The following is a 44,822-nucleotide window of genomic DNA, read 5'->3' on the forward strand; positions in this document are numbered from 1 at the left end:
GTCCAGCACCTCGTCGATCTCCAGGAAGGTAGCCCGAAATGACCATCGGCGCCCATGAACTCCGCCCCGACAAGGGCGCGACCCACTCCAAGAAGCGCATCGGCCGCGGCAACGCCACCGGCCAGGGCACCTACGCAGGCAAAGGCCTCAAGGGTCAAAAGTCGCGCTCCGGCAAGCGACTCCCTTACGACGCGTTCGAAGGCGGCCAGTTCCCTACGTCCCGGAAGTTCCACGTCCTTCGCGGGTTCAACAACAAGTGGCGTGTCCCCTTCCAGCCGGTCAACGTGGCCGCCCTCGACCGCTTCGATGCGGGCTCGAGTGTGACCCCGGAGTCCCTGCGCGAAGCCGGCATCCTCAAGCACCTGCGCGAGCCGGTGAAGGTCCTCGGCAACGGCGACCTCGCCACGAAGCTCACCGTCAGTGCCCACCGTTTCAGTGAAACGGCGAAGGCCAAAATCGAAGCCGCTGGCGGCACGTGCATCGTGCTTGCCGGCGAAGATGCAGAAGTGAAGGACAGCTGACGATGGCAGTTCAGCCGGCTCAGCGGCCGCGCCTCCTCCAGGCAATGGTCGACGCCTTCCGTCAGGAAGACGTCCGGCGGAAGCTTCTCTTCACGCTGGCGATGCTTGTTGTCTTCCGCTTCGTGGCCCATGTGCCGATCCCGAACGTGGACCGCGACGCCCTCGAAGCGGCATTCGAAGGCAACGCCCTGCTCGACTTCCTGAGCATCTTCTCCGGTGGCGCGCTCCAGAACCTGAGCGTCGCAGCCCTGGGCGTCTACCCCTATATCACCGCCTCGATCATCATCCAGATCCTCACGCCGTTGGTGCCGTCGTTCCGCGCGCTCTCGGAAGAGGGCGAACAGGGCCGCAGACGTCTGCAGCTCTACACGCACTGGATGGCCCCGATCATGGCGTTCGTCCAGGGGTATGGCCAGATCGTCTTCATCAACGGACAGAGCGGCGGCGATGTCGTCCAGGACTTCGGCATCATCAACCACCCGATCGGCACGCTTTCGACCCTCCTTACCCTGGCCGCGGGCACGATGTTCCTCGTCTGGCTCGGTGAGTTGATTACCGAAAACGGCATCGGCAACGGCGTCTCCGTCATCATCTTCGGCGGCATCGTCGCCCGACTCCCCGCCCTGATCCCGAGCCTCTCCACGCAGTCGATCATCGCGATCATCGGCTTCGCCGCATTCGCTCTCGGGCTCATATACCTCGTCGTCTTCTTCCAGGAAGCGCAGCGGCGGGTGCCGGTGCAATACGCCCGCTCGGCGTTCCGGGGTGGGCGTATGTATCGGCAACAGGGGCAGAGCCATATCCCTCTTCGGGTGAACATGGCCGGGATGATCCCCCTCATCTTCGCTTTCTCGATCATGATCCTTCCGCCAATCATCGCCTCGTATTTCACCAGCGCCGGCGGCTGGGTCGAAAGCGTCGCGGAGTTCTTCGTGAGGCAGTTCCAGGGAGGTCGCGGCGGTGGCGGCACCGGCTGGTACTGGGCCATCCTCTTCGCGATGGTGGTCGGCTTCACCTTCTTCTACACGATGGTGCAGTACCAGCAGCAGCAGATCGCGAAGAACCTCCAGCGCCAGGGCGCCTTCATCCCCGGCATCCGCCCCGGTGCACCCACCGAGGCCTACCTGCAGCGTGTCGTCACGCGCATTACCTGGGCCGGCGCCTTCTTCCTCGGGTTCGTCGCCATCCTGCCGTTCTTCATCGGTCTTCTCACCGATGTGCGGGCGCTCACCGTCTCCACCACGGGCTTCCTCATCGTCGTGGCGGTCGTCCTCGATACCATGAAGCAACTGGAAGCCCAGCTTCTGATGCGCAACTACGAAGGATTCATTCGCTAACGTGTACATCGTTCTGCTTGGCCCCCCCGGTGCCGGAAAAGGCACGCAGGCGCAGCGCATCGCCGCCGCCACTCAGCTTCTGCACATCTCCACGGGCGACATGTTTCGGGAGAACGTGAAGAACGAGACGGCGCTTGGCAAACTCGCCAACCAGTACATGGCGAAGGGCGAGCTCGTCCCGGATGAAGTCACCATCAAGATGCTGCTGGAACGCATTTCGCGGACCGATGCGAAGGCCGGCGCCATGTTCGACGGTTTCCCGCGCAACGTCGTCCAGGCCGAAGCCCTCGACGAGGCCCTGCGCGGTAACGGCGCAAAAGTCGATTTCGCCCTCCTCATCTCGGTCCGCGATGCGGAACTTATGGCCCGTCTCGGAGGCCGCTGGATCTGCCGCGCCTGTGGCAAGCTCTACCACGAGAAGAACGACCCGCCGAAGAAGCACGGAATCTGCGATGCCTGCGGCGGCGAGCTCTACCAGCGCGAAGACGACCGCCCTGAAGTGGTCGCCTCCCGCCTCGAAAAGCAAAAGCCCCCGGCGGCGCTCATCGAGCACTACCGCAAGGCGGGTACGCTCAAGGAAATCAACGGCGAGCAGCCGCTCGACGCCGTCACGTCGGCGCTCCTGGAGGCCATCCGCTAGGTATGGTCATCAAGCTCAAATCCGACGACGAGATTCTTGTCATGCGCGAGGCTGGCCGCATCGTGGCGAATACCCTCGCCCATCTCCGGGAGATGATCCGGCCCGGCCTCAACGTGATGGAGATTGAGAAGTTCGTCCGGGAGGAATACAAGCGCGTTGGCGCCAAGGAAACCTTCCTCAACTACGCGCCCGGGGGCAAAGTGCCCTATCCTTCAAATATCTGCGTCAGCATCAACGATGAATTGGTGCACGGCATTCCCAGGAACCGCATCCTCCAGGAAGGCGATATCGTCAGCCTGGACCTGGGTGCGACGTACAACGGCTACGTCGGCGATTCGGCGATTACCGTGCCCGTGGGCAAGGTGAACCCGATCGCCGAGCAACTCATCGAGGTGACCGAAGCCAGCCTCTGGGCGGGCATCAAGGCCGCAAGGCCGGGCGCCCACCTCAATGACGTCCGTGGCGCCATCGAGGACACGATTCGCAAGAGCGGATTCTCGATCGTCAAGGGCTACGGTGGACATGGCGTGGGGCGTGATATGCACGAAGAGCCCCATGTCGAGAACTTCCGCCAGCGATTCAAGGGGCCGAAGCTCCAGCCCGGGCTCGTCCTGGCACTGGAACCGATGGTCAACGTTGGTGGGCCAGATGTGTTCGAAGGGCCGGATGGCTGGACTGTTAGCACGAAAGACGGTAGCTTATGCTGTCATTTCGAGCATACTATAGCCATCCGGGCGGGAGGTGAGGCCGAAGTCCTCACGCTCCCGTAATTCCATCTCCGCGAAACGAGGGTATATGGCCAAAAAGGAAGCGATTGAAGTGGAAGGAAAAGTGACTGAGCCGCTGCCGAACAATATGTTCAAAGTGCAACTGGCCGATGGTCACGAAGTGCTCGCCCACCTGGGTGGAGACATCCGCATCCAGTTCGTGAAATTGCTTCCCGGCGACCGAGTCCTCGTAGAGCTCTCGCCCTACGACCTTTCTCGCGGGCGTATTACCTACCGATTCAAGTAGGCCGGCCCTGCCGCCATCAAAGGAAAACGATGAAAGTTCGAGCATCCGTCAAGCCACGCTGCGACAAGTGCAAGGTCATCCGCCGGCACGGTCGCGTGATGGTGATTTGCGAAAATCCGAAGCACAAGCAGCGGCAGGGGTAAGGCCATGGCACGTATCTCCGGCGTCGATATTCCCAACGATAAGCGAATCGAAGTCGCCCTCACCTATATCTATGGGGTTGGGCCGACGCGCGCGAAGGCGATCCTCGGTGAAACCGGGATCAACCCCGATACGCGCGCCCGTGAACTGACGGACGAAGACGTCCTGAAGATCCGCGAATACATCGACAAGCACTACACCGTCGAAGGTGACCTCCGCCGCGAAGTTCGCCAGAACATCGCCCGGCTCGTCGAGATCAACTGCTACCGCGGCCAGCGCCACCGCCGGAACCTCCCGGTCCACGGGCAGCGGACGCGCACCAACGCGCGCCAGAAGCGCGGCGCCCGCAAGACGGTAGCCGGCAAGAAGCGCGCAGGAAAGAAGTAGGAGAGGGAGCCCACCAATGGCAGATGCAAAACGTGGAGCCGCCGACAAAACGCGCCGCCTGAAGCGGCGCGAGCGGAAGTCCGTCCCTCGCGGCCGGGCCTACATCAAGAGCACGTTCAACAACACGCTAGTCACGCTCACCGACCCCAACGGGAACGTGATTGCCTGGGCCAGCTCCGGCGGCTCCGGCTTCAAGGGCTCCCGCAAGGGCACACCCTTCGCCGCCCAGCTCGCGGGCGAAAACGCCGCCCGCCGCGCCATGGAACACGGCCTCCAATCCGTCGAGGTCTATGTCCGCGGCGCCGGCAGCGGCCGCGAAGCCGCCATCCGCTCGCTCCAGGCGAGCGGCCTCACCGTGACCGCGATCCGCGATGTCACGCCGATCCCCCACAACGGTTGCCGCCCGCCCAAGCGGCGCCGGGTATAGGAGCGCTTCCAGCCAATGGCACGTTACACCGGCCCCGTCTGCCGTCTTTGCCGCCGTCACGGCGAAAAGCTCTTCCTCAAGGGTGATCGCTGCTTCACGCCCAAGTGCAGCTTTGACCGCCGCCCGAACCCGCCAGGACCGCGCCCGGCCCGCCGCCGCAAGGTCTCGGACCGCGGCCTCCAGCTGCGCGAAAAGCAGCGCGCCCGCGTCGCCTATGGCGTGCTCGAGAAGCAGTTCGTGCGCTACTACAAGGAAGCTATCCGCGGAACCGGAGTCTCGGGCGAAAACCTCGTCCGCCTCCTCGAAACCCGCCTCGATAACATCATCTACCGGATCGGCTTCGCCGATTCCCGAAACCAGGCTCGCCAGATCGTCCGCCACGGCCTCATCGCCGTGAACGGCCGCAAGCTCGATGTCCCTTCGGCCCACCTGAAGGAAGGCGATACCGTCGCCTTCACGCCTCGCGGCATCCGCAGCGAGTACTACAAGATCGTCCAGGAGACGATGAAGTCCAAGAACCCGCCGACCTGGCTCGCGCTCGATGTTGCGAACCTTTCCGGCCGGGTTTCCGGCCCTCCAGTCGTCGCCCACGGCGAAACGCACCAGTTCAACGAAAACGTCATCATCGAGTACTACTCGCGCTAACCCCGCGCCCAGTACCTGCGAGAGTAGAGGACTACAAGGACAATGATGGATTCCCTCGAGTTGATCGGCCAGGCGACTGAAAGCGTCGTCCCGCAGCTCACTGTCGACGAAGAGACGGAGAAATTTGCCCGTCTCATCGCCGAGCCCCTCGAATCGGGCTACGGCATTACTCTTGGCAACGCCCTTCGCCGCGTCCTCCTCAGCTCGCTCGAAGGCGCCGCCATCACCTCCGTCCGCGTCGAACAGGTGCAGCACGAGTTCTCAACCATCCTCGGCCTCCAGGAGGACACCACCGAGTTCCTCCTAAACGCCAAGGAAATCCGCATTCGCGCCCTGAGCAACCGCTCCGGGACGCTTGCGCTCGATATCGAAGGTCCCTGCAAGGTGACCGCCGGCGACCTCCAGGTGCCTGCTGATTTCGAGATCGTGAACCCCGAACTGCATCTCGCAACGATCGATGTCCCGAAAGCGCGACTCAACGTCGAGTTCCACGCCGAACTCGGCAAGGGCTACGTGCCCGCCGGTTCGGTCGAAGGCCTGCCCATCGGCGTCATCCCCGTCGATGCCATCTTCACCCCGGTCCGCAAGGTGAACTACCGCGTCGAGAAGACGCGCGTCGGCCAGTCCACCAACTATGACCGGCTGATCCTCGAAGTCTGGACCGATGGCACCATCGGCCCGATCGACGCCGTTGGCCAGAGCGCCGACATCCTGATGGACCAGTTCGCGCTCTTCAGCCAGATGGGCCGCCCAGACGTGTCGATGCACTATGGCGGACCGGTTTCCGTTGGCACGCCTTCTACCAGTGGCTTGCTCATGGCGCCCGACCGCTACAACACGCCAATCGAAGACCTCGCCCTCTCCGTGCGCGCCTACAACTGCCTCAAGCGCAGCGGGCTCATGACCGTCGGCCAGGTCCTCGAGAAGTCCGAGGACGAACTTCTCGCCCTCCGCAATTTCGGACGGAAGTCCTACGACGAACTCCGCGATCGCCTGATCGAGCTTGGATATGTCGATGGTACCGCCGAAGGCCTTGTCCCCATCGTCGACTCGCCTGTTGCGAAGGCGCCCACCGGCCGCCCGGGCGGACCCATGGGCCGTCCCATCGTCCGGACGGGCCGCGCGAGTTCCGTGATCATGGATGAGGATGAAGAAGAAGAAAACCTGAGCGCCCTCGGTAAGGCGTTGAAGGAAGCACTCCTGAAAGACGGGAGCGCCGACGATCTTATCGGCGCCGACGACGAGGACTAGCCCAATGCGACACCGCGTAGCCGGCCGCCACCTTGGCCGCGACACAGCCCACCGCCTCTCGCTCTACCGCAACCTGGTCACCGACCTGTTGAAGTACGAGCGCATTACCACCACCGAGGCGAAGGCGAAGGAAATCCGCCCGATGGCCGAGCGCATCATCACGCTCGGGCGCCGCGGCGATCTCCACGCCCGCCGCCAGGCGATGAAGTTCGTCTTCGATCCTGGCGTCGTCAAGAAGGTCTTCGATGACCTCGGCCCACGCATGGCCAGCCGCCCCGGCGGCTACCTGCGCATCACCGGCCTCGAACCCCGCAAGGGTGATGGGGCGAAAATGGCCACGATCGAACTCGTCGATTTCGTCGATGCCCCGCCGACTCCGCGCCCCCAGCGTGTGACCGCCGCGCCGAGCGCCCCCGCCCGGCCCACCGCCGGCGCCGCCGCTGCCGCCGCGGTTGCCGCCGAAATCGAAGCCTCGGCTGTTGAAGCTGAGGCCGAGGTCGAAGTCCCCGAAACCGTCGCTGAAGTCGAAGCAGCAGCCGATGCGGTGGTGGAAGAAGCCACCAGCGAAGCCGCCGCCGAAGACAGCGAAGGCTCTTCGGAGGCATAGCCCTTCGTGTCCGCGACGCGTTTCGCGGCCACGGTCAGTTACGACGGTACAGCGTTCGCAGGGTCCCAGATCCAGCCGAACGTGCGGACCGTCCAGCAAGTGCTGGAAACCGCGGCAGGGGTGCTCTTCGGATCCCCCACCCGCGTTGAGTTGGCGGGACGCACGGATTCGGGCGTCCATGCCATCGGCCAGGTAGCCGCCTTCAGTGCCGAGACCCGGCACGCGGCGGAAACCGTCAGGAAGGCGCTCAACGCCAACCTGCCGGAAGATGTATCGGTCCGCGCAGTGTGCGCAGTGCCAGCGGGGTTTGACCCGCGGCGCTGGGCGCGCAAACGCTGGTACCGTTACACCATCGCCAATGGCGAAGCGCGCGAACCGCTCACGCGCCGCGGCGCCTGGTTCGTCGAGGGTAACCTCGATGTCCGGGCAATGCAGGCCGCGGCGCAAGCGCTGGCCGGGAAGAAGGACTTCAGTGCCTTCTCCGGGCCGCTCGAACCGGAACGCACCCCGGTGCGCACCGTGTTCACCGCGGGATGGCGCTGCGAAGGCAGCACCCTCCTGTTCGATATCGAGGCAGACGCGTTCCTGCCCCAGATGGTCCGCCGGATTACCGGCAGCCTCATCCGGGTCGGGCGCGGCGCCGAAACAGTGGAGGAAATCGTCCGCCTGCTCCAACAGGCAGAGCCAGGTTCGATGGCGTACGTCGCCCCGGCCCATGGCCTCTGTCTCCAGCGCGTGTGGTACGACGAGGGATATACGGTATGAACACGACAGTGCGAATGAAACAGTCCGAGGTCTACAAGGACTGGCATGTGATCGATGCGGCTGGCCGGCCGCTCGGGCGCGTTGCCACCGAGGTGGCCTCGCTCCTGAAGGGCAAACACAAGCCGACCTACGAACCCCACCTCGATGACGGCGACTTCGTCATCGTCGTGAATGCCTCGCAGGTTCGTGTCACCGGCAACAAGGCCAACCAGAAGACGTACTACCGCCACTCCGGTTATCCCGGTGGCCTCAAGTCACGCTCGTACACCCAGCAGTTCGAGAAGTTCCCGGAACGCGTTCTCGAACAGGCCATCTGGGGCATGCTCCCCAAGGGTCCGCTCGGGAAGCAGATGTTCAAGCACCTGAAGGTCTACAAGGGACTGAACCACCCGCACCAGTCGCAGCTGGCCGGCACGGTGAAGGCGCAAGAAGCGCGCACCGTAGCGCAGTCGGAACTCGCGACCGTGGTCCCGAAAGTGAAGCGCCTCCGTCCGCTCTCGGTCCCGCAGGAACAGCACCTGGCTGCTGCCGCGGCCCCGAAGCCCAGCCCGGCCGCCAGTGCCGCCCGGGCGGCGAAGGCCCGCGTGCGCGGCGCGACCGCCGCTGCCCCGGCCATCGAAGAAGCGGCCCCCGTCGCCGCCGTTGCTGCCGCTGAAGTAATCGAGGCGCCGAAGCGAGCCTCCCGTCGAAAGACGGAAGTGGAAGCCGTCGCTACCGAAGCTGTCGAAGCCCCGAAGCGGGCTCCGCGCCGCAAGGCCGTCGAAGCCACCGCTGAGACGGCTACCGAAGAAACCCCAAAGCCGGCCCGTCGCCGCGCCGCGGCAAAGTCCGAAGGGACTGAGGAGTAACCAATGGCTGACCAGTACTTCTATGGCACCGGCCGCCGCAAGACCGCCGTCGCGCGCGTCCGCCTCTACCCCGGCAACGGTGCGGTCGTCGTCAATGGCAAACCGCTCGAAGAAGTGTTCTCGCGCGATTCCCACCGCGCCGAGGTCCTCTCCCCACTCACCCGCCTCGGCCGGGAAGGTCGCTTCAGCGCCCAGGTGAAGTGCGATGGTGGCGGCATCTCCGGCTGGGCAGGCGCCATCCAGATGGGTATCGCCCGGGCGCTCGTCGCCAGCGACCCCAACGTCAAGCCCGCGCTCAAGCGCCCCGAGAACCTGCTCACTCGCGACTCCCGCATGAAGGAGCGCAAGAAGGCCGGACTCAAGCGGGCCCGCAAGGCGCCGCAGTTCACCAAGCGCTAAGGCCCCAGCCCTTAGCTGTCAGGCACAATGCGAAAGCCCCTCCACGTGGAGGGGCTTCGTGTTCTCCGGTTCGTTGTCGTTGCCACGCATTGCCCTTCGTGCGGCGTCACGCACGCGCGGAAGCGGCTTCGGCCGGTTCGGAGCTGCTCCCTGCCCCCCGGAATGGGTACTTCATCTGTCCGAAGAAGCCGGTTGGGATGGCTTCGCCGGCCACGCCGAATTGCATAGGCTGGACGCCCTTCGGCAGGTACAGGGTGCCGTGAAGCCGATCGATCCACGGGAATAGCCCGGCGTAGTTCTTGTTCAGACCCTGCACTTCGCTCGTATGGTGCCAGCGGTGGTATGTCGGGCTGGCGATCACCTGCCGCAGCGGCCCGAAGGTCCATGAAACATTCGCATGCAGCATGACCCCGTACAGCGTCAGCACCGGTACATATGCCGCGAACGCCACAGGGCTGAACCCCAGGAAGAGCAGCGGCAACGCGACCACAACGTTGCTGGCGATGTCGTTGATGGGGTGGACACGGACGGAGGAGAGCCAGTCGAGGTCCGTCGAGGAATGATGGATCGAGTGGAACTTCCAGAGCGTGCCTACTGTATGGAAGGCGCGATGCTGCCAGTAACCCAGGAAGTCGCCCAGCAACAGGATCCCCCCGACCTGGGCGACCAGCGGCAGTCCCGTCACCCATGTCTCGCGCGGGCTAACTCCGCGAAGTTCGTCCGTGGGGATGGGCGACATCACGAGCGCCCCGAGCGACATGATCGCGACAAAGACCACGACTCCCGAAAGCAGCTTCCCAAGGGTTGGCTGCCAGGCAAACCAGGCGAGGTCCGTCCGCCATCCCCGCCGGAGGCGCCGTTGCCCACGGATGGACGGCCAGAACCGTTCGACGATACCGAACCCGACGCCCAGCAACAGCAACCCCACGATCGGGCCTATCAATAGTTGCATTTGGAGCACTCCTCCCGCCCGCAACGTCGCTTCGTTCGCGGACTCCGGCTCATCGTCTCGCCCGGAGTTCACGAAACTGTCACAGCTGCCATTGCGTTTCAGTGGCGCAGCCACCGACCATTCGAGTGTGCAAACAATCCTGGTCGTAGAAGACGAACGCGACTTGAACGACCTGCTCGTTGAACAGCTCGGCCGGGCAGGCTATGCGACGCGCCAGGCTTTCGACGGACGGACGGCCGTTGAAGAGGTCCGCGCCGGCGGTGTCGACCTGATCCTGCTCGATTGGATGCTCCCGGTGCTGGACGGTGTTTCGGCGCTCCGGGAGATTCGCGCGTTCAGCCTCGCGCCGGTGCTCATGCTCACGGCGCGCGGCCAGGACATCGACATCGTGAACGGCCTCGAGGCCGGGGCCGATGACTATCTCTCCAAGCCAACCCACGTCCGCGTGCTCCGCGCCCGAGTTGCGGCGCTACTGCGGCGCGCGGGGACGCCCCGCCTTCCGGTCGCGGAGCCGGCGTCACCCGAGGTCCTGCGCCATGGCGGCTTCGTCGTCCACCGTGCGGACCGCACCGTGGACTTCCGCGGCGCAACCCTCGAACTCACACCGACCGAATTCGACCTCGTCGAGCTGCTCTGTTCGAATCCCGGTCGAGCCTTCAGCCGCGAATACCTGCTCGAACGCATCTGGGACGAAAGCGAGGCAGTCGGTCCCCGGACGGTCGACACGCACGTCCAGCGTCTTCGAAAGAAGCTGGGCGATGGCGATTCCACCATTCAGACCGTCTGGGGCATGGGCTACCGCGTGAAGGCCGGCTGATGCTCGGGTGGATTGGCCGTCGCTTGCGTTCGATGCGCTACCTCCTGGTCTGGCCGGCCGTGACCGCCTACAGGAATCGGGCCAGGCGAAGCCTCCGCTGGAGGTTGGCCGGCTACAACCTGGCCACGCTCGTCGCGGGGCTGGCGACCGCCCTTATCCTCGTCGGCGCTCTCGCCGCGGCCGGGGCATCGGCCAGGCGGTACGCGGAAGAGGAGCCCGCGGACGACGCCAGGGTGGTCGCCGCGTTCCTCGTCAGTACCGGCCTCATCAATCCCGGCGACCGAACCGGCACGGAAGACCTCGGGCCGGTCCTCGCCGCGCTCGCCTCCGGCCAGGTACCGCTCTACCGCGGCCCGGATCGTGACCAGTTCGATGTTCGGCCGAAGCAGTTCCTCCAGGGTGTCAGCGGCATCGCCATCATCTCCCCGGACTCGGAGGTGCCGGAAGTTGTTGCGGGAGAGTTCTCCGGCGCTCCGGCAGCGCTCGAAGCAGTGGTCGCAGAGGCTCGTGAAGGGCGCACGGGTCTGCGCGGGAACTCCCGTCTCGATGGGGGCTCCGGCGTGGGAGCCTACCCGGTCGTCGATTCCGTCGGGACCGTCAGAGCCGTTGTCATCGTCGAGAAATCCGATATCCAGGCGCCACAGGGCGCTCGTGCCATCGTTCGAGCCGAGGTCCGGCCCGTGGTCATGAGTGTCTGGGTGGGCAGCGTTGTCGCGGCATTTCCTGGCCTTGCCGTCGCCGTCTTGCTGGCGGTGGCCGCCGCGCGTTCCGTCGGCGGCCGCATCCGGGATGTGGCCGGCGCCGCCGAGTCGCTCGCGGGCGGCTCGCTAGCGTCGCGCGTCCCGGTCCGCGGCGAGGACGAAGTTGCCTCACTCGCCGGGAGCTTCAACCTCATGGCTGGACGTCTGCAAGAGACCATGGCTTCCGTCGAGGCTGAACGTGCCCGCGCCGTCGCCCTCCTCGATGCGAATCGCCAGCTTGTCGCCAACGTTTCTCACGAGCTGCGGACACCCGTCGCGCTCATCCGCGGCCAGGTGGAAGCCCTCGAAGACGAGTCTCCCGCCAATCCGCGCGTGGAAATGGCACTTCGTGAGACTGCGCGGCTCGAGTCTCTCGTCTCCGACCTGTTCCAATTGGCGAGCGCCGAAGCCGGTGCTCTCAGGTTCGATATCGCCCCTGTGGACCTGGCCGTGGTCGTCCGTGAGAGCATCGCGCCCCTGGTGGAACTCGCCCGCCGTGACGCCCGGGTCGCTGTCGCTCTCGAAGCGCCCCAGGCCGTGCTGGCGTTGGCCGACTCGGGACGGCTGGCCCGCGTCATCCAGAACCTCGTCCGCAACGCCATCCGCCACGTCCCCGAAGGAGGCATGGTGCGGGTCGTCGTGGGCGCTTCCGGCACGATGGGAACCATTTCGGTGAGCGACACCGGCGCTGGCATCGCCCTGGAGGACATGCCCCACGTCTTCGAGCGCTTCTACCGGGGCGAAGCGTCTCGCAACCGGGACAGCGGTGGCGCCGGGCTCGGACTCGCCATGGCGAAGGAGTTCGTCGAGGGGATGGGTGGCGCCATCGCGGTCTCCAGTCCTCCGGGTGAGGGCGCGACTTTCATCGTCTCCCTGCCGCTCGCCGCCGCCGATTCACCTGCTCGTCACGCGCCGGCTACCGACTGACCGCCCCCCGGCTCGCCCTCGCCATCCGATCCTCACAGCGGTGGATGCTCGATGAACAAGGGCCTCTTCGTGCTCGTTGCAGGCGTCGTTGGCGCTGGCGTCCTCGCCTATACCAGTTCGGGGGGCAGTGCCGCGCGTCCGGAAGGCACTGAGTCGCCCACGGTCGCTGCGACGAAAGAGGTGGCCCACTCCGGCAAGACGAAGACCACCACCCCTTCCCCCGTCGCGAGCCAGTCGCCTTCTGCCAGTCCGAAGCCTTCTGCCACACCCGCGCCGCCCAGGCTCACGCTATCGCAGGTCGCTGCCTTACCCCGCCCCGCCGGCTCCACGTCCGGGGGCAGCACGAGTGCCGGCAGTGGAGGGCGGTCCGCCGCGACCGAACCGCCCGCGTCGACCACGGAGCCAACCTCCTCACCGGCTGCCCCGGCGACTCCCTTGCAGGGCACGCCCCCTTCCGAGCCATCTGCCACACCCACCCCGCTGCCACCTACTCCCGTGCCCCAGCCGACTGCGACGGTGAATCCCAACCCCTGGCCCATCGCGACGCCGCCCACACTGCCGCCCTATCCCGATGCCGGCCTCGCCCCTCACCCACCGAGCGAGTAAGTCCTCGCGCTCCATGCGCGCTCCATGCGCGCTCCGCCGTCCCGTCCGGATTTCGTTTGCGGCCGCGCCTGGCGAACACGGCACGCCACTGGCTCCTGTGCTATCGTCGCAACTTCACTGAAGGAGCGTTCACTGTGGCTGCCGAGTACAAGAAACCGAACCTGCCGGTCCGGGTCATGAACGCCTCGATTGGAGTCGTCATCCGGCTCGGCCTGAGCCCCCAGGGCGGGCAGCTGCTCACCGTCCGCGGCCGCAAGTCGGGCAAGGACATGTCGACACCCGTCAACCCGATGACATTCGAGGGCGTCGAGTACCTCGTTGCCCCACGCGGAGACACGCACTGGACGCGCAACCTTCGCGCCGCGGGCGAAGCACAGCTGCGGCTTGGCCGGAAGAAACGGCGCATCCGCGTCGTCCACGAACTCGCGGATGCCGAGAAACCGCCGGTACTCCTCGCCTACCTCGAGCGTTGGGCCAGCGTCACGAAGAGCCACTTCGGCATTCCGTGGCCCAATCCCGGTGAGGCCGACATCACTCGCGTCTGCGCGCGCACGCCGATGTTCCGGATCGAAGACCTGGGCTAATCCCCGGGCACAACTTCCCACTCTTCGCCATACCACATCGGCGAGTTCGGCAAGTCGATGAAGTTGCGCTCGTCTTCGAGCAGTTCGGCGGCGGCGGCCCGGGAGGCCTCGCTGCCGGCCCGGGGATCGGCCCGGTTGAACCAGAGCTCGGCGATGCCGTCGAACGGCTCCGGAGCGCCTCCGTTCCTCGCTTGCATGCGGGCATGCAGCTCACGGTCTTGGAGCGTTCGCACCTGGACATACCGCTTGATCCCGAGGAGCTCGGCGCGTTCCCGCACCAGCGGCGCATGCACCGTCCGCCAGTACTGGGAGAACTCGTCCCAGCTCAATCCAGGTTTTCGGCGAAGGCAAAACGTCAGCTTCGTCAGCATAGAGAAGGGCCTCCTGGGCTACGTGTGCAGGCGCGCGCCGGGGTTCCGGTAGGGCACGAACTCGGTGAGGACGCCGTGGACACCCTGCGGGTAAAAGAACGCCGCGCCGGCTCGCGGGCCGAGGTCCACCCGCCGGAGGCCCTGGTCGGTCAGCCGCGCCGCCTCTTCTTCCACGTCGTCGACCGCGTAGCCGATGTGGTGCAGTCCAGGGCCCCGCTTGGCCAGGAACTTCGCCGCGCCACTCGTCGCGTCTTGCGGCACGATGATCTCGATCACCGTGTCGCCTTCACCCACTTGCAGGAAGTAGTTCATCGTCCGTTCGGGCTTGAAGTACGAGCCGGTCTCACCCGCTCCCTTCCAATCGGCGATCGGGAAGCCCAGCTTTTCCAGCAGGACTGCCCGAGCTTCTTCCCACGATGGCGAAACTAGCCCGATGTGATCGATTCGGCGAATCATTCGCAGCGCCTCCAAGGTCTCCGCGGAAGCGTAGTCAAGCGCGGCCTTCGCGTCGACCGGGTTCCCAACTCGCCCGGAACCCGCTAGATTCGCCTCCAACCGAGGAGGATCGCAATGTCCCAGCTACCTGCCCGCGCTCACGTGATTTGCGGCGGATTCCCGCCGGGCCAGCCGGCCGGCCACGACCACGATTATGCCCGGCTGCGCCTGCTCGAACTGCTGGCTGACCAGGAGATCCACGCCTCGACCGCGAACGACTTCGTCGACATCGAACGCTGGCTGCCGATCAGCCGGCTGCTCATCACGTACGTGGCCGGGCCATACCCCGGACCGGACCAGGATCGAGCCATCCGCGCCTGGATCAATGCCGGTGGTCACTGGCTCGGCCTCCACGGGACCACCGGTGGTCGTGCCGTCCGGCTCGATAGCCCGAACGACCGTCGCCGGGCGATGGCCCGCCTCGAACACCACGAAACCCTTGGCGGCTTCTTCCTCAACCACCCGCCCGTTCGCAGGTTCCAGGTGAAGGTCCACAGTTCGGACGACCGCCTCACCGAGGGCCTTCCAGAGACCTTCGAGACGATCGACGAACCGTACATGGTCGAATGCAGCGACCCGAAGGCCCGCGTCCTCCTCACCGCCGAACTCGGTCCCGACAACTCCCCGCGTGGCTTCGGCTTTCAGTACGAGAAGGACACAGCCCTCCTCCCCGACGGCAAGACCCGCGTCATGGGCTACACGCGCGATGTCGGCGAAGGCGGTGTTACCTACGTCGCGCTCGGCCACTGCCACACACCCTCCACCAATAGCCAGCCCTTCGTCGATACGAGCGTGGACCCAGAAGGCAAGACCCCGCCTGTCGTCCGCACCACGTGGGAAACGGCGGCCTACACCCGGCTCCTCCGCAACAGCATGGTCTGGGGAATGGGCTAGGCGGCAGTGAGGCCTTAGGTCCCGCCGGCACCCTGCATCTCGGCCACACGTTGGGAAAACAGCTTGCCCGTCGTCAGTCCACCTTCCACCGGAATGCAGATTCCCGTGACGAAACTGGAGGCCTCGCTCGCCAGCCAGAGCGCCGCGTTCGCAACGTCGTTCGCGTCGCCGGAACGCGGGATCGGCTGTGCCGTGGCGAATCCTGCGCGGAGCATCGGGATGAGCGCCTCTGCCGCTTCCTGGGTCATCCCACCGGCTCGCCCAAAGATCGCGGTCGGGATGGCCCCTGGCGCGATCGCATTCACGCGAATGTTGGACTCGCCTACTTCGTTCGCGATCACACGGGTGAGATGAATCACGGCCGCTTTCGATGCCGAGTACATGCTGCCCCCGTAACCCACGCCAAGCCCGGCGATGCTCGCCGTGTTGATGATGACGCCCGATCCCTGGCGCTTCATGACCGGCACCGCATGTTTCATCCCGAAGACCACGCTGCCGAGCAGGAGGTCGGTGACCTCGCGGAACATCTGCGGCGTGAGGTCCTCGATCAGCCCTTCCGCGTGGCCGCGGCCGGCGTTGTTGAACATCACGTCGAGCCGCCCGAACTTCTCGACCGCGTGGCCCACCGCTCCCTCGATATCGTCTTCGTTCGTCACATCGGTGTGCCGGTAGCTCGCGGATGGGCCGAGTTCCTCAACCATTCTCGCTCCCCGCTCGTCCTGGATGTCCGCGAGAACGACCTTCGCCCCTTCGGCCACGAAGAGCCGCGCCGTCGCCGCCCCGATGCCGCTTGCGGCGCCGGTGATCACCGCCACCTTTCCCTCGATTTGCCCAGCCATAGTTCTCCTCCGGGTAGTTGTGATCCCAAAGCCGCCATCCGGCGGCCGACGTCATGTGGTCTTGCGCGCCGCCTGCAGGAAGAAGTCCGTCATCTCCCGCGTGTACTTTTCGATGTCGAGCTCGGGGTTGGCGCTCAACTGCTGGCCGAAAGCATCGATGGCACTGCGGAGGATCACAGCCACGATGCGTGAGTCGAACTGCCGGAACTCCCCCGCTTGCTGGCCCCAGTCGAATATCGCCGCAGTCCCCTGGATCAGCGGTTCGGCATCGTCGATCTGGTAGACCGGAAGGCCGTCAGCCCCCCGGAAGTTCGCGACGATGTCGCCGATCGCTCGCGTCTCGCTCCGGTGCTCGGCGATGTACGCCAGGTTGCTGGTGATGTACCGCTGGAGCAGTTCCGTGGCGCTCGGGGCACCCTCCAGGCGGCGCATCATCTCCACATGCCCCGCTACGTAGAAGGTATCGACGACCGCGCGGACGAGTTCGTCTTTCGTTGCGTAGTAGTAGCCGATGACGCTCTTGCTGACGCCCGCACGCTTGGCGATTTGCGCCAGCGAGGCGTTGATATATCCCAACTCCGCGATCGTCTCCGTCGCTGCCGCCACGATCTGCGTCCTGCGCGCGGCCTCGATGAACGTCGGCTGTTCTCGGACGACCGTACTGGTTTTAGTACGCACGGACAAAAAGTAGTCCAGGCGTCCAATTTTTGCAACCGGCCGCTTCCCGGCGCGAGTCGCCACCCCTGACCCGCGCTGCCAAGGGGTGACTTCTCCGCGCCGGGACGGCCGCGGCCGGGGCCTACCCGGCCTTCGACTCCGGCGCGCCTCCGCTCGCATTCTGGGCGAGGAGCTGCGCCATGAAGGCAGCGAACACGTTGGACGACGAGCCGTCGCCTCCGCCCGAGACGAGGACATCGGGTGTGATCTTCAGGCCGGCGGCGGCGATCGCCTTCGCTACCTCGATACCGGCCAGGTTGCCCTGGCCCACTGCCGCGACCTGTTTGTCGTATGCCTCCGCCGTGGCGGCGCCGACTGCCAGGATGCGCTGGCCTTCTGCGGCGCCGGTCAGCTCAACGGCCCGGGCACGACCCTCTGCCTCAATGATCGTCTTCTGGCGCGTCTGCTCCGCCACCTGGACGCCGATCTGGGCGCTGACGAGATTGATCTGCTGGTCCGCCTGCGCACGTGTTCTCTGTGCCGATGCGCTCCTTCTCGGCCTTCTGCTGCTCGATAAACATCTCCTGCTGCTGGGCCGCGATCACTCGCCGCGTGTGAATGCTCATCAGTTCCTGGGGCAGCACGATCTGCGAGATCAGCACCGAGACGCACTCAACGTGGTACTTCTCGAGTTCGTCGCGGGCCCGCTCCTCGGCCTTCGCCTGCTCCTCCGCGCGGTCCTGCATGAAGTTCATCGCGGCCGAGGATGAGGCCTGGTTGCGGAACGAGGAGTCGATCATCGGATGGATGACGTGGTCGATGAGGTTCTCGATAGAACCGATTTTGGCCACCATGAGGGGTGCCTGGTCCGGCCGTACGCGGATGACAACCTTCACCGAGACGCTCATCTCAAACCCGTCGCGGCTGATGACTGACAGCGGGTTGAAGAGCTGTGCGCGGCTGATCGTCCCGGCGGCGGTTGGCGCAGCTTCTGATTCGAGGCCGGCTTCCACTGCCCAGTCGATCGTCAGGTTGGTCGTCGGGACGATGTAAGCAATGTATGCCCAGCGGTTCAGGTAGTAGACGCCCGGCCCAGCGACTTCTCGCTGAATCCCGCGGTAGCCGGCCGGTACCACATAGCGTTCTTCGCCCGTCGTGAGCCGCTCGTCCGGCGTCATCCGTTCAGGCTCTGCGCCTACGTTCGAGACGAGCACCGCCACCTCACCCCGTTCGACGACAGCGACTTTGTCCAGCGTCACCTCGAACATCAGCGGATTGACGTAGTACGTGCCAGGCTTCAGCAGGTCGAACTGCGGACCGCGCTGCCCGCCGCTCTCGAGGAACGCCGAGGCGTCCTGGAAGTCGTTGTGCCCGGTCACGCTCCGGGCAACCAGTTCGGTCTCCGGGAGCGGGTTGCCATCGCGCGCCGTCACGAGGCCCACCTGGTTTGCCTTCACGATTGCCGCCGGCTCAACAGTCACAGCGAACAAGTCGGAGTTGATGCGGTACTGTCCGGGGAGGATCACCTCGATCTGGGGGCCGCGCTGTCCGCCGTTCTCGAGGAAAGCTTCGCCGTTCTGAAACGCCGTGTGCCCGGCAGTCTTCCGCGCCAGGAGCCGCGCGGCCGCCATCGGTTCGCCGTCGTGCGCGATGACGACACCCACCGTCCCCGCCGGCACGCGGATCGCCGCGACGAGCCGCACGCGGAAGAGATAAGTGTTCAGCCGGTACTTGCCCGGCGGCAGGATATCGATCTGGGGGCCTTTCTGGCCGCCATTCCGGAGGAACGCCTCGCCGTCCTGGTAGGTGTCGTGGCCCTCGACGTGGCGCGCGAAGATCCGGCCCGGGTCCAGCGGCCGGCCATCGATCGCTTCGAGAATGGCCACTTCTTCGTCAGAGACGAGGATCATGCGGTCCTTCCGCACCGTGTACAGAAACGGGAAGAGGAGGTGGAGGCCCGGCGGTAGTACCCGCGCCTGGATGCCGATCTCGCCGCGCATCGCGATGACTCGACCTTCCGGAAGGTTATTGCCGAAGAAGCGGCGCTCGATGAGTCCGACCTCGTCGCCCCCCACGTTGACGAGCATCCGCCCGGCAACCACCAGGAACAGGAACACGGCGAGGCTCGCCGCCAGCACGATGAACAACACGAGTAACACGGGATTGTCGCTCTTTCTGCGGGCCATCCTTGCGGCCCATTCGCTAAGCCCGGCCGGGCACCCCTGGCAGCTATCTTTGTGCCCAACAGCCGATCAACCGTTTACGCTACGCCACGGATCCCGGCGATGGTAGCCCGATCGATCCATCCCGAAGCCAATAGCTATAGCTCTGTGCTATACATGCATAAGAATTGTGTGAGCCGATGAACCGCCCCGAATTCGCCATCGCCTCCCTCACCGATACTGGCCGGACCCGTTCTCGCAACGAGGATGCACTCCACGTCCGATCGTTCGGAAAGTGGACGCTGCTTTGCGTCGCGGATGGGCTTGGCGGCCACGAACGGGGCGATTGGGCGAGCGCCCGGGCCACCGAAGTGTTCGCCGAGCGACTGGAAGAAGCGCTTTCCCGCACGCCGCCCGAGGCGGCCTTGCGCTCCGCCTGCGCGGCCGCGAACGGGTCCGTCTACCGCGAGGCGATGCCGCAGGCCGGGGGCCAACACAGCGCTACAACGCTCGTTGCCGCCCTCGTCTCCGGCCACGAGGTCTGGTGGCTGAATGTCGGCGACAGCCGCCTCTATCTCCACTCCACGGGCACCCTTCGCCAGGTGAGTGAAGACCACTCCTGGGTGGCCGAACGCGTACGCGAAGGGGCGCTGCCGGCGATGGCTTTGCGCACGCACCCGCGCCGGAACATCGTCTCGCGGACTGTCGGGTTCGAACCTGCTGTAGAACCGGATACCGGTTCACTCCGCGTCGGCATCGGCGATACAGTGCTGCTCTGTTCGGACGGCCTCTTCGGGCCGTTGACCGAGCAAGAGATCGCGGATGCACTGACCGGTAACGATCTCGCAGGCGTGGCGGCCAGCCTGGTTGACCTCGCGAACCGCGCCGGCGGGCCCGACAACATTACTGTCGTCCTCGGCCGCCCGCAGCCCTAAGTCGCCGCACCTTCCGATTCACGGATGCCGAGGTCCATTGGAGCGCCGGGCTGTCGCCGGAATATGTGCACCTTCGTTTGCCAGCGCCCGTTCTGGAAACGGATCAACCGCTGGACCGGCTCGCGCTGCTTTGGGGTGACTCGCCAGAGCGCCTCGGCGATCTCCCGGTCGTAGTTCCAGCGTGTCTCAGCGACTTCGAAGCCGAGCGCGCCATAGGCGCGATGTGCGTGCTCATTGAAAGCGTTCGCCGTCAGGGCGAAGCTGGGACGCGGGTGCTCGACTTCGAGCCAGCGCATCAGTACGGCGAGCATCCGCCGGCAGACCGCGCGCCCCTCGTGCTCCGGTGGCACATGGACGGCCCAGATGTAGCTCCCGGTCGGGTCGCGCAGGTTTACCGAAACGCGGCCGACCGCCACGCCGTCCTCGACCGCAACGAAGTGCCTGTGGGGTCCTTCCTCGCGGCAGCTCTCGACCGTGAGGGCGCGTTTTACCGGGTCCTTCAGGTGCAGCAGGTCGAAGGCATGGTAGGGGAAACCGCGGACGCCCCAGTTCCCCATCTGTTCGGCCAGGTCTTCGTCCCACGGGCGCAGCGCGAGGCCTTCGCCCTCCAGTTGCGGGTACGTCGCCTCCGCCATCGACCCAGTATATGCCGCCGGTGGAAGCGCCCGGTGCGATCTGCGATGCACCCCACGAGTAGCTGTTGGCAGCAGGCTGCTCGTGCGTGAGATGTGAGGTCGCGGCCCGCTGGCAGTCGCTTTCCCGCCGGGATGGCGAAGTGCGCCCGCTCACGGCTGGGGCTACGCTTTATCCGTGTTCGAACGGCCTGTCCTTGTGGTCTTCCATGGCGGCACCGGCGCCGGCCCTGCCGAGCAGATGTTGGCTGCCGCCCGCATCGCCGCCGCCCGCAACACTGCCCGTTCCGCGCTCGCCGCTGGATTTGAAGCGGTCATCATCGCCACCGACGACCCCGCCGCCTTCGCTCCCGAGTTCCCCGGCCTGCTCATCGACCTGGACCGTCCGGGGCTCCGCTTCGACTTCGCCTCGCGCCTGCGCGGCATCGTCGGCCGTTACGGCCTTCAGAAGCCCGCGACGATGGGCTCCGGCTCGGTCCCGCTCCTCGGTGTCGACGAATTCCGTCTGGTCGTCGAACAACTCGATGCCCGCGACCCACGGTTCGTCACCAATAACTTCTTCTCCGCCGACCTCACGGCATGGACGCCCGGCGACGCTGTCGACCGCTGCGGAGAATTCGCCCGCGACAACGTCCTCCCTCGCCGCCTTCGTGACGACGCCGGTCTCGCCTCGATCATCCTCCCACGGACCACCGCCACGCAGTTCGACCTCGATACGCCCAGCGACCTCGCGGTGCTGTCCCTGTCCGAAAGTCTCCCGCCCGAACTCGCCGAGGCCGCCCGCCCTGCAGAGGCCGCCGCCCGCCGCTACCGCGCCTTCATGCCCCTCCTCTGCGACCGCACCCGCCAGGTTGTCGTCGCTGGACGCGTCGGCGGAAGCCAGGCCTGGCAGTATCTCGAACGCGAGACCGCCTGCCGCGTGAGGTTATTCGCCGAAGAACGCGGTCTTGCTACTGCGCCTCCCGGCTACCAGGCCCGCAGCCTCCTCGGTTTCCTGATCGAAGAGGTCGGTCCCGAGCGCTTCTTCCGCCGGATGGCCGAACTCGGCGACGGCATCGTGATCGATACGCGCGTCATCGAAGCGCACATGGGCATCGAGCCCTCCCGCGAAGACCGCTTCCAGAGCGATCTCCTCGCCTGGGAAGCGATCGAGGAGCCCTTCCTCAGTCGCTTCACACGCGCCGCCGCCGAGGCGCCGGTCCCGGTCTTGCTCGGCGGTCACTCGCTTGTTTCGGGAGGGCTGATGGCCCTGAACGACATCGCCTGGGCCGAAAACGACCGGCGACTGGGAGTCTGACCCTCGCGGTTCCCTTGCCGAACGTCTCCGCCGTGGCACAATGCCGCGCGATGGACGCTTACGAACGGATCGACCGGGCTATCGACACCGCCAGCGAAGACCTCCGCAGGCTCAGCCTCGATATCCATTCCCACCCCGAGCTGAATTTCGAAGAGCACCACGCCCACCAGGCGCTCACCGATTTCCTGGACGCCGAGGGCTTCGAAGTCGTGCGGGGTGCCCACACCATGCCCACCGCTTTCAGGGCGGTCGCCGGCTCTGGTGGCCCGAGCGTCGCCCTGCTCTCGGAATACGATGCCCTCCCGGGGATCGGCCACGCCTGCGGCCACAACCTCATTGCCATCGCAGGCGTCGGTGCCGGAGTTGGCCTGCGCGCTGGTCTCGAAGGCCGTCCCGGTACCGTGGTCATCCTCGGCAGCCCCGCCGAAGAGGGTGGCGCCGGCAAGCAGATCCTGATCGAGCAGCACGCATTCGATGGCCTCGATGCGGCCCTTATGGCCCACCCCGCCCCGATGGACAACGCGACCCCGAAAGTCCAGGCGATGCAGCACGTCCGCGTCGAGTATTTCGGCCGGAACGCCCACGCCGCCGCCATGCCATGGATGGGCCTCAACGCGCTGGATGCGCTGGTCCTCGGGTACAACGCGCTCTCCGTACTGCGTCAGCAGATCCTCCCAACTGACCGCATCCATGGCGTGTTCACGCAGGCGGGCGTGAAGCCGAACATCATCCCGGATTACACCGAGGCGCTGTACTACGTCCGCTCGGCGACCATGGCCGAACTCGCGAACCTGAAGGAGCGCGTGAAGGCCTGCCTCGAATCCGCCGCCACAGCCACCGGTTGCCGTGTCGGAATCCACTGGGAGGGCCGCCCCTACACCGACCTTGTTTCGAACGAACCGCTCGCCGAGCGGTATTGCACCCACATGGCTGCCCTCGGCCTCCCCGTCGGCAAGCTCCCCTGGTTCGGCGCCAGCACCGACATGGGCAACGTCAGCTACGTCCTGCCGACGATCCACCCAATGTTCGGCATCCCCTCGGACCCGCTGAACGCAAACCACACGGCGCCGTTCACCGAAGCAGCCGCAACCGAGGAAGCTCACGAGCGCACGATCCGCGTCGCCAAGGCGATGGCCCGCGCCGCCTATGACCTTATTGCTGATCCGGCCATCCTGGCACAGGTCAAAGCCGACTTTGCAGCGCAGGTTCCCGCTCCCGGTGACCCGCTCAAGCGCTGATCCGATCCGGCGACGTCGCAAACAAGCGACGGACTTCGCCTCTGTCTGCGCGCTCGTCGGATGGACGGGCCTGGCTGTGCGAGGACGTCCGCTTTCGCACACGGCGATTTCGGCCCCCCGGCGATTCGGTGTAGGCTGGCGGACACCGTTGTCCACCCGGGGGCGCCGGAGAACCGTTAAGGGGGCATCCAGCGATGAGCGATTCCCACGCGGACGCACAGAAGGCCGATGCATCGGCCACCTCCCACAGTCATGTTGCTGCCCCGGCGGTCGAACTCCCGGGCATGGAGGTACCGCTGCTTTCCGGAAGCCTCCAGCGGACGGTTGCTCGCCTTGCGGGGACAACCGCCTCATCCCGCGGCCTCACTCCGGCCTCGCTTCGTGGTCTCCAGCGCTTCGCCGGCAACAGCGCCGTGGCGAGGCTTGTTCCCCTGGTTTCAGAGCCGGTAACCACCGCGATTTCCGCCGAAACCGTGCAGCGAGCGGTGTACAAGGAAGGCGGAAAGAACGCGGTCGCCATCCCGGCGGAAGCCCGCGGAGTTGCCGGTTGGGTGACCAAACCAAGTGTCCAGGCGGGCGGAAGGAATCACATACCGGACATCCAGGGTCGGGGTTTCCCCGGATTCAAGAAGGGTAAGGACGAGTACGCAGGGGGCCGCGTTTTCAACAACGACGCCATGCCCGATGGCGCCCGGCTCCCCCACGTTGCCGGCCAGACCTATCAAGAGTGGGACACGATCCCCTGCCTCGCCGGTCAGGGCCGCGGCGCCGACCGCATCGTTACCAGTAGCGATGGCACCGCGTACTACACCAACGACCACTACAAGAACTTCACCGAGCTCAAGTAGCCCGGCCTGGGCTCAATTGGAGTACCCGCCATGGTTTCTGTCGAAATCGACCTCACCCGCGTGAAGGACATGGATTCCTTCCATGCCGAGTTCGCCCGCGCAATGGGCTTTCCCGCCTTCTATGGCTCGAACATGAACGCCTGGGAGGACTGCATGTCGGACCTCTCGAAGCCGGGTGCCGTGGGGATGACCAAGATCGAAGTGCCCCGCGGCGAAGACCTGGTCCTTGTGCTCAAAGGCGCAGTGGGTCTCCGCGAAAGCCATCCGGCCGTGTTCGCCTCGCTGCTCAACTCCACTGCCCACGTGAACCGCGGCAAGATGACCATCCCCGGGTCGTCTCGGCTCCTCCTCCTCCCGGTCTGACGCGAGTCATGCCTGGGGAGGTTTCGCGTCGCTGCGCCGTTGCCGAACGACCTCCGCACGATAGTCGGAAAGCCCCAGCCCTCCATGTTGCGGCGGAGGCCCGGCGAATGTCAGAATCCGGCCCCAGCCACACCAACGCGAGGATTCCCCATGTCCGAAGCTGCCGCACCAGTCCGCACCCTTGACGCGCTCATCGTTGGCGCCGGTTTCGCCGGCCTCTACCAGCTCCTCCGGCTCCGTCGGGCCGGCTTCACCGCCCAGGTCATCGAAGCCGGCGACAACGTAGGCGGCACCTGGTACTGGAACCGCTACCCCGGCGCCCGCTGCGACATCGAAAGCCTCGAATACCAGTACGGCTTCGATGAAGCCCTCCCGCACGAGTGGCAGTGGTCCGAGCGCTACGCCACCCAGCCCGAGATCCTTCGCTACATCAACTGGGTCGCCGATCGCTTCGACCTCCGCAAGGATGTGCGGTTCGAGACGCGCGTCACTTCCGCCCACTTCAACGAAGCGACGAACCGCTGGCTCGTCACGACCGACAGGGGCGACGCCTACTCGGCGAAGTTCTGCGTCATGGCCACAGGCTGCCTCTCCGCGGCGCGCGTGCCCGACTTCAAGGGCCTCGATAGCTACAAGGGCGAGTGGTACCACACGGGCGAGTGGCCGCACGAAGGCGTCGACTTCACCGGCAAGACCGTCGGCGTCATCGGCACCGGTTCCTCCGCTATCCAGTCGATACCGCTCATCGCCGCCCAGGCGAAGCACCTGACCGTCTTCCAGCGGACCGCGAACTTCAGCGTCCCCGCGCACAACGGCCCGATCGATGAGGAATACAAGGCGAAAATCCTTCAGGACTACACGGCTTTCCGCCGGGCCGCCCGGGCTTCGCAGGGCGGCGTTGTCCGAGCCCCCGCCGAAAAGTCCGCTCTCGAAGCCACGCCCGAAGAGCGCCAGCGCGAATTCGAGATCCGCTGGGAGATCGGCGGCTTCGCTATCGGTGGCGCCTTCATCGACCTCGCCATCAACGAAGAAGCGAACGCCACAGCGGCCGAATTCGTGCGAAGTAAGATCCGCCAGACGGTCAAGGACCCGGCCACGGCCGAGCTCCTCTGCCCTCGGGACTACCCCTTCGCAACAAAGCGCCTCTGCGTCGATACCGGCTACTTCGAGACCTTCAATCGTGACAACGTCAGCCTGGTCGACGTGAAGAACAACCCCGTGGCCGAAATCACCACTACCGGCCTCAAGCTGCAGGATGGCACCGCCTACGACTTCGATGCGATCGTCTTCGCCACCGGCTTCGACGCCATGACGGGCGCCCTCTCGAAGATCGACATTCAGGGTCGCGGCGGGCTCAAGCTCAACGAGAAGTGGGAGCACGGCCCGCGCACGTACCTGGGTCTCCAGGCCGCCGGCTTCCCGAACCTCTTCACCATCACCGGGCCTGGCAGCCCCTCCGTGCTGAGCAACATGATCGTCTCTATCGAGCAGCACGTCGACTGGATCACCGATTGCCTTGAGTACCTGCGAGACCACGAGACCGCCACCATCGAAGCGACAACCAGGGCAGAAGACGAATGGGTCGACCACGTAAACACCGTGGCGAGCTTCACCCTCTACCCGAAGGCGAACTCCTGGTACCTCGGCGCGAACGTGCCGGGCAAGCCCCGCGTCTTCATGCCGTACATCGGCGGCGTTGGGAACTACGCCCAGAAGTGCGACCAGGTGGCGAAGGAGGGCTACGAGGGCTTCGCCCTCGATGCGAAGGAGCCGGTGAGCGCGCGTTAAGCGGCCGGGTAGGGAAATTCGCGAGGTCCGCCGCTAAAGTGGCGGCATGGCATCTCCTTGGAGTCGACGGCAGCGCGGAAGGCCTCCCTATCCCCTGCTGACGCCAGCGGAAGAGCGGGTGCTTGCGCACCTCCGCCGTGGTCTGACGAACGCCGAAATCGCCGTGCGGCTGGGCGTCTCGCTCGATGCGGTGAAGTACCACGTCTCGAACATGCTCGGGAAGCTGGGGCTCCAGAACCGCGAGCAGTTGGCGGAATGGCGCGAGCCATCGCGTCCGCGGCGGATGTGGGCGGGAATACCCGCCGTGGTGAAGATCGGACTGGTTACCGCGGCGGGCGTCGCGGTTGTCGCCGTTGTCCACGCGTTCGCGACACGTACCGAGCCAGAGTCGGAGACGCTCTTCCAGGGCCTCGTGACGGTCGGATTCGATGGGGCGCCCGCGAACGGCCCATCCCGGAACGCTCACCTCTCCACCGACGGGCGCTACCTCGTTTTCGAATCCGATGCGTCCAACCTCGTAAAGGACGATCGAAACGGTGGCACCGATGTATTTCGATTCGACCGGCGGGAAAGGAAGCTCCAGCTCCTTACCGACCTCGCACCGGGCTCAGCCTCGGCGGTGTCGTCCTCCGGGCCATCGGTTTCGGCGAATGGCGATGTCGTGGCGTTCATCGTGGCGGGAGCCAATCCCTTCTTCGGAGGCATTCGACTTTGGGAGAACGGCACGTCGGGCCTCCGCAACTTCAGCGATGTCCCGACGCTTGTCGCTTCGGTTTCGCCGCGAGGGGACCTCGTTGCGGCCGTACAGCTGGAACAATCGGCCGCACAAACGCTCGCCATCCTGGAGGTGCGCGACGTTCGCTCGGGAGACACGGTTTGGAGGACGCCGCTTGAACCGGCGCTCGATGCCGGAACCCCGGGATTCTCAAGCGACGGGCGTTGGCTGGTCTTTGCGGCGTCATCCGTCCCGGAAGCGAGATGCGAGCCCCTGCTCCGGGAAGTGCTGATTGGCGATTCAGTGAACGCATTGCCGGTCGCAAGGCCCTTCGTCCACGACTTCCTGACCGGGGAAACCTGGTGCCCATCGATCACTCCCACCGATGGCACAGTCATCGTGGATTTCGGCATCGCTGCGGTTTCGGGCGACGCAGCAGCGTTCGCATTCATGAGCGGGGAGACAGTGGCGGGCTCCGGTGGCACACGCATCCTGGGTGCCGGACTGGTCATGGTGTCGTTGGCGACGGGCGAAGTACTGGGCACCCTCGCGTCTGCGGACCTCTCGTTTTGCTGTGGCGGACCACCCGCGATCGCTGGCCGAACATTGGTCTGGGGCCCGTACCGGAAGGCCGGGCTCGACTACTTCGATCCTTTCCCGGATGCCCTTCCCGCTACGGTGGTCACTCCCGGCCGGTTTGCGCCAGGGACAGCGAAATACTTCGGCCCTGCTCTCTCGGGCGACTCACGAAGCCTGGCGTACGGCGTCGAAGGCCACGACATCCAAACCGGCGCGACGCTCGGCGATCTCTACGTGTTTTACCGCTGACCGGCAACGACGGTGGCCCAGGCCGCTGGCCGGATTCCTCGCGCACACTTGCCAGGACACGACACGATTTGTCGCGATCACCCGGTATCCATAACCCGTGGACTCCGTACAGGAACTATCAAGGATCGCCCCACGCGACGATAACGGATGGAGCAGCTATCCTTATTCGTCTACGGTGCCCCCGGGATCGCACCGGGCGGGCACACTCACCCCGCCGTTTGTCCCGCCGGGGCTATCCCTACTTGGAGTCCAGGTCATGAAAGTCGTCTTTTTCGAAGACGTAGAAGGCACCGCGCAGGTTGGCGAAGTGAAGGAAGTCAAAAACGGCTTCGCTCGCAACTTCCTCCTGCCTCGCGGCGTCGCAGGTTCAACCTCGAAGGATAACCTCCAGCGTGCGAATTCCCTCGCCCAGAAGGAAGCCCGCCGCCAGGAGAAACTCGATGGCGAAGCGCGCGGAGTCGCCGGCAAGCTCGATGGTTACACCGTCACCATCGAAGCCCGAGTCGGCGAAACCGGCCACCTCTTCGGCTCCGTCACCAATCGTGATATCGCCGAACAGCTGACCGCCAGGGCCGGCGTCGAAGTCGATTCCAAAATCGTCCTTCTCGCCGAGCCCATCCGCGAAATCGGCCAGAAGCAGGTGACCATCAAGTTCACCCGCAACGTCACCTCCGAAGTGACCGTCGATGTGGTGCCGGACGAAGCATCGAAGCCCGTCGTCGAGAAGTTCCTCGCCGAGAAGAAGGCCCAGGCCGAAGCCGATGCGAAGATCGCCGCCGAAAAGAAGGCGCTGGCTGAAGCGAAGGCCGCCGAAGAAGCCGCTGCTGCCGAAGAGACCGAAGCCGAGTAACCAGGGAAAGGAGGAGAACAGGGACCGAGGCCATCCGCGCGCCCAGGCGCGCACCCGCGCTTTCCCCGGTTTCCTCCCCACCCTATGACCCTCGCGCCACTCGAACGTCTACCCCCGCACGACATCGAGGCAGAGGAGGCGGTCATCGCCTCCTTGATGGTCGATCCCCAGGCCATGATCGCCGTCCAGGGCATCCTCAAAGCCCAGGACTTCTTCCGCGAGAAGAACGGCTGGGTCTACGACTCCTGCCTCGCGCTCTGGAACCGCGACGAAGTGGTCAACCAGATCACCGTCGCCCATGAGCTTGCTACCCGCGACCGGCTGGAGGATGTCGGCGGCCAGGTCTTCCTCGCCGATATCATCCGGCGCCTGCCGACGTCCCTCGGCGCTGAGTTCTACGCCCGCATCGTTAAGCGCGACAGCACCTACCGCGGCCTGATCCATGCCGCCACCGGCATCCTCCAGATGGCCTATGAGGCCCCCGCCGAGATCGAACAGGTCTTTTCCAAAGCCGAAAACCTGATCCAGCGCATCCGCGGCGGCGAAAGCTTCCGCGACTTCGTCCACATTCGGCAGCTCCTCGATGCCTACCTCGACCAGGACCCCGACGAGATCGAGCGCATCGAACTCTCGGCCATCCGCACCGGTTTCACCGACCTCGATACGCTGCTCACGGGCCTAAAACGCTCTGACCTCGTCATCATCGGCGCCCGCCCGAGCGTCGGAAAGTCGAGCTTCGCCCTCGGTATCGCCCGGAATGCCGCCATCGAGCAGCGCGCCCATGTTGCCTTCTTCTCGCTCGAAATGTCGTCCGAACAGCTCGCAATCCGGCTCCTTTCAGCCGAATCCGGCGTCGATAGTAGCCGCCTCCGGTTGGGACAGAACACCGAGCTCGAAGAGCGCCGTGTCGTGGCCGCCGCCGGCCGCCTCTCGGAAGCCAACATCTGGTTCGACGACTCGCCGATGCTAACCGCCGCCGAGCTGCGCGCGAAGGCCCGCCGGCTGGCCGGCGAAGCGAAACAGCTCGACCTCATTGTCATCGACTACCTCCAGCTCATGCAGGGGGAAAGCCAGACCGGGCGCGAAAACCGTGTCCAGGAGATCAGTTACATCTCTCGCACGCTGAAGGGCCTCGCGCGCGAACTCGATGTCCCGATCGTCGCCCTCGCGCAGCTTTCGCGCGCCATCGAGAACCGCCACCCGCGCACTCCCATGCTCTCTGACCTCCGGGATTCCGGCTCCATCGAACAGGATGCCGACATCGTCATGTTCCTCAGTCGCGAAGAGCTCTACGTCACCCAGGAGCAATGGGCCCAGCAACACCCCGACCTCCCCGAAAGCGCCTACCCGAAGGGCGTCGCCCAGGTGAGTGTCGCCAAGCATCGCAACGGCCCGACGGGCTCCGTCGAGCTCCGCTTCCGCGATCGGTTCGCCAAGTTCGAAGACTGGGTCCTCCGCACCGATGACCTCCCCGAGTAACGCCCGGGAACCCGGCGTTGAACGACTTCACGGGCTTTCCCGGCATCGGCAAGGCGACCGCGATTCCGAACCTCTTCTTCTCGGCGGTCTTGCCCCGGCTGGAGTCTCCGGACGCCTTGCTCGCGTTTCTCTGGGTCAGCCGGTTGGCCCAGGCGCACCGTGGCGAAGCCCGCTGCGCGAGCGCCGCTGCCATCTGGGCCGAACCCGCTGCCCGGGCGAGTTTCGAAGCCTTCGGCGGCGGCAAGGCCGGCCTCGATTCCGGTCTCGCACGGTGCCTGGAGCTGCGTGCGCTCATCGCCATCCGTCTCCGCGGGGCCGGCGTCGATGAAGCCGTCTACTTCCCGAACGACCCGGTTTCCCGCCGTACCGTCACCCGCGTCCGGAGCGGCGAACTCAGCCTGCGCCCCGAAACGACAGTCGTTCCGCTGGAGCTCCCCGAACAGCGCCCGGGCATTTTCCGGCTCTACGAAGAACACATTGGTACGATCACGCCGATGGTCGGCGATCGGCTCGTCGAAGCCGAAGACCTCTATCCCGCGGAGTGGATCGAAGATGCGTTCCGCGAGGCTGCCGAACTGAACGCGCGCAACTGGCGCTACATTGAGAAAATCCTGAGGAACTGGGCCGAGGAGGGCCGTCCAAATGAAACGCCTGGGCGAGATTCTCTCGAAGACCGCAAACGCCGATATCTCGGAGGTGCGCTCAGGCCCGGGAACTGAGACCCCGCCGGAGGTCTCCAGTTGCCCGATCTGCAAGGGCGCCGGTTTCGTCCGCCGGTCGCTCCCTGTCGACCATCCCCGTTTCGGCAAGGCCGAGCCTTGCAGTTGTGTGATGAACGAGGACGAGCACGTCCGCCGCACGCGTCTCGAGCGCATGAGCAATCTCGGTTCGCTCACCCGCTTCACGTTTCAGAGCCTCGTGCCGACCGGACGCACCGGCGAGAGCGGCTGGTTCGAAGAGGCCTACAAGGCAGCCCGCGAGTTCGCAGAGGCGCCGTCCGGCTGGCTCGTGTTCAGCGGAGTCTCGGGTAGCGGGAAGACCCATCTTGCTGCGGCCATCGCGAACGACCGCATCTCCGCCGGCGAGCCGGTCCTCTTCATGGTCGTGCCGGACTTGCTCGACCACCTCCGCGCGAGCTACGAGCCCGATGATGACGACATTGGCTTCGACCAGCTGTTCGATCAGGTTCGCAATACTCCCCTCCTCATCCTCGACGATATCGATACAGGCGCCGGTACCGCCTGGGCCCGCGAGAAGCTACTGCAGGTGGTCAACCACCGCTACAACGCGAGCCTCCCCACCGTCTTCACCACTACCACCCGTCCGCAGCAGTTGGACGAGCGGCTTGCAACCCGCCTCTGCGATGAGGGCCTGTCCCGTGTCATGGTCCTGGATGCGGAAGTGCGCGGCGGCTATGCCCAGGTCGGAGGGATGACGCGCGAACGCATCGCCGAACACCAGTTCCGAACCTTCGACCTGCGCGTCGCAGGCCTTCACTCCGAAGAACGCGAATCGCTCGAATCGGCCTTTCGCGCCGCCATGGCCTATGCGGAAGACCCGAAGGGCTGGTTTGTGCTCCAGGGCGCCAACGGCTGCGGCAAGACGCACCTCGCCGCGGCCATCGCCAACCGCGTCCTCGCCGATGGCCGCGGCGTCTTCTTCGCAGTCGTCCCGGACCTGCTCGACTACCTGCGCGCGTCGTTCGCACCCGGCAAAGAATCCCCTTACGACGAACTCTTCGACCGCGTGCGCAACGTCGACCTCCTCATCCTCGACGACCTTGGCGCCCAGGCGACAACACAGTGGGCGCAGGAGAAGCTTTACCAGGTGGTGAACTACCGCCACGTCGCTGGCCTCCCCACGGTCGTGACAACCGACCAATCGCTGGACCGCCTGCAGGAGGCGCATCCCCGCATCGTCGCCCGTATAGCCGATCCCCATGCGGGGACGGTCGTCACGCTGCTCGCGCCGCACTACCGCCTCGGCCGCCAGCCCGACGCTCCCCCGGCCCGGGGAAATTACTCGCGCAGGCGTTGATCCCTACAACGCACGCTGCGCTTAGGATCGGGCCATGACGATGCCGCGGGCCGCAGGCCTGCTCGTTCTCTCGGTCCTGGTTTCCGCCGTCGGGATTATTCTTCTCGTCGCGCGGGTGCAGTCGGGAATCCTCAACTCGGAGATCGATTCGCGCTCCACAGGCGCGGGCGTGGGCGATAACCCCGCCACCCCGCAGGGCTCGATCTACGAGTCCGGCGGAAGCGCCGGAGCCACCATCACTGCCGTCATCCGCGAAGCCACCATGCTCTCCGCGACCGCGATTGCCGAGCTCACGCCCCGTCCTTCGAGGTCCGCCACGGCCGTCGTCGGGATGGTTGGGATCGGGCAAACGGTCGAGTTCAACGATTCACGCTACACCGTCCATCAGGTAGTCGACCCCGAGCCGCCTGGACTGTTCCAGACCGCTGTTGGCAACCGCCGCGTCGCAATCGAGGTCACCCAGGAAGCGATGACCGCGCGCCAGAGCTACTCCTTCGCCTCGTTCAAGCTCCTCGATGCCTCCGGGGTCGAGTACACCTGGGCGATCACCAACAGCACGCCGGGGTTCCAGTCGGGCCAGCTCCAGCCGGGAGAGTCGAGACGCGGGTGGCTCAGCTTTCAGGTGCCGGTTGGCGCCCGTGTCGCAGCGCTCGAAGTGACGGTCCCAGGGCAGGCGAAGGCCGTGCCGATCGTCTCGCTGAAGTAGCGATCCCGATCCCGGTCCTGGTTCAAGGCTCGATTGGGTCATTCCACGCCGGGGTGCCGCCTGGTCGCAGCCCCAGCGCGCCCTCGTCCGCTGGATCGCCCGGTTCCTCTCTGGCGGCTACGTCACGCCGAGGTTAAGGCGGGAGTGAAGGCTGCGGCACCCGCGAGCCCCAATCCGCCATCACCTGTCAACCGCCGGACATGCGCTCCGGCCGAGAAGGTGGTACCCGATGAAAGCCCTCGCTCTTTTCCTATTCGTCGCCACGCTGGCCGTCGCAACTGCCGCGTGCGCGCCTACGCCGGGCTCGCTCTCCGAAGCGGGGGCTTCCGCGCCGGGCGCTCTCCCCGCGGAAGTGGTCTGCGACGATGCGCTTTGTCTCGAACGCACCGTGAGCCTCCTCGATCTCCAGGATCGGCCCATCGACGAGAACGTCTTGAAGCTCTTCTCCGTGGCGGCCGACCCGGTGCGCAACCTGGTCTACGTCTCGGGCATCATGAGCCAGTCGATAGCCATCCTTGATGGCGAGACGGAGGAGTGGGTCGGCGTCGTCGACTCCGGCGTGGCAGTCCGCGCCCTCAAGTACCTCTACGTCGACCCCGAAGCGAACGACCTCTACGTGCTCGAGGCGAGCGGCGCTACCTTGCGCAGGATCGACCTCGCCACCGGGGCGATCGAGGGTCCCGTCGCTGTTGGCGGATTCATCGAAGGCCATCAGGCGTTCGTCGATAGCGAGCGCGGGCGGCTCCTGGTAGTCACCAAGGACAACGGAGTCCAGGCCTTCGGCGGCGCGACCTTCGGGCTCTTGTACCAGGAAAAGAGTTTGGGCGAGCGCACCGGCGCCATGGCGTACGACCCCACCCGCGACCTGGTCTACATGCTCGACACGCAGTCGACAGGGGCCCAGCGCCAGCTCCACCTGGTAGACCCGGCCACCGGAAAAGTGACGGCCGAGATCGCCTACGCTGCGCCGCCGAACGAACGCGCCGCCTGGCTCTCCTTCGATTCGACCACAGGCCGGCTCTTCATCGCGACCCCGCGCACGGTCATCGTGCTCCGCTCCGACGGTAGCCAGCTCTCGACTTTCCGGCTCCCCTCGAGCCAGACCGTCGAGGACGTCCTCTTCGACCCTACCTCCGGCAAGATCGTGGCCATGTCGCTCGAACGCCCGGAATCCGGCGAGGTGGCTGGCGTGGGCGGGGTGATGACGGTCTTCGACCCGGCGAACGGCCGCCAGGTCACGTCCGTTTCCTTCGGGCGTAAGCCCCACCAGATGACACTCAACACAGCGACCGGCAAGATCTACATCCCGAACGGCGACGCTTCCGTCGTCTGGAGCGTCGACACGTCCAAGTTCACCGGGGCCACGCCGCTGCGCCTGGGCGACAGTGTCGAACAGGTCGCCTTCGCGGGGAACGGGCAGTCCGTCTTCCTCAGCAGCCGGCTCGGTGGCAGCTACCTGGTGGAGTACCGCCCCGGCGACGGGACGTTCGAGACCTTCGAATCCGGCACATGGCCCATCCCGGTCCAGACGACGGCCGAAGGCGACAGGCTCCTCGTCCTCAACGCGTGGGACAGCACCCTCAGCGTGTATGACGCGGGCGATGGCCACGCTCTTCTCGGCAACATCGCGCTTGGCCTGCCCGATGGCAGCACCGACCGGTTGCCCGCGATGGCCATCGACTCCAGCCGCTCGCTCGCCTACGTCGCTTATCCAGAATTTGGCAGGGTCGTCGTGGTTGACTTCCGTAGCCTCAGAGTACTGTCGACAATCACCCTTGCGGGATTCAAGACGGGCGACACCGGCGGAGGCCCCGGACAGATCCAACTCGCCGTCGACGAAGCCGCCAACCATGTGTTCGTCCTCTGGTCGCAAAGCCAGAAACTCGAGGTCTATGACGGCAACGCCGGCTACGCGAAGCTCGCTGAGATGGGCAAGACCAGCCTGAACTGGAAGCTGGTGCCGCAGGATGGTGAGTTGCTGTTCTTCGATGCCGCCGCGGCACGCCTCTTTGTCGGTCCAATCGAGATCGATGCGGCGACCCTGAAGCCGACCGGTCGGACACTCGGCGCCGGGCTCCGAGTCTTCGCTGTCGACACGGAATCCGGCGAGTACTGGGCCAGTGCGACCACGAACAATAGCGGCGTCGTCAGTTACTCGGTCGCCGTGGTCGACCGCCAGACGCTGGCGACGCTCCACAGCGAACCTCTCCCGGGAACGCACGGGCTGGTTCCGGTGTTCGCCCTGGATGTGGCTCACCACCGTCTCTACGTCGGCCACCAGGTCGAGGCCGAGCTCGACATCTTCAGCGTCGGTGCCGCGCGCTAACGCTGGCCCGCTGCGCACGTGACGGTGACGCCTCCTGTCCCGGGGGCGTCACCGTCTGCGGCGAATCGCAGAACCGTGGCCAGGGAGTGGCGCTCGATGCCGCGCGGACGTGCGGATCATCGCGTTGTCCGGGCCCGGCGCGCCACTCCGTGGCCCAGCGAGACCCGGACTGGTTCGGGACAGCCTCGAGGTAGGCGGTGCATCATCGAGGGCACCATCCTCAGGAGTCCCGCCGTGCCTGCTCAGATCGACAAAGCCAGCTCGTTTCAGGCTCTGCACGCTGCCCCAGGATCGTTCGTCATCCCCAATCCGTGGGACGGCGGCTCGGCCCGGATCCTCGAGGCGCTCGGCTACAGGGCCCTCGCAACCTCCAGCGGCGCCAGCGCCGGAACTCTTGGACGCCGCGACGGCAAGATTTCCCGAGACGAAGCTCTCGCTCATTGCGAACTGATCGTGGCGTCGACTGATCTCCCGGTGTCCGCCGACCTCGAGAACGGCTTCGGGTCGACCACTGCCGACGTTGCCGAGACCTATCGGCTGGCTGCGGAGACTGGCCTCGTAGGGGCCTCCATCGAAGATGCGACCGGTGATCCTGGACAGCTGCTCTTCACCATCGAAGAGGCCACCGCTCGCGTCGCGGCGGCCGTGGAGGCAGTCCGTGGGCTGCCGTTCCACTTCACACTCACCGCCCGTGCCGAAGGGTTCCTGCGCGGTAACACCGACCTCGATGATGCGATTCGCCGCCTCAAAGCCTACGAAGCGGCAGGCGCCGACGTCCTCTTCGCTCCCGGCCTTCCAGACCTCGATGCGGTTCGCGCGGTTTGCAGGTCGGTTTCTCGGCCCGTCAACTTCATGGTCGGCGTGCCGCATCGTTCTTTCACCGTTTCCGACCTCACTGCGGCCGGCGTCAAACGCATTAGTCTCGCGACTTCGCTCTATCGTGCGGCGATGACGGGGTTGCTTTCGGCCGCCCGCGAAACGCTCGAACACGGCACCTTTGGCTACGTCGAATCGTCGGTCCCCGGCCGTGAACTCGCGGGCTATCTCCAGGACTGAGCCTTACGCGCCCTGCTTCGCCACCCACGCCCGCAAGGCCGCCTCGGTGCTGTCGAACGCGATCGTGTCCCATGGGATCTCGTGAGGGGCGAACCAGCCGATCTCGCTCGTCTCGTGACCGACGGCCGGCTCTCCGACAGCCACAGCCTCGTAGACGATCACCACCACCCCTGGCTCCACTCGTGTGAAGACGCCAATGAGTTCGAGGCCGGTCACTTCGAGTTGCACTTCTTCGAGTGTCTCCCGGATCGCCGCCTGCTCGGCGCTCTCCCCCACGTCCATGTAACCGCCGGGGAACACCCAGAATCCTCGCCGGGGTTCGATGTCACGCCGTCCGAGGAGCACCTTTCCCTCACGCACGGGGATCGTCCCGGCAACGGGGCGCGGATTCAGGTAGTGCACGAACCCGCAGTCCAGGCAGACCATCCGTCTCTTTGTGTCACCCTCGGGGATCGCCGAGGTCAAACGCTGGCCGCAATGCATGCAGTACCGGCTGAATGCGTGAGGGTGGCTCGCCAACCCGGCTAACCCTCCCGCATCGTCGCCGGCGCCTGCTGTAGCCCGAGCGACTCCGGACCTTCGACCCACGCCTCGCCGTTGTCCCAGACTTCCTTCTTCCAGACGGGCACCCGCTTCTTGATCTGGTTCACGAGCCAGTGGCCCGCCTCGAACGATTCGGCGCGGTGACCGGACGCCACCGCCACGAGCAGGCTCGTCTCGCCAATCTCCAGCCTGCCAGTCCGATGAAGGACGGCACAATCTTCCAATCCGAACTGCGCCTTCGCCTCTTCCGCGATTTCGCGCATCACTCGTTCGGCCATGGCCGGGTAGGCGTCATACTCCAGGTAGCCGACGGACCGGCCCAGGTTGTTGTCGCGAACCACTCCGAGGAACAGGTTCACGGCGCCGCTCGCGGGCGTCTGCACGGCGGCAATCGCTTCGTCCGGCTGAAGTACCGATTCGGTCACGCGGATGAGCATCGAACTAGCCTCCCGAAACCGGCGGTATCAGGGCGAGCGTCGAGCCCGGCGGTACCGGTTCCCATTCTTTTGCGTACTCCTCGTTCAGCGCGTAGAGCAGCGTGGGCACCGAGCTGGCGAGTTCCGGGAATCTTCCCAGGAGCCGGTCACGCACGCGCTCGACGGTGTCGCCCGGCTCGCTCGGCATCGTGAGCTTCCGCGTACCCGCCTTTTCGGCGACCGATGCGAACAGGAGTACGGTGATCTCCATCCCACCATTGTAGACAGCGCGGACGCTTTCCCGCCGCTAAACTCGCGGGCGTGATTCGCCGGGCCGCCAACGCCGCGCTCGATCTCCTCTACCCGCCCCGCTGTGCCGGTTGCGGCAAGTTCGATCTGCCCCTTTGCGCCCATTGCGCGGACCTGCTCTCCGAGGCCGCCGGCCAGGGACGGTGCCCCTTCTGCACCGCTGCCTGGGACGGCGATGGCAATTGTCCTCGTTGCTTTCACCTGCACGAACTCGAAGGGGTCCGCGCCGCGTTCGAAATGGCGGGGACAGCCCGGAACCTCGTCCACGCGCTGAAGTACCGCTACTACCGCGGCGTCGCCCCGATCATGGCCGAGGCCCTCCCGCCTCTGGCGGATGACCTCGGCATCGACCGGTACTATCCGGTCCCACTCCATCGGTCACGGGAGAAGCGCCGTGGTTTCAATCAGTCCGCCTTGCTCCTCACCCTCGCCGGTTGGCAACCTGCCCCAGGACTCCGGCGCGTCCGGAAGACCGAGCGCCAGGTTGGGCAGCGGCTCGGCGAGCGACGCGCGAACGTAGCCGGGGCATTCGAATACGACGGCCCCAGGCTCGACGGGCTCACCGTCGCCCTGGTCGATGATGTCGTCACCACCGGCGCCACCGTCATGGAGTGTGCCCGTTCCCTCCAGGATGCCGGCGCCAGGACCGTTTGGGCCCTCGCCTTCGCCCGCGCCAGCTATTCGCCCCAGACCGACGAACCGATTGACGATTGACTGTCCCTAACGGGCGAGGCGGAAAGTCGTTCATCGCGTCTTTACACCCCTGAAGTCTACAATTGCGACACTCTCTGAGCCCCCGGAGCAACGCTTGGCCGCAGGCGCCCTATCGCTCTCCCCACAGGCCGCGCTCGTCGCCGAGACCCTCGGCCGCGTCCGGGCCGAGGTCCACAAGGTCATCATCGCGCAGGAAGAGCTGATCGATCGGCTCCTTGTCGGGATGCTCTGCCAGGGGCACATCCTGGTAGAGGGCGTTCCGGGCCTCGCCAAGACGCTCACGGTTTCAACGCTCGCGAAGGCCCTCGACCTGAAGTTCGTCCGGATCCAATTCACGCCGGACCTGTTGCCCGCCGACCTGATTGGCACCGAGATATTCAACCAGGCCGATGGGCAATTCACCGTGCGGCGCGGTCCCGTCTTCGCCAACCTCGTCCTCGCCGACGAGGTGAACCGTGCTCCGGCGAAGGTCCAGTCCGCTCTCCTCGAGGCGATGCAAGAGCGCCAGGTCTCTATCGGCGGCCAGACGATGCCACTGGATGAGCCCTTCCTCGTGATGGCAACACAGAACCCCATCGAGCAAGAGGGAACTTACCCGCTCCCCGAAGCCCAGCTCGACCGCTTCCTCCTGAAGGTGAAAGTCGATTACCCCACGCGCCAGGAAGAACGCCAGATCCTCGAGATCGGCCTGAACGGCGCCACCCCCGCCGTCAACGTCGCGGCCCACGCGATGGACCTTGCCGCCGCTCGCCGGGCCGTCCAGGAGGTCGCCATGGACGAGGCCCTGAAGGAGTACATCGTCCAGCTGATCTATGCGACTCGCCGACCGGCGGCCTATCGACTTCCCGAATTAACGTCGCTCATCGGTTACGGCGCCTCGCCGCGTGCCAGCATCGCGCTCGCCCAGGCGTCCCGCGCTCACGCCTTTCTCCGCGGCCGCGCCTACACCACTCCTGACGATGTGAAGGCTCTCGCCCACGATGTCCTTCGCCATCGCATCGTCACGACCTACGAAGCCGAAGCGGAAGAACTCTCGACCGATGACATCATCGACCGCGTCCTTGCGGGCGTCGACGTCCCCTAGGAGTCCTCAGATGGCGGTCTGGCCTCGCCTTCGGTGCCCATGTCTCCTTGCCGCGGCAGTGACTTCCCGGCGCTCGCCATGAGACTCCCGTTCGCGCGGAAGAGTCCGCCGTACGATCCGCTTCGCCCCGGCGAACCGCGTCCCGGAAGCATCCCGCCCGAACTCCTCGATCGCATCCGCGCCATCGAAATCAAGGCTCGCCGCCTCGTGAACGATCTCTTCCTCGGCGAGTACCACGCGGTGTTCCGCGGCCGCGGAATCGAATTCGACGAACTTCGGCCGTACCTCCCAGGCGACGACATCCGCTCGATCGACTGGAAGGCGCTTGCCCGCACCGGGACTCCGATGATCCGCCGCTACCGCGAAGACCGCGATCTCACGGTGATGTTCGTAGTCGACGTGAGTGCGTCGCAGCGCGCCGGTTCACATCCACAGACCAAGGCCGACCTTGCCGCAGAGATCTGCGCCGTCCTTGCCCTCGCCGCAATCCGCAACAAGGATCGGGTGGGCCTCCTCCTCTTCGCGAGCAAGCCGGAGCGCTTTGTGCGCCCCTCCGGCGGCGCCACCCATGTGCTTCGCGTCGTCCGGGAGATCCTTTGGGCTCACCCGCGGACGTCGGGTACCGACATCGGCGCCGCCCTCGAATACCTCACAGGCGTCCAGCGCCGCCGCGCGACCGTGTTTCTCGTCTCGGACTTCCTTGCTGAAGTCGACCCGCGCCGGCTCCGAGCTGCCGCCCGGCGCCACGACCTTATCGCCATTCGCGTGCGTGAACCGATCGATGAGAATCTGCCCGACGCCGGGATCGTCACCATCCGGGACAGCGAAACCGGCCGGCCCGCTGAAGTCGACACCAGCAACAAGGAAGTCCGCGTGGCTTATGCCGCGCACGTCGCCGCACTGGATAGGGAGAGGCGCCTTGCCTTCGGCACGGTTGGGATCGATGAGATCGCAGTCGTTGTTGGGACCGATTACGTGCCGGCGCTCCTTCGCTTCTTCAGGCGCCGCACGGTGGGCGCGGCGTGAAGCGCCTCCCGCTCCTGCTGATGGCGGTCGTGGGGTTGGCCGTGCTCCCATCGACCCCTGTGCGCGGTGAAGACTCTGTCCGGCTCTCCCGCACCAACGCCCTCATCGGCGAACACCTGGTCATGGAAATCCGCGTCACCGCGCCCCCAAAGGCAACCGTCGAACTGACGCCGGGAACTCCCTCCTGGGCCGGCGTCGAACTCGTCGGCATCGATGATGTCACCCAGGTCCCCGGCGCCGATGGTGTTGTCTGGTATATCGCGGCTCGCATCGCCCCGTTCGCGCCCGGTACGGTGTCGTTCGCGCCATCCGTCGCCATCGTCGAGGGGTCCGAGGCGGTTACCGTTGAGCTGCCGCCTGTGCAGTTGACGGCCGTGGCAACCCTCCCTGCCGATGCTGAACTCGCCCTTTCGCCGTTGCCTCCACCGGTTGCGATTGCCGGGGCCGAGTCGCCGCTGTTCAAACCGGTCCTCGTTGCGGGCGGCCTGTTTGGCGCAGCGCTGCTCTCGCTCGCCGTCTGGCTGCTGCTGCGTGTCGCCGGCCGCCGCGTTCGAAGGCACGTGCCACTCGTTGCCGTGCCCGAAGCCCCGGCTTCACTCGAAGGCGCCGAACAGGTCCTCGATACCGACCCGGTCGCCGCCTACCGGCTGATGTCGTCGGTCGTGAAGAGCGAACTCGCCCGCCGCTACGGTCTGCGCGCGACAGCCCTCACCTCCAGTGAACTCCGCAGGCGGCTCGAAGCAGAGGGTGACCGCTGGCAAGCGCGCCTCGTCGGCGGCCTCCTCGAAGAGTGCGACTCGGTTATTTACGCGGGCTACCGGCCGGCCGCGGAACGCCGCCAGGCCGATCTCACGATGGCCCGCGAGATCGTCGAGGTGGCTGGCTGATGGAACTCGCCGAACCCCTCGCTCTTGCCCTCGCCTTGTTCGCTGTGCCGGTGGCTGTCCTGGCCCGCCGCAAACCCCGGGGCTACACCATCCCTTCCACGGGGGCCGTCGCTTCGTTACGCCCGACAGTGCGCCTCCGTGCGGCCAGGCTCCTCCCGGCTCTGCGGGTCGCCGCCGTCCTGATGCTCGCTGTTGCGGTCGCCGGTCCACGCCAGGGCGATGCCGACGCCGTCGTCCCGGGCGAGGGAGTCGATATCGCCCTGGCAATCGACATCTCGAGTTCGATGGATGCCCGGATCGCCCCCGGAAGGTCCCGGCTCGATGCCACGAAGGAGGTCGTCAGGGAGTTCATCACTTCTCGCGAGAACGACCGGGTCGGCCTGGTCGTATTCCGCCAGGACGCCCTCGCCCTCTCGCCGCCCAGCCTGGACTACGAGGCCCTCGACCGGATGGTTGCCAACATCGAGAAGGAAGTCATCCCGGATGGCACAGGCATCGGCGTCGCCCTCGCCGGAGCGCTGAACATGCTCCAGGACTCCACTGCGGCCAGCCGGATCGTCATTCTCCTCACCGACGGACAGCAGACTGCCGACTCCATTTCGCCCGAAGAAGCCGCCGAGCTCGCCATATCGCTCAAGATCCGTGTTTACACGATCGGCGTCGTCACCCGGAGCGAGCCCGGTCTCAACGAAGGCATCGCCGAGGAGCTGTTGACTGCCGTCAGCGACCGGACCGGCGCCGTCTACTTCGAAGCCGATAGTCCAGAAGCGCTCCAGGATGTCTACGACGAGATCGCTTCCCTGGAACAGAGCCGGGTCGGGCGGGCCTCCTTCGATAGCTTCACCGAATGGGCCCCGTGGTTCTCCATTGCGGCGGCCGCGCTTCTCGCCCTCGAGCTGGCGCTCCGCGGGACCTTCCTCCGGAGGACACCCGCATGAGCAGCGTGAGTTTCGCCAACCCCTGGATTCTCGTTGTCTTGCCGGTCATCCCGCTGGCGCTGGCCGTCTGGTGGCGGGGCACCGCCCGTGCCCGCGAACGAGCCCGGAGCCTTTCGCGCACCGGCAGCGCCCGGCCGCCATATGCCGCTGCCTGCCTGTTCTCTCTCGCTGCCGTCGCCGCCGTCGCCTCTGCCGCTCAACCGCGCTGGGGGACGCGCGAGAGTGAGGTTCCCCGGACCGGCGCCGACCTCGTGGTTGTCATCGACATCTCCCGCAGCATGGACGCCCGCGATGTCGCCCCGACCAGGCTCGAAGCCGCCAAGGAGACGGTTAACGCCGTCATGGACCGCCTCGGCGGCGACCGCGTGGGGCTCGTCGTCTTTGCCGGTGATTCGCGCGTCCGTTTTCCCCTCACCACGGACTTCGTTGCCGCTCGCCAGGTGGTCGATTCGCTCCAGACAGGTACCGTGCTCGTCCAGGCCGGCACCAGCGCAGCCCTCGGCCTCGAACAGGCCGTCTCCCTGCTCAGCGAAGACGCCGAGGCTGGCCGCGTCATCCTCTTGATCACGGATGGCGACGACCTCGGCGGCGATCCCGCCGCCGCGGCAATTCGCGTCCAGCAATCCGGCGCCGACCTCCTCGTCGCGGGAGTTGGCACCGCATCCGGCTCGATCGTTCCGGTCGTGGACCCGCGCACCGGCATCGAGGCGCCCAAGCTGGACGTCACGGGAGCGCAAATCGTGACGAAATTGAACGAGCCATTCCTGCGTGCGCTTGCGACCGCCGGTGGTGGGAGGTATGTGGGTTCGGACCTCGCGCTGGTCCCGGGCGCGGTCGATGGCCGCCTCCGTGCGCTCGAACGTTCGCGGATCGAATCCCGCCCGGCGATCCTCCCCGTTGAGCGTTACCAGCTGTTTGCAGGGATTGCCCTTGCATCGCTCCTCCTCGGCGCCCTGGCCGAACGTTTCGCGCGTTTCCCGCTCCGCGCTGGCGTCGCGCTGGCGGCCCTCGCGGTCATCCTCGGCGGCTGTGCGACGGAGAGCTACCGGGCGAACGAAGAAGGACGCAAGGCCATGGAGCGCGGCGACTACGGTCTCGCGGTCGAAAAATTCCTCGAAGTCCAGGTCGCACGCCCGGATGACCCGGCGGTCGCGCTGAACCTCGCCGCCGCCTACGCTGCCGCTGGCCGCGAGACCGAAGCGATCGCCGCCGCTCGGAGGGCATTGGCCTCCAACAATGCAGCCACGCGCGCCCGCGCTTACAGCTCCATCGGCCACCACCAGTTCGCCCTCGAACGCCTCAACGAGGCATTGGACGCCTTCCGCCGCGCCCTCCTCGATAACCCGGATGACGACGCCGCCCGCCACGACTACGAGGTCGTGCTCCGCCTCCTCTTTCCCGCCATCGAACCCACGCCAACACCACCGCCCCCGTCTCCCGGAACCGGTGGCGAAACGCCGGCGCCCCCGGCGAGCGCCAGCCCGGGGACATCGCCCGGGAGCGGAGGCGGTGTTCCCACCGGTGTGGCTGGCACGCCGTCCCCGGCGGGCTCCGGCTCGGGTGAGGGGACGCCTTCCGCTGGCTCTACTCGCCAGGCTTCGCTTGCCGAACTCGAACGCCAGCTTCGCGACATCGACCAGCAGGTCGCCCGGCTCCTCGAAGCTGCGGGCGAGACACCAACGCCGCAGCAGGCGCTCGAGATCCTCCGCATCCTCGCGGAACGCGCCGAAATCGCCAGCAAGCGTGACTCCCTCACCGGGGGCGGTGGGCCCCGGGACTACTGAAACCGGGAGCGGGCCGCCGATCTACCGTTCGAGGATCCGGTACACTCCACGGCCATGCGCGCTGTCTTCGTCATGATCAAAACCGAACCCGGCCACGCGACTGAGGTGGCCAATCGCGTCGCCGAGGTCGAGTCCTTCTCCGAGTGCTACAGCATCACCGGCCAATACGACCTGCTGGCGAAGCTCTACATTTCGGACGTCGACGGGCTCGGGCGGCTGATCGAACGTGACATCCACGCCATCCCGCACATCCGCGACACGTTCACAATCCTGACTTTCGAAGCGTTCGGCGCAGGGTAGGCGCCTCCCGGGACCGCCCTACCGGTAGTTTCCGAACTTGAGTTCGATCCCGTAATCCTGCGCCTTCAGGTCGGTGATCACCTGCTGGAGTTCATCGCGGTTGGGGCTGCTGATTCGCACCGCGTCGCCCTGGACTTGCGCCTGTGCCTTCTTGTATTTCTGGTCTTTCACGAACTTCACGATCTTCTTCGCGATGTCCTGCTCGATCGCCTGGACGAGCGTGACCTCCTGCCGAATCGTTCCCTGCGACGCCTTCTGTGCCGTACCCCGGACGAGGTTCTGCACCGGCACGTTCCGGGCGATGAGCCGCCCCTGGATAACCTGCCACATCGCTTCGAGCTTGTACTCGTCGGCCGCGTGCAGCCCGATCTTCGTCGCGTTGTGGTCGTAGTCGATCTCGGCAACCACGTTCTTGAAATCGAAACGGGTTGAGATCTCCTTCCGGGCCTGGTTCACCGCGTTCGCGACCTCCTGGAGGTCGCACCCGGTAGTGATATCGAACGTTTCGTCTTTCGCCATCAGTCAAGGATACGCGCCCCTGATCTCTCGCTGTAGCGGCCTCCGTTCACGATGTCTCGAAAGTCTCCATCTGCTCCCGCTAGACTATCCCCAACTGAGTCCGGCAAAGGCAGGCCACACCCCATGACCGACCTCGAACGTTCAAAGCGGCTGCGGCGGGAATACGACGAAGCCGTCA

Annotated in this window: 52 protein-coding genes and 1 pseudogene (1 of these 53 running past the window's edge); 40 read left to right on the top strand and 13 right to left on the bottom strand. The window is 65.8% G+C overall.

The window, feature by feature from the left end; all coding sequences use genetic code 11:
* The 15 genes and pseudogenes from rpmD to rpsI form a co-directional block, all read left to right on the top strand.
* Nucleotides 1–42: the 3' end of a 50S ribosomal protein L30 gene (gene rpmD, locus IPG14_RS18535; protein WP_343385481.1), read on the top strand. It extends 147 nt beyond the left edge of the window; the window shows 42 of its 189 coding nt (coding positions 148–189); its start codon lies beyond the left edge, outside the window; the stop codon is at nt 40–42.
* On the top strand, nt 39–521 hold the full coding sequence (rplO, locus tag IPG14_RS18540; RefSeq protein ID WP_343385480.1) for a 50S ribosomal protein L15: 483 nt from the start codon (nt 39–41) through the stop codon (nt 519–521). Before rpmD ends, rplO begins: the two co-directional genes overlap by 4 nt.
* A gap of 2 nt (nt 522–523) precedes the next feature.
* Nucleotides 524–1,858, top strand: a complete 1,335-nt coding sequence (gene secY / locus IPG14_RS18545; RefSeq protein ID WP_343385479.1) for a preprotein translocase subunit SecY — start codon at nt 524–526, stop codon at nt 1,856–1,858.
* 1 nt (nt 1,859) lies between these two features.
* Complete coding sequence (locus IPG14_RS18550) at nt 1,860–2,498, top strand: adenylate kinase (protein WP_343388328.1); 639 nt, start codon at nt 1,860–1,862, stop codon at nt 2,496–2,498.
* Nucleotides 2,499–2,500: 2 nt separating this feature from the next.
* The gene (gene map, locus IPG14_RS18555) at nt 2,501–3,268 is read left to right on the top strand and encodes a type I methionyl aminopeptidase (RefSeq protein ID WP_343385477.1); all 768 of its coding nucleotides are present in this window, start codon (nt 2,501–2,503) and stop codon (nt 3,266–3,268) included.
* A 25-nt stretch (nt 3,269–3,293) separates the two neighbouring features.
* Nucleotides 3,294–3,512: a translation initiation factor IF-1 gene (gene infA / locus IPG14_RS18560; RefSeq protein WP_343385476.1), complete on the top strand. Its 219-nt coding sequence runs from the start codon at nt 3,294–3,296 to the stop codon at nt 3,510–3,512.
* A 29-nt stretch (nt 3,513–3,541) separates the two neighbouring features.
* Nucleotides 3,542–3,655, top strand: coding sequence for a 50S ribosomal protein L36 (rpmJ, locus tag IPG14_RS18565; protein ID WP_158067480.1), 114 nt, complete (start codon nt 3,542–3,544; stop codon nt 3,653–3,655).
* A gap of 4 nt (nt 3,656–3,659) precedes the next feature.
* Nucleotides 3,660–4,040, top strand: coding sequence for a 30S ribosomal protein S13 (rpsM, locus tag IPG14_RS18570; protein WP_343385475.1), 381 nt, complete (start codon nt 3,660–3,662; stop codon nt 4,038–4,040).
* Between the two features lie 16 nt (nt 4,041–4,056).
* Nucleotides 4,057–4,467: a 30S ribosomal protein S11 gene (gene rpsK / locus IPG14_RS18575; protein WP_343385474.1), complete on the top strand. Its 411-nt coding sequence runs from the start codon at nt 4,057–4,059 to the stop codon at nt 4,465–4,467.
* Between the two features lie 15 nt (nt 4,468–4,482).
* Nucleotides 4,483–5,112 carry a 30S ribosomal protein S4 gene (rpsD, locus tag IPG14_RS18580; RefSeq protein WP_343385473.1) on the top strand — a complete coding sequence of 210 codons (630 nt, stop codon included), beginning with the start codon at nt 4,483–4,485 and terminating at the stop codon, nt 5,110–5,112.
* A gap of 45 nt (nt 5,113–5,157) precedes the next feature.
* A complete protein-coding gene (locus IPG14_RS18585) occupies nt 5,158–6,363 on the top strand; it encodes a DNA-directed RNA polymerase subunit alpha (RefSeq protein ID WP_343385472.1) in 1,206 nt (401 codons plus the stop codon).
* Between the two features lie 4 nt (nt 6,364–6,367).
* A complete protein-coding gene (gene rplQ / locus IPG14_RS18590; RefSeq protein WP_343392785.1) occupies nt 6,368–6,970 on the top strand; it encodes a 50S ribosomal protein L17 in 603 nt (200 codons plus the stop codon).
* A 6-nt stretch (nt 6,971–6,976) separates the two neighbouring features.
* Entirely contained in the window at nt 6,977–7,735 is a 759-nt protein-coding gene (truA, locus tag IPG14_RS18595) for a tRNA pseudouridine(38-40) synthase TruA (RefSeq protein WP_343392786.1), read from the top strand.
* Nucleotides 7,732–8,139 (top strand): annotated as a pseudogene (gene rplM / locus IPG14_RS18600) (50S ribosomal protein L13); the annotation flags it as partial. The gene truA and the pseudogene rplM, both read left to right, overlap by 4 nt.
* Nucleotides 8,140–8,586: 447 nt before the next feature.
* Entirely contained in the window at nt 8,587–8,982 is a 396-nt protein-coding gene (gene rpsI, locus IPG14_RS18605; RefSeq protein WP_343385469.1) for a 30S ribosomal protein S9, read from the top strand.
* Between the two features lie 106 nt (nt 8,983–9,088).
* Here rpsI and IPG14_RS18610 read toward each other — a convergent pair whose 3' ends face one another.
* Entirely contained in the window at nt 9,089–9,934 is an 846-nt protein-coding gene (locus IPG14_RS18610; protein WP_343388326.1) for a sterol desaturase family protein, read from the bottom strand.
* Nucleotides 9,935–10,061: 127 nt separating this feature from the next.
* Between IPG14_RS18610 and IPG14_RS18615 the strand changes: the two genes are divergently transcribed.
* Nucleotides 10,062–10,751 carry a response regulator transcription factor gene (locus tag IPG14_RS18615; protein ID WP_343392787.1) on the top strand — a complete coding sequence of 230 codons (690 nt, stop codon included), beginning with the start codon at nt 10,062–10,064 and terminating at the stop codon, nt 10,749–10,751.
* Complete coding sequence (locus tag IPG14_RS18620; RefSeq protein ID WP_343392788.1) at nt 10,751–12,418, top strand: HAMP domain-containing sensor histidine kinase; 1,668 nt, start codon at nt 10,751–10,753, stop codon at nt 12,416–12,418. Before IPG14_RS18615 ends, IPG14_RS18620 begins: the two co-directional genes overlap by 1 nt.
* A 107-nt stretch (nt 12,419–12,525) precedes the next feature.
* On the opposite strand, the gene IPG14_RS18625 is transcribed toward IPG14_RS18620, so the two are convergent.
* Complete coding sequence (locus IPG14_RS18625) at nt 12,526–12,972, bottom strand: hypothetical protein (protein WP_343392789.1); 447 nt, start codon at nt 12,970–12,972, stop codon at nt 12,526–12,528.
* Nucleotides 12,973–13,158: 186 nt separating this feature from the next.
* On the opposite strand from IPG14_RS18625, the gene IPG14_RS18630 reads away from it, so the two are divergent.
* Nucleotides 13,159–13,608, top strand: coding sequence for a nitroreductase/quinone reductase family protein (locus IPG14_RS18630; protein ID WP_343385464.1), 450 nt, complete (start codon nt 13,159–13,161; stop codon nt 13,606–13,608).
* Here the strand turns inward: IPG14_RS18630 and IPG14_RS18635 are convergent.
* The gene (locus tag IPG14_RS18635; protein WP_343388321.1) at nt 13,605–13,979 is read right to left on the bottom strand and encodes an EthD domain-containing protein; all 375 of its coding nucleotides are present in this window, start codon (nt 13,977–13,979) and stop codon (nt 13,605–13,607) included. The genes IPG14_RS18630 and IPG14_RS18635 overlap by 4 nt on opposite strands.
* Nucleotides 13,980–13,997: 18 nt before the next feature.
* Nucleotides 13,998–14,435, bottom strand: a complete 438-nt coding sequence (locus IPG14_RS18640; RefSeq protein WP_343385462.1) for a VOC family protein — start codon at nt 14,433–14,435, stop codon at nt 13,998–14,000.
* A 114-nt stretch (nt 14,436–14,549) separates the two neighbouring features.
* On the opposite strand from IPG14_RS18640, the gene IPG14_RS18645 reads away from it, so the two are divergent.
* On the top strand, nt 14,550–15,368 hold the full coding sequence (locus IPG14_RS18645) for a ThuA domain-containing protein (protein ID WP_343385461.1): 819 nt from the start codon (nt 14,550–14,552) through the stop codon (nt 15,366–15,368).
* 14 nt (nt 15,369–15,382) lie between these two features.
* On the opposite strand, the gene IPG14_RS18650 is transcribed toward IPG14_RS18645, so the two are convergent.
* From IPG14_RS18650 to IPG14_RS18665, 4 genes are all read right to left on the bottom strand, one after another.
* Nucleotides 15,383–16,207: an SDR family oxidoreductase gene (locus IPG14_RS18650; protein WP_343392790.1), complete on the bottom strand. Its 825-nt coding sequence runs from the start codon at nt 16,205–16,207 to the stop codon at nt 15,383–15,385.
* A 51-nt stretch (nt 16,208–16,258) separates the two neighbouring features.
* Nucleotides 16,259–16,885: a TetR/AcrR family transcriptional regulator gene (locus IPG14_RS18655; protein WP_343392791.1), complete on the bottom strand. Its 627-nt coding sequence runs from the start codon at nt 16,883–16,885 to the stop codon at nt 16,259–16,261.
* A 121-nt stretch (nt 16,886–17,006) separates the two neighbouring features.
* Entirely contained in the window at nt 17,007–17,339 is a 333-nt protein-coding gene (locus tag IPG14_RS18660) for a hypothetical protein (protein ID WP_343392792.1), read from the bottom strand.
* A complete protein-coding gene (locus IPG14_RS18665; RefSeq protein WP_343392793.1) occupies nt 17,305–19,014 on the bottom strand; it encodes an SPFH domain-containing protein in 1,710 nt (569 codons plus the stop codon). The genes IPG14_RS18660 and IPG14_RS18665 overlap by 35 nt, the downstream gene beginning before the upstream one ends.
* A 212-nt stretch (nt 19,015–19,226) precedes the next feature.
* On the opposite strand from IPG14_RS18665, the gene IPG14_RS18670 reads away from it, so the two are divergent.
* Complete coding sequence (locus IPG14_RS18670) at nt 19,227–19,961, top strand: protein phosphatase 2C domain-containing protein (protein ID WP_343392794.1); 735 nt, start codon at nt 19,227–19,229, stop codon at nt 19,959–19,961.
* Here the strand turns inward: IPG14_RS18670 and IPG14_RS18675 are convergent.
* A complete protein-coding gene (locus IPG14_RS18675; RefSeq protein WP_343385456.1) occupies nt 19,958–20,596 on the bottom strand; it encodes a GNAT family N-acetyltransferase in 639 nt (212 codons plus the stop codon). The genes IPG14_RS18670 and IPG14_RS18675 overlap by 4 nt on opposite strands.
* 175 nt (nt 20,597–20,771) lie before the next feature.
* Here IPG14_RS18675 and IPG14_RS18680 point away from each other — a divergent pair, with 175 nt between their 5' ends.
* The 13 genes from IPG14_RS18680 (at nt 20,772) to IPG14_RS18740 (ending at nt 36,124) form a co-directional block, all read left to right on the top strand.
* Nucleotides 20,772–21,890: a hypothetical protein gene (locus tag IPG14_RS18680; RefSeq protein WP_343392795.1), complete on the top strand. Its 1,119-nt coding sequence runs from the start codon at nt 20,772–20,774 to the stop codon at nt 21,888–21,890.
* 50 nt (nt 21,891–21,940) lie between these two features.
* The gene (locus IPG14_RS18685) at nt 21,941–23,128 is read left to right on the top strand and encodes a M20 family metallopeptidase (protein WP_343392796.1); all 1,188 of its coding nucleotides are present in this window, start codon (nt 21,941–21,943) and stop codon (nt 23,126–23,128) included.
* Nucleotides 23,129–23,322: 194 nt separating this feature from the next.
* Complete coding sequence (locus IPG14_RS18690) at nt 23,323–23,976, top strand: ribonuclease domain-containing protein (protein WP_343385453.1); 654 nt, start codon at nt 23,323–23,325, stop codon at nt 23,974–23,976.
* A 30-nt stretch (nt 23,977–24,006) separates the two neighbouring features.
* On the top strand, nt 24,007–24,339 hold the full coding sequence (locus tag IPG14_RS18695; RefSeq protein WP_343392797.1) for a barstar family protein: 333 nt from the start codon (nt 24,007–24,009) through the stop codon (nt 24,337–24,339).
* A 150-nt stretch (nt 24,340–24,489) separates the two neighbouring features.
* The gene (locus IPG14_RS18700; RefSeq protein WP_343392798.1) at nt 24,490–26,127 is read left to right on the top strand and encodes an NAD(P)/FAD-dependent oxidoreductase; all 1,638 of its coding nucleotides are present in this window, start codon (nt 24,490–24,492) and stop codon (nt 26,125–26,127) included.
* A gap of 46 nt (nt 26,128–26,173) precedes the next feature.
* Nucleotides 26,174–27,670: a helix-turn-helix transcriptional regulator gene (locus IPG14_RS18705; protein ID WP_343392799.1), complete on the top strand. Its 1,497-nt coding sequence runs from the start codon at nt 26,174–26,176 to the stop codon at nt 27,668–27,670.
* 256 nt (nt 27,671–27,926) lie between these two features.
* Entirely contained in the window at nt 27,927–28,520 is a 594-nt protein-coding gene (gene rplI / locus IPG14_RS18710) for a 50S ribosomal protein L9 (protein ID WP_343392800.1), read from the top strand.
* An 84-nt stretch (nt 28,521–28,604) separates the two neighbouring features.
* On the top strand, nt 28,605–29,999 hold the full coding sequence (dnaB, locus tag IPG14_RS18715) for a replicative DNA helicase (protein WP_343385448.1): 1,395 nt from the start codon (nt 28,605–28,607) through the stop codon (nt 29,997–29,999).
* A gap of 17 nt (nt 30,000–30,016) precedes the next feature.
* A complete protein-coding gene (locus IPG14_RS18720; RefSeq protein WP_343392801.1) occupies nt 30,017–30,718 on the top strand; it encodes a DnaD domain protein in 702 nt (233 codons plus the stop codon).
* Nucleotides 30,642–32,036, top strand: coding sequence for an ATP-binding protein (locus tag IPG14_RS18725; RefSeq protein ID WP_343392802.1), 1,395 nt, complete (start codon nt 30,642–30,644; stop codon nt 32,034–32,036). The genes IPG14_RS18720 and IPG14_RS18725 overlap by 77 nt, the downstream gene beginning before the upstream one ends.
* A gap of 34 nt (nt 32,037–32,070) precedes the next feature.
* Nucleotides 32,071–32,742, top strand: coding sequence for a DUF4352 domain-containing protein (locus tag IPG14_RS18730; RefSeq protein WP_343392803.1), 672 nt, complete (start codon nt 32,071–32,073; stop codon nt 32,740–32,742).
* Nucleotides 32,743–32,971: 229 nt separating this feature from the next.
* The gene (locus IPG14_RS18735) at nt 32,972–35,068 is read left to right on the top strand and encodes a hypothetical protein (protein WP_343392804.1); all 2,097 of its coding nucleotides are present in this window, start codon (nt 32,972–32,974) and stop codon (nt 35,066–35,068) included.
* Nucleotides 35,069–35,302: 234 nt separating this feature from the next.
* On the top strand, nt 35,303–36,124 hold the full coding sequence (locus IPG14_RS18740; RefSeq protein ID WP_343392805.1) for an isocitrate lyase/phosphoenolpyruvate mutase family protein: 822 nt from the start codon (nt 35,303–35,305) through the stop codon (nt 36,122–36,124).
* Between the two features lie 3 nt (nt 36,125–36,127).
* On the opposite strand, the gene IPG14_RS18745 is transcribed toward IPG14_RS18740, so the two are convergent.
* From IPG14_RS18745 to IPG14_RS18755, 3 genes are read right to left on the bottom strand one after another with little or no spacing between them, the layout of a single operon-like run.
* On the bottom strand, nt 36,128–36,607 hold the full coding sequence (locus IPG14_RS18745) for an NUDIX hydrolase (protein WP_343392811.1): 480 nt from the start codon (nt 36,605–36,607) through the stop codon (nt 36,128–36,130).
* A 41-nt stretch (nt 36,608–36,648) separates the two neighbouring features.
* Nucleotides 36,649–37,104 carry a molybdenum cofactor biosynthesis protein MoaE gene (locus IPG14_RS18750; protein ID WP_343385441.1) on the bottom strand — a complete coding sequence of 152 codons (456 nt, stop codon included), beginning with the start codon at nt 37,102–37,104 and terminating at the stop codon, nt 36,649–36,651.
* A gap of 4 nt (nt 37,105–37,108) precedes the next feature.
* Nucleotides 37,109–37,354 carry a MoaD/ThiS family protein gene (locus IPG14_RS18755; protein ID WP_343385440.1) on the bottom strand — a complete coding sequence of 82 codons (246 nt, stop codon included), beginning with the start codon at nt 37,352–37,354 and terminating at the stop codon, nt 37,109–37,111.
* 50 nt (nt 37,355–37,404) lie between these two features.
* Here IPG14_RS18755 and IPG14_RS18760 point away from each other — a divergent pair, with 50 nt between their 5' ends.
* The 7 genes from IPG14_RS18760 (at nt 37,405) to IPG14_RS18790 (ending at nt 44,125) form a co-directional block, all read left to right on the top strand.
* Entirely contained in the window at nt 37,405–38,106 is a 702-nt protein-coding gene (locus IPG14_RS18760; protein ID WP_343392806.1) for a ComF family protein, read from the top strand.
* Between the two features lie 94 nt (nt 38,107–38,200).
* Nucleotides 38,201–39,190 carry a MoxR family ATPase gene (locus tag IPG14_RS18765; RefSeq protein ID WP_343385438.1) on the top strand — a complete coding sequence of 330 codons (990 nt, stop codon included), beginning with the start codon at nt 38,201–38,203 and terminating at the stop codon, nt 39,188–39,190.
* A gap of 78 nt (nt 39,191–39,268) precedes the next feature.
* Nucleotides 39,269–40,216 (top strand): DUF58 domain-containing protein, encoded by a 948-nt coding sequence (locus IPG14_RS18770; protein ID WP_343392807.1) that lies wholly within the window; start codon nt 39,269–39,271, stop codon nt 40,214–40,216.
* Nucleotides 40,213–41,103 (top strand): hypothetical protein, encoded by an 891-nt coding sequence (locus tag IPG14_RS18775; protein WP_343388302.1) that lies wholly within the window; start codon nt 40,213–40,215, stop codon nt 41,101–41,103. The genes IPG14_RS18770 and IPG14_RS18775 overlap by 4 nt, the downstream gene beginning before the upstream one ends.
* Nucleotides 41,103–42,041: a VWA domain-containing protein gene (locus IPG14_RS18780; RefSeq protein WP_343388301.1), complete on the top strand. Its 939-nt coding sequence runs from the start codon at nt 41,103–41,105 to the stop codon at nt 42,039–42,041. The genes IPG14_RS18775 and IPG14_RS18780 overlap by 1 nt, the downstream gene beginning before the upstream one ends.
* A complete protein-coding gene (locus tag IPG14_RS18785) occupies nt 42,038–43,825 on the top strand; it encodes a VWA domain-containing protein (protein ID WP_343392808.1) in 1,788 nt (595 codons plus the stop codon). Before IPG14_RS18780 ends, IPG14_RS18785 begins: the two co-directional genes overlap by 4 nt.
* 54 nt (nt 43,826–43,879) lie before the next feature.
* Nucleotides 43,880–44,125, top strand: coding sequence for an Lrp/AsnC ligand binding domain-containing protein (locus IPG14_RS18790; protein ID WP_343385433.1), 246 nt, complete (start codon nt 43,880–43,882; stop codon nt 44,123–44,125).
* A gap of 18 nt (nt 44,126–44,143) precedes the next feature.
* Here the strand turns inward: IPG14_RS18790 and IPG14_RS18795 are convergent, their stop codons facing one another.
* On the bottom strand, nt 44,144–44,644 hold the full coding sequence (locus tag IPG14_RS18795; RefSeq protein ID WP_343392809.1) for a YajQ family cyclic di-GMP-binding protein: 501 nt from the start codon (nt 44,642–44,644) through the stop codon (nt 44,144–44,146).
* Nucleotides 44,645–44,822: the final 178 nt, after the last annotated feature.

Source organism: Candidatus Amarobacter glycogenicus (assembly GCF_016704105.1).
Taxonomy (GTDB): Bacteria; Chloroflexota; Dehalococcoidia; order Tepidiformales; family Tepidiformaceae; genus Amarobacter; species Amarobacter glycogenicus.

What these genes read in the sequence shown, in the direction of transcription:
- secY (WP_343385479.1), top strand. Translation starts at nt 524, where the DNA reads ATGGCAGTTCAGCCGGCTCAGCGGCCGCGCCTCCTCCAGGCAATGGTC.
- IPG14_RS18645 (WP_343385461.1), top strand. Translation starts at nt 14,550, where the DNA reads ATGTCCCAGCTACCTGCCCGCGCTCACGTGATTTGCGGCGGATTCCCG.
- IPG14_RS18785 (WP_343392808.1), top strand. Translation starts at nt 42,038, where the DNA reads ATGAGCAGCGTGAGTTTCGCCAACCCCTGGATTCTCGTTGTCTTGCCG.
- IPG14_RS18730 (WP_343392803.1), top strand. Translation starts at nt 32,071, where the DNA reads ATGACGATGCCGCGGGCCGCAGGCCTGCTCGTTCTCTCGGTCCTGGTT.
- IPG14_RS18670 (WP_343392794.1), top strand. Translation starts at nt 19,227, where the DNA reads ATGAACCGCCCCGAATTCGCCATCGCCTCCCTCACCGATACTGGCCGG.
- IPG14_RS18750 (WP_343385441.1), bottom strand. Translation starts at nt 37,104, where the DNA reads ATGCTCATCCGCGTGACCGAATCGGTACTTCAGCCGGACGAAGCGATT.
- rplI (WP_343392800.1), top strand. Translation starts at nt 27,927, where the DNA reads ATGAAAGTCGTCTTTTTCGAAGACGTAGAAGGCACCGCGCAGGTTGGC.
- IPG14_RS18635 (WP_343388321.1), bottom strand. Translation starts at nt 13,979, where the DNA reads ATGCTGACGAAGCTGACGTTTTGCCTTCGCCGAAAACCTGGATTGAGC.
- IPG14_RS18725 (WP_343392802.1), top strand. Translation starts at nt 30,642, where the DNA reads ATGAAACGCCTGGGCGAGATTCTCTCGAAGACCGCAAACGCCGATATC.
- IPG14_RS18640 (WP_343385462.1), bottom strand. Translation starts at nt 14,435, where the DNA reads ATGATTCGCCGAATCGATCACATCGGGCTAGTTTCGCCATCGTGGGAA.
- IPG14_RS18650 (WP_343392790.1), bottom strand. Translation starts at nt 16,207, where the DNA reads ATGGCTGGGCAAATCGAGGGAAAGGTGGCGGTGATCACCGGCGCCGCA.
- IPG14_RS18610 (WP_343388326.1), bottom strand. Translation starts at nt 9,934, where the DNA reads ATGCAACTATTGATAGGCCCGATCGTGGGGTTGCTGTTGCTGGGCGTC.
- IPG14_RS18585 (WP_343385472.1), top strand. Translation starts at nt 5,158, where the DNA reads ATGGATTCCCTCGAGTTGATCGGCCAGGCGACTGAAAGCGTCGTCCCG.
- IPG14_RS18745 (WP_343392811.1), bottom strand. Translation starts at nt 36,607, where the DNA reads ATGCATTGCGGCCAGCGTTTGACCTCGGCGATCCCCGAGGGTGACACA.
- IPG14_RS18690 (WP_343385453.1), top strand. Translation starts at nt 23,323, where the DNA reads ATGAGCGATTCCCACGCGGACGCACAGAAGGCCGATGCATCGGCCACC.
- IPG14_RS18795 (WP_343392809.1), bottom strand. Translation starts at nt 44,644, where the DNA reads ATGGCGAAAGACGAAACGTTCGATATCACTACCGGGTGCGACCTCCAG.
- IPG14_RS18620 (WP_343392788.1), top strand. Translation starts at nt 10,751, where the DNA reads ATGCTCGGGTGGATTGGCCGTCGCTTGCGTTCGATGCGCTACCTCCTG.
- IPG14_RS18700 (WP_343392798.1), top strand. Translation starts at nt 24,490, where the DNA reads ATGTCCGAAGCTGCCGCACCAGTCCGCACCCTTGACGCGCTCATCGTT.
- IPG14_RS18735 (WP_343392804.1), top strand. Translation starts at nt 32,972, where the DNA reads ATGAAAGCCCTCGCTCTTTTCCTATTCGTCGCCACGCTGGCCGTCGCA.
- IPG14_RS18675 (WP_343385456.1), bottom strand. Translation starts at nt 20,596, where the DNA reads ATGGCGGAGGCGACGTACCCGCAACTGGAGGGCGAAGGCCTCGCGCTG.
- rpmJ (WP_158067480.1), top strand. Translation starts at nt 3,542, where the DNA reads ATGAAAGTTCGAGCATCCGTCAAGCCACGCTGCGACAAGTGCAAGGTC.
- rpsK (WP_343385474.1), top strand. Translation starts at nt 4,057, where the DNA reads ATGGCAGATGCAAAACGTGGAGCCGCCGACAAAACGCGCCGCCTGAAG.
- rpsD (WP_343385473.1), top strand. Translation starts at nt 4,483, where the DNA reads ATGGCACGTTACACCGGCCCCGTCTGCCGTCTTTGCCGCCGTCACGGC.
- IPG14_RS18755 (WP_343385440.1), bottom strand. Translation starts at nt 37,354, where the DNA reads ATGGAGATCACCGTACTCCTGTTCGCATCGGTCGCCGAAAAGGCGGGT.
- map (WP_343385477.1), top strand. Translation starts at nt 2,501, where the DNA reads ATGGTCATCAAGCTCAAATCCGACGACGAGATTCTTGTCATGCGCGAG.
- IPG14_RS18770 (WP_343392807.1), top strand. Translation starts at nt 39,269, where the DNA reads ATGAGACTCCCGTTCGCGCGGAAGAGTCCGCCGTACGATCCGCTTCGC.
- infA (WP_343385476.1), top strand. Translation starts at nt 3,294, where the DNA reads ATGGCCAAAAAGGAAGCGATTGAAGTGGAAGGAAAAGTGACTGAGCCG.
- rpsI (WP_343385469.1), top strand. Translation starts at nt 8,587, where the DNA reads ATGGCTGACCAGTACTTCTATGGCACCGGCCGCCGCAAGACCGCCGTC.
- IPG14_RS18790 (WP_343385433.1), top strand. Translation starts at nt 43,880, where the DNA reads ATGCGCGCTGTCTTCGTCATGATCAAAACCGAACCCGGCCACGCGACT.
- rplQ (WP_343392785.1), top strand. Translation starts at nt 6,368, where the DNA reads ATGCGACACCGCGTAGCCGGCCGCCACCTTGGCCGCGACACAGCCCAC.
- IPG14_RS18780 (WP_343388301.1), top strand. Translation starts at nt 41,103, where the DNA reads ATGGAACTCGCCGAACCCCTCGCTCTTGCCCTCGCCTTGTTCGCTGTG.
- IPG14_RS18685 (WP_343392796.1), top strand. Translation starts at nt 21,941, where the DNA reads ATGGACGCTTACGAACGGATCGACCGGGCTATCGACACCGCCAGCGAA.
- dnaB (WP_343385448.1), top strand. Translation starts at nt 28,605, where the DNA reads ATGACCCTCGCGCCACTCGAACGTCTACCCCCGCACGACATCGAGGCA.
- rplO (WP_343385480.1), top strand. Translation starts at nt 39, where the DNA reads ATGACCATCGGCGCCCATGAACTCCGCCCCGACAAGGGCGCGACCCAC.
- rpsM (WP_343385475.1), top strand. Translation starts at nt 3,660, where the DNA reads ATGGCACGTATCTCCGGCGTCGATATTCCCAACGATAAGCGAATCGAA.
- IPG14_RS18695 (WP_343392797.1), top strand. Translation starts at nt 24,007, where the DNA reads ATGGTTTCTGTCGAAATCGACCTCACCCGCGTGAAGGACATGGATTCC.
- IPG14_RS18705 (WP_343392799.1), top strand. Translation starts at nt 26,174, where the DNA reads ATGGCATCTCCTTGGAGTCGACGGCAGCGCGGAAGGCCTCCCTATCCC.